The organism is Pseudoalteromonas sp. NZS71 (assembly GCF_015864715.1).
Classification (GTDB): Bacteria; Pseudomonadota; Gammaproteobacteria; order Enterobacterales; family Alteromonadaceae; genus Pseudoalteromonas; species Pseudoalteromonas arctica.
Genome location: NZ_JADYWS010000003.1, coordinates 115343 through 173013, shown reverse-complemented (window position 1 = coordinate 173013; position 57671 = coordinate 115343). Strand labels below are relative to the sequence as shown.

At 38.4% G+C, this 57671-nt stretch carries 48 protein-coding genes; 40 read left to right on the top strand and 8 right to left on the bottom strand.

Annotated features, from left to right (window positions below; translation table 11 throughout):
* The first annotated feature begins 61 nt into the window (after window positions 1-61).
* The gene (locus I6E85_RS02990) at window positions 62-2791 is read left to right on the top strand and encodes a response regulator (protein WP_197236579.1); all 2730 of its coding nucleotides are present in this window, start codon (window positions 62-64) and stop codon (window positions 2789-2791) included.
* Window positions 2792-3306: 515 nt separating this feature from the next.
* Window positions 3307-4920 carry an EAL domain-containing protein gene (locus I6E85_RS02985; protein WP_197236578.1) on the top strand — a complete coding sequence of 538 codons (1614 nt, stop codon included), beginning with the start codon at window positions 3307-3309 and terminating at the stop codon, window positions 4918-4920.
* Here I6E85_RS02985 and I6E85_RS02980 read toward each other — a convergent pair.
* Window positions 4917-5825, bottom strand: coding sequence for a 1-aminocyclopropane-1-carboxylate deaminase/D-cysteine desulfhydrase (locus tag I6E85_RS02980; RefSeq protein ID WP_197236577.1), 909 nt, complete (start codon window positions 5823-5825; stop codon window positions 4917-4919). The two genes, I6E85_RS02985 and I6E85_RS02980, sit on opposite strands and share 4 nt — an antisense overlap.
* A gap of 76 nt (window positions 5826-5901) precedes the next feature.
* On the opposite strand from I6E85_RS02980, the gene I6E85_RS02975 reads away from it, so the two are divergent.
* The 25 genes from I6E85_RS02975 (at window position 5902) to tldD (ending at window position 35090) form a co-directional block, all read left to right on the top strand.
* Entirely contained in the window at window positions 5902-6825 is a 924-nt protein-coding gene (locus I6E85_RS02975; protein ID WP_007586312.1) for a hypothetical protein, read from the top strand.
* A complete protein-coding gene (locus I6E85_RS02970; protein ID WP_225305713.1) occupies window positions 6822-7421 on the top strand; it encodes a PilN domain-containing protein in 600 nt (199 codons plus the stop codon). The genes I6E85_RS02975 and I6E85_RS02970 overlap by 4 nt, the downstream gene beginning before the upstream one ends.
* The gene (locus tag I6E85_RS02965; protein WP_010553778.1) at window positions 7418-8113 is read left to right on the top strand and encodes a hypothetical protein; all 696 of its coding nucleotides are present in this window, start codon (window positions 7418-7420) and stop codon (window positions 8111-8113) included. Before I6E85_RS02970 ends, I6E85_RS02965 begins: the two co-directional genes overlap by 4 nt.
* On the top strand, window positions 8091-8414 hold the full coding sequence (locus tag I6E85_RS02960) for a hypothetical protein (protein ID WP_007586318.1): 324 nt from the start codon (window positions 8091-8093) through the stop codon (window positions 8412-8414). Before I6E85_RS02965 ends, I6E85_RS02960 begins: the two co-directional genes overlap by 23 nt.
* Window positions 8392-10056, top strand: coding sequence for a pilus (MSHA type) biogenesis protein MshL (gene mshL / locus I6E85_RS02955; protein WP_101217852.1), 1665 nt, complete (start codon window positions 8392-8394; stop codon window positions 10054-10056). The genes I6E85_RS02960 and mshL overlap by 23 nt, the downstream gene beginning before the upstream one ends.
* Window positions 10057-10058: 2 nt before the next feature.
* Entirely contained in the window at window positions 10059-10961 is a 903-nt protein-coding gene (locus I6E85_RS02950; protein ID WP_007586321.1) for an ExeA family protein, read from the top strand.
* Window positions 10958-12100: a tetratricopeptide repeat protein gene (locus I6E85_RS02945; RefSeq protein WP_197236576.1), complete on the top strand. Its 1143-nt coding sequence runs from the start codon at window positions 10958-10960 to the stop codon at window positions 12098-12100. The genes I6E85_RS02950 and I6E85_RS02945 overlap by 4 nt, the downstream gene beginning before the upstream one ends.
* Entirely contained in the window at window positions 12097-13824 is a 1728-nt protein-coding gene (locus I6E85_RS02940) for a GspE/PulE family protein (RefSeq protein WP_024594461.1), read from the top strand. The genes I6E85_RS02945 and I6E85_RS02940 overlap by 4 nt, the downstream gene beginning before the upstream one ends.
* Window positions 13811-15031 carry a type II secretion system F family protein gene (locus I6E85_RS02935; RefSeq protein WP_165721214.1) on the top strand — a complete coding sequence of 407 codons (1221 nt, stop codon included), beginning with the start codon at window positions 13811-13813 and terminating at the stop codon, window positions 15029-15031. Before I6E85_RS02940 ends, I6E85_RS02935 begins: the two co-directional genes overlap by 14 nt.
* A 1-nt stretch (window position 15032) precedes the next feature.
* Window positions 15033-15617 (top strand): Tfp pilus assembly protein FimT/FimU, encoded by a 585-nt coding sequence (locus I6E85_RS02930; protein WP_165721213.1) that lies wholly within the window; start codon window positions 15033-15035, stop codon window positions 15615-15617.
* Between the two features lie 22 nt (window positions 15618-15639).
* Window positions 15640-16161: a prepilin-type N-terminal cleavage/methylation domain-containing protein gene (locus tag I6E85_RS02925; protein ID WP_165721212.1), complete on the top strand. Its 522-nt coding sequence runs from the start codon at window positions 15640-15642 to the stop codon at window positions 16159-16161.
* 8 nt (window positions 16162-16169) lie between these two features.
* Window positions 16170-16661, top strand: a complete 492-nt coding sequence (locus tag I6E85_RS02920) for a type II secretion system protein (protein WP_197236575.1) — start codon at window positions 16170-16172, stop codon at window positions 16659-16661.
* Complete coding sequence (locus I6E85_RS02915) at window positions 16648-17199, top strand: type II secretion system protein (RefSeq protein ID WP_024589861.1); 552 nt, start codon at window positions 16648-16650, stop codon at window positions 17197-17199. The genes I6E85_RS02920 and I6E85_RS02915 overlap by 14 nt, the downstream gene beginning before the upstream one ends.
* Window positions 17199-18038 (top strand): type II secretion system protein J, encoded by an 840-nt coding sequence (locus I6E85_RS02910; protein WP_197236574.1) that lies wholly within the window; start codon window positions 17199-17201, stop codon window positions 18036-18038. Before I6E85_RS02915 ends, I6E85_RS02910 begins: the two co-directional genes overlap by 1 nt.
* A complete protein-coding gene (locus tag I6E85_RS02905) occupies window positions 18028-18519 on the top strand; it encodes a hypothetical protein (protein ID WP_007586332.1) in 492 nt (163 codons plus the stop codon). Before I6E85_RS02910 ends, I6E85_RS02905 begins: the two co-directional genes overlap by 11 nt.
* On the top strand, window positions 18516-22256 hold the full coding sequence (locus tag I6E85_RS02900; protein WP_197236573.1) for an H-type lectin domain-containing protein: 3741 nt from the start codon (window positions 18516-18518) through the stop codon (window positions 22254-22256). Before I6E85_RS02905 ends, I6E85_RS02900 begins: the two co-directional genes overlap by 4 nt.
* A gap of 121 nt (window positions 22257-22377) precedes the next feature.
* A complete protein-coding gene (locus I6E85_RS02895; RefSeq protein WP_007586336.1) occupies window positions 22378-24426 on the top strand; it encodes a formylglycine-generating enzyme family protein in 2049 nt (682 codons plus the stop codon).
* 134 nt (window positions 24427-24560) lie between these two features.
* Entirely contained in the window at window positions 24561-25604 is a 1044-nt protein-coding gene (locus I6E85_RS02890) for a rod shape-determining protein (protein WP_007586338.1), read from the top strand.
* Window positions 25604-26446: a rod shape-determining protein MreC gene (gene mreC / locus I6E85_RS02885; RefSeq protein WP_193371825.1), complete on the top strand. Its 843-nt coding sequence runs from the start codon at window positions 25604-25606 to the stop codon at window positions 26444-26446. Before I6E85_RS02890 ends, mreC begins: the two co-directional genes overlap by 1 nt.
* On the top strand, window positions 26439-26918 hold the full coding sequence (mreD, locus tag I6E85_RS02880) for a rod shape-determining protein MreD (protein WP_007586341.1): 480 nt from the start codon (window positions 26439-26441) through the stop codon (window positions 26916-26918). Before mreC ends, mreD begins: the two co-directional genes overlap by 8 nt.
* Complete coding sequence (locus tag I6E85_RS02875) at window positions 26918-27487, top strand: nucleoside triphosphate pyrophosphatase (RefSeq protein WP_007586343.1); 570 nt, start codon at window positions 26918-26920, stop codon at window positions 27485-27487. Before mreD ends, I6E85_RS02875 begins: the two co-directional genes overlap by 1 nt.
* A 1-nt stretch (window position 27488) precedes the next feature.
* Window positions 27489-28961 carry a ribonuclease G gene (gene rng, locus I6E85_RS02870; protein WP_007586345.1) on the top strand — a complete coding sequence of 491 codons (1473 nt, stop codon included), beginning with the start codon at window positions 27489-27491 and terminating at the stop codon, window positions 28959-28961.
* Window positions 28961-32818: a YhdP family protein gene (locus tag I6E85_RS02865; RefSeq protein WP_197236572.1), complete on the top strand. Its 3858-nt coding sequence runs from the start codon at window positions 28961-28963 to the stop codon at window positions 32816-32818. Before rng ends, I6E85_RS02865 begins: the two co-directional genes overlap by 1 nt.
* Window positions 32815-33654: a carbon-nitrogen hydrolase family protein gene (locus I6E85_RS02860; protein WP_197236571.1), complete on the top strand. Its 840-nt coding sequence runs from the start codon at window positions 32815-32817 to the stop codon at window positions 33652-33654. The genes I6E85_RS02865 and I6E85_RS02860 overlap by 4 nt, the downstream gene beginning before the upstream one ends.
* Window positions 33651-35090 carry a metalloprotease TldD gene (tldD, locus tag I6E85_RS02855; RefSeq protein WP_197236570.1) on the top strand — a complete coding sequence of 480 codons (1440 nt, stop codon included), beginning with the start codon at window positions 33651-33653 and terminating at the stop codon, window positions 35088-35090. The genes I6E85_RS02860 and tldD overlap by 4 nt, the downstream gene beginning before the upstream one ends.
* A gap of 152 nt (window positions 35091-35242) precedes the next feature.
* On the opposite strand, the gene I6E85_RS02850 is transcribed toward tldD, so the two are convergent.
* The 7 genes from I6E85_RS02850 to gorA form a co-directional block, all read right to left on the bottom strand.
* Entirely contained in the window at window positions 35243-36079 is an 837-nt protein-coding gene (locus I6E85_RS02850) for a mechanosensitive ion channel family protein (RefSeq protein ID WP_197236569.1), read from the bottom strand.
* 462 nt (window positions 36080-36541) lie between these two features.
* On the bottom strand, window positions 36542-38362 hold the full coding sequence (locus tag I6E85_RS02845; protein ID WP_197120443.1) for an N-6 DNA methylase: 1821 nt from the start codon (window positions 38360-38362) through the stop codon (window positions 36542-36544).
* On the bottom strand, window positions 38363-39088 hold the full coding sequence (locus I6E85_RS02840; RefSeq protein WP_197120442.1) for a hypothetical protein: 726 nt from the start codon (window positions 39086-39088) through the stop codon (window positions 38363-38365).
* Window positions 39089-39092: 4 nt separating this feature from the next.
* Entirely contained in the window at window positions 39093-40163 is a 1071-nt protein-coding gene (locus I6E85_RS02835; RefSeq protein ID WP_197120441.1) for a hypothetical protein, read from the bottom strand.
* Window positions 40153-42480, bottom strand: a complete 2328-nt coding sequence (locus I6E85_RS02830; RefSeq protein WP_197120440.1) for an ATP-binding protein — start codon at window positions 42478-42480, stop codon at window positions 40153-40155. The genes I6E85_RS02835 and I6E85_RS02830 overlap by 11 nt, the downstream gene beginning before the upstream one ends.
* A gap of 43 nt (window positions 42481-42523) precedes the next feature.
* Window positions 42524-42715 carry a hypothetical protein gene (locus tag I6E85_RS02825; RefSeq protein ID WP_197120439.1) on the bottom strand — a complete coding sequence of 64 codons (192 nt, stop codon included), beginning with the start codon at window positions 42713-42715 and terminating at the stop codon, window positions 42524-42526.
* Window positions 42716-42968: 253 nt separating this feature from the next.
* Window positions 42969-44333 carry a glutathione-disulfide reductase gene (gene gorA / locus I6E85_RS02820; RefSeq protein ID WP_197236568.1) on the bottom strand — a complete coding sequence of 455 codons (1365 nt, stop codon included), beginning with the start codon at window positions 44331-44333 and terminating at the stop codon, window positions 42969-42971.
* 78 nt (window positions 44334-44411) lie between these two features.
* Here gorA and I6E85_RS02815 point away from each other — a divergent pair, with 78 nt between their 5' ends.
* From I6E85_RS02815 to I6E85_RS02755, 13 genes are all read left to right on the top strand, one after another.
* Complete coding sequence (locus I6E85_RS02815; protein WP_197152078.1) at window positions 44412-45086, top strand: DUF2461 domain-containing protein; 675 nt, start codon at window positions 44412-44414, stop codon at window positions 45084-45086.
* Window positions 45087-45172: 86 nt separating this feature from the next.
* The gene (gene prlC, locus I6E85_RS02810; protein ID WP_197236567.1) at window positions 45173-47212 is read left to right on the top strand and encodes an oligopeptidase A; all 2040 of its coding nucleotides are present in this window, start codon (window positions 45173-45175) and stop codon (window positions 47210-47212) included.
* A 139-nt stretch (window positions 47213-47351) separates the two neighbouring features.
* Window positions 47352-48530: a response regulator transcription factor gene (locus I6E85_RS02805; protein ID WP_024605445.1), complete on the top strand. Its 1179-nt coding sequence runs from the start codon at window positions 47352-47354 to the stop codon at window positions 48528-48530.
* Window positions 48531-48587: 57 nt separating this feature from the next.
* On the top strand, window positions 48588-49343 hold the full coding sequence (locus I6E85_RS02800; RefSeq protein WP_024598033.1) for a class I SAM-dependent methyltransferase: 756 nt from the start codon (window positions 48588-48590) through the stop codon (window positions 49341-49343).
* A 194-nt stretch (window positions 49344-49537) separates the two neighbouring features.
* Window positions 49538-50263: a tRNA (cytosine(32)/uridine(32)-2'-O)-methyltransferase TrmJ gene (gene trmJ, locus I6E85_RS02795; protein WP_002958423.1), complete on the top strand. Its 726-nt coding sequence runs from the start codon at window positions 49538-49540 to the stop codon at window positions 50261-50263.
* 237 nt (window positions 50264-50500) lie between these two features.
* Window positions 50501-50992 (top strand): Fe-S cluster assembly transcriptional regulator IscR, encoded by a 492-nt coding sequence (gene iscR / locus I6E85_RS02790; protein WP_002958424.1) that lies wholly within the window; start codon window positions 50501-50503, stop codon window positions 50990-50992.
* Between the two features lie 24 nt (window positions 50993-51016).
* Window positions 51017-52234 (top strand): IscS subfamily cysteine desulfurase, encoded by a 1218-nt coding sequence (locus I6E85_RS02785; RefSeq protein WP_002958425.1) that lies wholly within the window; start codon window positions 51017-51019, stop codon window positions 52232-52234.
* Between the two features lie 41 nt (window positions 52235-52275).
* Window positions 52276-52659: a Fe-S cluster assembly scaffold IscU gene (iscU, locus tag I6E85_RS02780; RefSeq protein ID WP_002958426.1), complete on the top strand. Its 384-nt coding sequence runs from the start codon at window positions 52276-52278 to the stop codon at window positions 52657-52659.
* A gap of 12 nt (window positions 52660-52671) precedes the next feature.
* Window positions 52672-52995, top strand: coding sequence for an iron-sulfur cluster assembly protein IscA (gene iscA / locus I6E85_RS02775; RefSeq protein WP_002958427.1), 324 nt, complete (start codon window positions 52672-52674; stop codon window positions 52993-52995).
* 82 nt (window positions 52996-53077) lie between these two features.
* Window positions 53078-53605, top strand: coding sequence for a co-chaperone HscB (gene hscB / locus I6E85_RS02770; RefSeq protein ID WP_197120433.1), 528 nt, complete (start codon window positions 53078-53080; stop codon window positions 53603-53605).
* A 41-nt stretch (window positions 53606-53646) separates the two neighbouring features.
* A complete protein-coding gene (hscA, locus tag I6E85_RS02765; RefSeq protein ID WP_002958429.1) occupies window positions 53647-55509 on the top strand; it encodes a Fe-S protein assembly chaperone HscA in 1863 nt (620 codons plus the stop codon).
* An 11-nt stretch (window positions 55510-55520) separates the two neighbouring features.
* Window positions 55521-55859, top strand: a complete 339-nt coding sequence (fdx, locus tag I6E85_RS02760; RefSeq protein ID WP_002958430.1) for an ISC system 2Fe-2S type ferredoxin — start codon at window positions 55521-55523, stop codon at window positions 55857-55859.
* 248 nt (window positions 55860-56107) lie between these two features.
* The gene (locus I6E85_RS02755; protein ID WP_197236566.1) at window positions 56108-57535 is read left to right on the top strand and encodes an NAD-dependent succinate-semialdehyde dehydrogenase; all 1428 of its coding nucleotides are present in this window, start codon (window positions 56108-56110) and stop codon (window positions 57533-57535) included.
* Window positions 57536-57671: the final 136 nt, after the last annotated feature.

Sequence of the window (57671 nt, the reverse complement as noted above, 5' to 3'; positions counted from 1 at the left end):
ATATATATATCGTTAACACTTACCATTAAAAGACTTTTACCTTGATTACACAATGAGAAACATGAAAACTAATATCTTATTTTTATTTCTTGTTTTTCAATTTGTGAGTCCAATTTCAAACGCTCAACCTTCTTCAAATGTTACTCATGTTTTATTTATAAATTCAACAAACCAAGATATGCCTTGGCACAAAAGTGTTGATTCTGGACTGCGTAAAAAACTTATAGAACGTTCTTTTAGTTATGAACTCTTCGTTGAAAATATGGATGTAAACCGATTCGATGAAGCAAATCAAAAACAGTTAATGAAGGACTACCTCAAACAAAAATATAAAAATAAGCACATCGATATCATTGTTACTCAGTCTCCTTCTGCAGCAGTACTTTTATCGCAATTAGATGACTTTTTTATAAATGCTCCAAGAATATATTTGGAACCAGGCGCTCAATTTAGTTTGCCTAAAAATACTAACGGAGCAGTAATCCAAGCTAAATTAGATTACGCGCAAGCAACAGCAAGCGCTGTTAATTTAATGAAGCCTAAAAAATTAATCGTTATATTAGATACAAAAAACGATATTGGGATGAGCTTTTATCGAGGGCTCTTTTCGGTTATTAACCGTGACTTTTCGTATTTAGGCGTAGAGAAGTGGTTTGATCTTTCAATGCCAGAGCTGCTAACTAAAGTAAAAAATGCGCCAGATGATTCAATTATATTGTTTACTCCCATTTTCAGGCATTACGATAATAAATCCCTTAGCCCTTATCAGCTCGTAGAGCAATTAGCTAAAGCAAGTTCTGCGCCCGTTTTTAGTTATTGGGAGGTACTATTAGGCTCAGGTGTTGTTGGTGGGTATGTGTTGTCGGGTGAAAAAATAGGCGAACGTATTGCCGATTCGATAATTTTATACAATGAAAATAAAAGTTTAAGTGAAATCAGTGGTGAAGGGCTAAGTGTTTACGCTTATGACTGGCGTCAATTAAACAAGTTCGATATAGCTCCACAAAGCTTGCCAGAAAAGTCGATCATATCTTATTACGAGCCAACCTATTTTGAGAAAAATAAAACATTAATTTACAGCGCTACTGCGATTATTTCTATTCTTAGCAGCTTTTTAGTTTTCGTATTGTTTTTAAATCAACGCCGCATTCAACTTTTAAAAGAGCTTGATGAAGAAAAGCAAAGATTAGAGTCTCGCGTTGATCAGCGTACTGAAGAACTGTTGCAAGCCAAAGAAGAGGCCGAAAAGCTGACATCCGCTAAGTCTGAATTTTTAGCAAATATGAGTCATGAAATTAGAACTCCTATGAGTGGGATTATTGGCTTAACCAACATTTTGCTCGAAAAAGGTTTGCCTGGGGAATATGAGCATTATTTAAATAAAATTAAATATTCTTCAGATCAACTCCTTGTAGTTATTAACGATATTTTAGACTTTTCAAAAATTGAGTCTGGAAATATTAACCTTGAGGAATTTCCTTTTTCTGTAAATTCGGTTGTTGACTACATCAAAGCAACTTTTGATGAGCTAGCTCAAAGTAAAGGGATCACATTTGATATTGTCATTGGTAAAGAGGTTAAGCTCGATTTAATAGGTGATGTAGTTCGAATAAACCAAGTACTGCTAAATTTATGCTCTAACGCAATTAAATTTACTACACAGGGCTTTGTATCGGTATTAATAGAATCAAAAAGATCGTTAGCTGATCCTAAGAGCGTTTGTTTGTATTTCATTGTTAAGGATTCCGGTATTGGGATTGCCGAGCAAAGCCTTACCAATTTATTTGAATCTTTTACTCAAGCTGACAGCTCTACAACCAGGAAATTTGGCGGCACAGGTTTAGGTTTAACTATAAGTAAGCGTTTATGCCAATCGATGGGTGGGGATATAACGGTAAAAAGTACTCAAGGTGTAGGTAGTGAATTTATAGCTTCGATTAAGGTGAAATTGAATAACCAAGCGTTGATTGATAACACTCCCGACCTAACATTTACTGATTCGTTTGAGGTATTAATTATAGATGATAATGAAGATGATCTTAAGGTAATTGAAAATCAGCTAACGGCTATGGGGCTGGTATGTACGGCCTGTCAATCTGCTAAACAAGCTATTGATATTATTGAACACAATAAAGAGAAATTTAAAGTTATTATTGTCGACTGGGCTATGCCATCAATGAGTAGCGAAACTTTTTTAATACGCATTTTCAATATTAATCCTCAACTTTATAACAACACGATTGTGCTTATAATGAGTGACGAAAGTTTACTTAATAATGCAGCCAAAAAAGTAAGTATAAAAACTATTTTGCAGAAACCTGTATACACGAGTGTTTTGTATGAGGCGATTGAAAGTAAAGTAGTAGGCCCTCTTAATGAAGTGCCTATAGTAAACACCGTAAGTGAAGCGTCGCTGACAGGTATAAAAATATTGGTTGTGGAAGATAACTCGATCAACAGGCTTATCGTTACAAACATACTAGAGAAGGCTGATGCTCAAATTTACTTGGTTGACAATGGATTAGAATGTATTCAAGCCGTGAAATCACAATCGTACGATATTATTTTGATGGATATTCATATGCCTATTATGGACGGGGTTGAGGCGAGTAAAATTATTCGTAGCGATAGTGACAAAGCAATCGCAAATATTCCAATAATTGCTTTAACAGCTAATGTTATGAAAGATGATATTACACGATACTTATCCATTGGCATGAACGCCCATGTTGCAAAGCCTATTAAAGCGCAAAATCTACGTGAAACTATAATCCGCTGTTTAAATAAATAGCTGAGCCATTAAAGTGATTTAATAATTATTCATATTAAGTACCTATCGTAATATTGTCCGCTGGCTTGAGCCTATTTTGGATAACTTAAAAAGAAACTTCATAAAATAGAATTTGACTCACCGGTTGCTATATGAAATCTCATACATTCTTTTCCCCATATGTTTATTTCAGCAAAGGTTGAATTATCAATGTCAGAAATTAGTGAGTTAGACACCATAAACAAAGCACATCGCTTCGCTGCACACACTACAAACAAAACGCGCTCAAGCTTGAGGATTCAATTTAATCTATTTATAAAATAAAGGGCATAGTTGTTTGTTTTTGTAAGTTCTCGTTTATCTGAGTGTTTTTTGTTTAGCGCGATTAATAAACGTTTAAACTTAGTTTATAGCCTTGTACTTCTATAGATATTGAACAACACTTTAGTTAATAATTTAACGAGTGGCAGGCTATGCAAAAGAGTAAAATCTGGCTTTTCAAACACTTCAAGGGTATCTCTTTTGTCTTATTTTTAATGATGCTTATTAGTTTTAATTTCGTTTTAAATGATGCATTACATCAAAAAGTTCATGCTTCTGGGCAGCAGTTCGTTAAACACGTTTACGAGCTGAATTTATCTCCTTCTATAAACAATGAAGTGTTGGCCGCATTAGCTAAAAGTGAAGGTTTTGTGTTGGAGGTGCCAAAGCCTGCAGAGCATTTTAGGCATTTAGTGAATATAGAGCGCGAAGTTTTTTCTTACAAAACATTAAGTTTGAGCCTCTATCACTATCCTGCTTGGGTAACACAAAGTTACTTATTTATATTGCTAAACTTGATCATATTAGGCGCCGCTGGCTGGTCTTATCGTTGGTGGGGCTTATTAAATGTAAGCCGTAGAATTATACCCAAAAATACAATGATACAACCTACTAAAACTATTAAACAAAATAAAATACGATTAATTAAACAAGTAAAAAAATGCGAATTAAGTTCTTTGTATGGGGTTAATAGAGCATCACATAGCTTATTTTTACTCATTGAATGTGACTTTGATAAGAAAACCGATAAAGAAGCTATTTTTAAAGTGTTAATCACTAGAAAATTGACTGAATTTAAAGATGTGTCGGTAAAAATACTAAATTCCAGTTACTTGGCCGTCACCTTGCCACATATACCTACTCCCGAGTTAGACAGCTACGTTGAAAAGCTCCATCAGAGCGTGTTTTTACTATGCCAAAATTATCAAAAAAGTATGACTCATAAAAATATTAAAATAGGTGCGTGCGACTATCGATTAGGCGCAGATAAAATTGCGGTTTATCAGTTAGCAAAATCAGCACTTATGCTATCGCAAAACAGCTCAGTACAGCACTCTCACCGCTTAGCGTTAAATTACTGCCAAGAAAAACCACTTTCTAGTAAGCAAGTTATCGAAAATATTAAAAAGAACAAATTTATATTATTCTTCCAGCCTTTATTTGAGCTCTCTAGCGGGGAAATTTTAGAACATGAAGCTCTTATCAGAGTTAGGCATAGCCAACTTGGTTTACTAGCTGCTCGTTATTTTATTAATCAGGTTTATAGTAATCAAGACGCTTTAATATTAGATAAAGCAGTAATAACACAAGTTAAAAAGCTAATGCTGAGTGAATCTTCGGCCTTAACAGTTAGTGTAAATCTACACCCTAAAAATTGGTTTAATAATGTATTTTGGGAATGGTTACCTAGTCAAATAGCAGAGCTTAAATTAAGTGCTAAATTACAATTTGAAATAAGTGAGGCTGAGTTTTTTACTCATAGAGAATCGATAACTAATGCACTAAATGTAATTAAAAAAAGCCGTTCACAAGTTGTGATTGATAATGTAAAAAGTAGTGAGAAAGTAGCGGTATTAGCTGATTATAACCAAGTATGCGGGCTTAAATTATCATACGAACTAATTCATTTATTAAATGAAAAAACTCAAAATCAAAGGCAAATAAAAAAGATAGTCGAAGCCGCAAACCTCTTAAATTTGCCTGTGTATGCCGTTGGTGTAGAAACTCAAAAAGAGTTGTTTACGCTTGCCAAATTGGGAGTGGTGGGAGCTCAAGGGTTTTACTTTTCAGAGCCACTTCAAGAGTTTACGCAAGCGGTATTTAATTAAATTAACCCTCTATATTTAAGTCCATTTAAGCCTTGAAGCCCGCCAGTATGAACCGCAATAATTTTACTCCCAGATGGGAAATAATCTTGCTCAATAAGCTGCCACAATGCATACATCATTTTTCCGCTATAAATAGGCTCAAGCGGTAGATTATGTGTACGGCTCATATCTTGGCAAAACTGCCATAACTCAGGTGAAAACTTACCATAGCCACCACCATGAAACTCTGTGAGTAACTGCCAGTTGTTTTGATTATTAGCTTTAGCGCTCAGCTTTTTTATTTCTTCATTTAAATAATTAGCTTGTTTTAATACTGCTACACCAATCACTTGTGTTGTTGAAGCACTGCCTTCTATTAATCCAGCAAGCGTGCCACCACTACCGGTAGGGCACACTAAGTAGTTATGCTCAGGTAAGCTTTGTACTAACTCTTTACACCCTAATAAAGCATGTTCATTTGTACCACCTTCAGGAATAATATAAGCATTTGGAAAGCGCTCTTGCAGAGCATTAAGGTAATCGATGTCGTGGCGTTTTCGATATTCTATACGGTTAACAACATGTAGGTGCATACCACAATGTTTTGCAAATTGGATTGTTGGGTTGTTGTTATCAAGTTCTGGTCCGCGAATAATCGCGCGAGTTTTTATATTAAATTCTTTTCCGGCAGCTGCACAGGCGTGAATATGGTTTGAAAACGCACCACCAAAAGTCAGAAGTTCTGTTTTATTTATTTTTTGCATGTACGCTAAATTATATTTTAATTTACGCCATTTGTTACCACTTATTAGCGGATGTAGTAAATCGTCACGCTTTACACCTAAATAAATATTTCTCTTTTTTAGAAACGTTGTATCTATTTGTTGAATATAGTTATTTTCATCTGTTTTGAATGTTTCATGCATTTTTTTGGTTTTCAATTTGGCAAAGTAGTTAAAATGTACGACACTTATTTCATACACAATTAACAATAGTAGCTATATGAAAGAAAAGCTGTTTTCATGGTTAAATCGTAGTTTAGATCCAAATACAGCTATTGGTGTTGCAACTTACGCAGATACTGTTAACGCAGTATGTTTAAAAAAACAACGCGACCAATGGATGGTTCACAGTTCTCACAGTGTAAATGTGTCTGAGCAAACCGATTATACCGCTGCAATTGTTGCTTGTACAAATGAGGTTTCTACTGATATTTGTGCAGTTAATTTAGTCATACCGCACTACTTTTATCAAATAGTGCAAATGGATAAACCAAACCTTAGTGATGAAGAAATTATTCAGTCACTCCCTTGGACTACAAAAGACTTAGTTGATATAGCTTCTGAAAATATTGTGGCTGATTTTATCGATTATCCAATAACATTACCGATGCAAAGCAGCAAAATGAATGTGTTTATTACGAATAAGCTGCAACTACTTCCGTTTATAGACAGTTTTGAACAAACTAAACCTGTTTTGCGTGCAATGACCTCTGAAGAAATGGTTTTAGTTACCTTGTTTGGCTCATACAAAGAGGCGCATATGCTGATTGTGCAACATGCTAATCATGAACCTCGAATCTTAATTATTCGTGATGGGCAATTAGTATTAGCTAGGCGATTAAATGGTTTTTTAGGTATTTCAGATAAAGATCAAAATCAAGAATTGGTAGAAGCGTTAGGATTAGAAATTCAGCGTTCTATGGACTTTTTTGAAAGCCAGCTCAAGCAACCACCAATTCGCAGCATTCAGTTACAGTGCGATGATTTATCTTCATTAACTCTTAGAGCCGGGCTTGCAGAGTTTTTACAAGTAAAAGTTGTAGATTTTGAGCCTAACTTAGAATTAGCGCAGCAATTAGAGCCAAATTTTTATTATGCGCTTGGGGCAGCCTATCAATTAACAGATCCTGAGTCTGTGTTATGAAAACCCGGATTAACTTTTATCAAAAAACCTTACGCGTACGGCGAGACCCAGTCCCTTTATCGGGAATGATTACTTTGTGGTTAGGTGCGCTATTAATTATTGCAATCACGTGGGCTTTTTACAGTTATAAAACATATTCTAGTGAGCTTGATTTAGAACAAAATAGGCAATACCTCAAACAAGGAAAAGCTCAGTTAGAAGTTGTAAAACAACAGTTAGCAGAGAAACAAAATAAAACACTCTTTATTAATGAGCTAAAAACACTTCAGCAAGAGGTTTTGCACAAGCAGCAAATATTTAGCTATTTAGAGCAAAGTTCAGATCAGTCTGCAACCGACTACGCACAGGTAATGCACGATTTAGCTAAGTATCATGAACCTAATATTTGGCTGACCCACATTAAGTTTGTAGGGCAGAGTGTGACGCTTCAAGGTCAAACATCGCAATCAAAATTCTTACCAATTTGGTTTGATAATTTAAAACAGTCGCCATTTTTTATTGATAAAGAGTTTTCAGTTTTAGAGTTATCTACGCAAGCAGGTGTGAGTGAATTTAATGTAGCGACAGACCTTAGTGATGAGGGCGATAAACCATGAGCCAAACAACAAGTAGCCAGAATAATAAAAATAAAGGTTGGCCATTATGGGTCAAATACCAAGCTCAGTTTGCATCGCTGCAAAAACGTGAGAAGTATTCCACCTTATTTGTTGGTTTGTTTATAGTGATTTACCTCGGTCTCTGGTTCGTTATTTTTCCACAGCAAGATGAAGTTGCCAACATACGTTCAAAGCACAATACAACGCTGCAAGAGTTACAGCAGATAAATGCGCAACTCTCCATGTTAAACCAAGCACTAAACTACGACTACACTAAGGTTTTACGCGGTCAAATTGCGCAAACCAGAGATGAATTAGCCGAAATAAATAATCAACTTAATAGTTTTAGCCAAGGCTTTGTAGCGGCTAAAAATGTACCTGCCGTTTTAAAAGATTTGCTCGTAGATAGTAGCGACGTAAAAGTGAGTAGCTTTAATGTAAAACCAGCACGGGCTATCGATGTAGAAAAACTAGGTGAACATGATACGCAAACATTATTTTTTGAGCATCAGATGGTAGTTACTTTGCAAGGTAGCTACTTTAGCTTACAAAAATATTTAGCCGCATTAAAAAATAATCAAGATAAGTTATTAATACAAGAGTTTAGCTATCAGGTACTAGAGTACCCTCAGGCTGAATTAACTTTACAAATTGCTACAGTGAGCGCTAATGAAAAATTTATCGCGTTATAGTATTTGTACTTTGGCTTTTTACATTATTGCGCCGAGTGCGCTTGCGCAACTTCGCGATCCGACTCAGCCAAATATGTTTGTGAGTAACAATAGTCCAGTTAAGCAAAGTACAGAACTTAAATTGCAATCTATTATTAAAAACAGTACAGCATTTAAGGCCATTATTTCAGGCCATATTTATCGAGTTGGTGATGCTGTAGATGATTTTCGGGTGCTAAGCATTAACTCAAAACAGGTTGTGTTAGCAAATGATGATAAACAAATAAAATTAGAATTATATGACTATGAAATTAAAAAATAATTTATCTCATCCGTGGCTTGTTCTTCTATTGTTACCTACATTTTTAACTGCGTGCCATAGCTTTAAACCAGGTAAAGAGGTTAAAAATCATATAGAGCAAGAGTTATCTGAAAGACCTACAGAGCCTAAAGTAATTGTGCCTTTACAAATGCCAAGCGAACTTACACAAAGCTTATTGTCATCTATAAATAATGAGCAAACTATAAGTGATGATTTATCTATAAAGCGTTTTGATGTCGCAGCAAATGATGTCGAAATAGGCGCTTTTTTTGCAGGCTTAACAGACGATACCCCTTTTAGTGTTGCTGTGCATCCTGAGGTAAATGGCACAATTAATTTAAATCTTAAAAGCGTTACGTTTAATGAAGTCATTAATGTTATTAAGCGTATGTATCCTTTAGATATTGTTAATGAAGGACGAATTGTACAAGTACTACCAGCCAAAATGCGCACAGAAACAATACCTGTAAATTATTTAATGATGCAACGCCATGGTCAGTCTACAGTGAGTGTTGTTGCTGGTGGGGTGAGTCAATTTGCACAAAGTGGCAGTGGTTCGAGTGGTTCAAGTTCAGGTAATAGTAACCAGCAAAATAGTGAATTTGGCGGCGATAATCAAAGCTTAGATTTAAATGGTTCTCGAATCCAAACAATTAATAAAAACGATTTTTGGAAGGAATTAGAAGTTGCCCTTAAGTCTTTAATTGGCGCAAGCGATGGGCGCTATGTTGTTGCAAGCCCACAAGCTAGTTTGGTAACCGTAAATGCATTACCAAGCGAAATTAGTCAGCTAAAAGAGTTTTTACGTCAAAGCCAAGAAAACCTGCAACGCCAAGTTATTCTAGAAGCAAAAATAATAGAAGTAACCTTAAAAGATGAGTACCAACAAGGAGTCAACTGGGAGCGCATAGCCAGTGGTTTAGAAGGCGGTATTTCGTTTGCTACAACAGCGGGTTCTACAATTAGTAATAGTATTTCGGCTGCCATTGGCGGAGCGTCATCGCTGACAATTCAAAAGGGTGACTTTAACGGGGTTATTAATTTGCTAGAAACCCAAGGTGATGTGCAAATGTTATCTAACCCTCGCGTTACGGCTACAAACAATCAAAAAGCAGTTATAAAAGTAGGGCAAGACGAATACTTTGTTACTAATGTATCAAGTACGACGGTAACTGGTACTGCTACAACTACCTCGCCTGAGATTGATTTAACACCGTTCTTTTCTGGTATTGCCCTTGATGTAACGCCGCAAATTGACAAGTACGGCTCAGTTATTTTGCATGTTCACCCTTCAGTAACTGAAACAGAAGAGCAGCTAAAGGTAATTACTTTAGACGATCAACGTTTTGAGTTACCTCTAGCGCAAAGCAACATTCGAGAGTCAGATACCGTTATTCGCGCTCAAAGTGGCGAAATAGTGGTTATTGGTGGTTTGATGCAAACGTCAACACAGGATGAAGAATCAAAAACACCCGTGCTGGGTGATATCCCCATATTTGGCAACTTATTCAAAAGTATTCGTAAACGCCAAGAGAAAAAAGAACTAATTATTTTAATCAAACCAACCGTTGTTATGCCCGATACTTGGAAAAAACAACAAGGTGAAAGCCGTCAGCTTTTAAAAACATGGTATGAAAACTAACTATGTATTTAAGCTTTTTTAATTTAAGTGAAATGCCTTTCACGTTAACCCCTAACACACAATTTTTTTGTGCACTTGAGCCGCACCACGAAGCGATGCAAGTGCTAACAACAGCCATTGAAATGGGTGAGGGGTTTATTAAAGTCACCGGTGAAGTTGGGACAGGTAAAACGTTGCTTTGTAGAAAGCTATTAAACCAACTTGAGCCAGATTACATTGTGGCTTATTTACCTAACTCTTATTTAAGTCCTGAAGAGCTTAGATGGGCGATTGCAATTGAACTGGGTATGGATGTAGATAAAGCATTGGACCAACAAGCACTAGGGCAGCTTATAAATCATCACTTACTCGACTTACAAGAAGATAATGAGCGCGTAGTACTTTTGATTGATGAGGCGCAATGCTTGAGTTGGGAGACTCTAGAGGCGCTGAGATTATTTACAAACTTAGAAACAGAAAGCGAAAAGCTGATTCAAGTTGTGTTATTTGGGCAACCTGAACTTGATGAAAAACTGGCAAACAATAAAGTAAGGCAGTTACGCCAACGTATCAGTTTTTCGTATAAGTTACGGGCGATGACTGGCGCTGAGGTTGTTTATTATATTAATCATCGCTTACAAGTTGCAGGATTTAATAGGCCTCCTTTATTTAATAATAGTATGGGGCTTAAGATTGCCAGAGCAAGCCGTGGAATTCCTAGATTAGTTAATATTTTATGCCACAAAGCACTATTACAAGCTTACGGTGAAGGGTTAAATACAATAACAAATCGCCATATTCAGCTTGCCATAAAAGATACTGAAGACTGCGCAAAATATCGAACCGGTCAATATTGGAGCTACAGCGCGTTAATGTTTAGTGTTTTAGCTATTGCTGCCATATGGGTATGGAGGCAGTGGTTATGAGCGTTATAAATAATATGCTTAAAAATATTGAGCAACGTGAAGCTAAACAAGTGAATATTCAAGAAGGTATAAGCGTAAAGCCAATATATGATGTAAAAAACATTGTATTTAAAGCCGCAATTTTACTTATTATGCTAAGTGTCATTTTTTTAGCATACCTGTATTTACCGACCGCCGACAGAAAAGAAACTCAACGTGAGTCTGTGCTACCACAGCAAAAAATGGTCGCGGTTTTGAGCTCTAATTTATCTGATTCTCAAGATCAAAAAAGCACTGTAGAGCCTTTATTTGAGCAAGAAGTTGTGAAGAAGGCTGTGCAAGTTGAGCAAATAAAACCAGAAGTGAATGATTTAGCTGAATCCAAGTTGAGTGAAGCAACATCACTGGTTTCTCAACCAACGGCTGAGCCGGTTGTAATTGCCGAGGTTAAACAAAGCCCTGCACTAGCTAAAGATAATATGTTAGTGGCTAGCAAAGTTATTGTCAGCAAGCCAAAAACTACTTCAGTGACTAAAACTAAGCCACAAAATACTATGATCAAAAGCGCGGCAGAAACTAAGTCACCACAGGCTTTATTAGTCGAGCAATTAGCAGCAGCTAAACAGGCAATACAGTTTGGCTTATACAACGAAGCTATTAGTGATTTAAACATTATTTTAGCGCAATCGCCTTTACATGTTGAGGCTCGAAATTTACTGGCTGCAACTTACTTTAAACAACAAGATATAAATTCTGCACAGCAGGTTTTGCAATCAGGTATTCGCCAAAACCCTAACGTACTTGAATGGCGTGTAATGCTAAGCAAAATACTCATTATGCAACAACAGTATGAAGGAGTATTACTGCTTTTAAGTGATGAATTTGAATCCCAGGCGAATCTTGATTTTTGGGTGCTGCAAGGTACTGCTGCGCAAAGTGCGAGTAAGCACCATAAAGCACTTGAAAGCTTTAAACATCTTACACAGCTCCAGCCTAGTCAAGCCAAGTGGTGGCTTGCACTTGCAACCTCAAAAGATGCACTAGGAGAGTACCTCGATGCTAAACAGCTTTATAAAGTAGCTCTAGATTTAGGTGGGTTAAATACCGCTATGACCCAGCATGCATTACAGCGTTTAGTTGCACTAAAGGAGGCCGTATGAGACCTAGTTTAAAAATGCGCTTAGGCGATTTACTTGTCCACGAACACATGATCACCGAAGCGCAACTAAGTGAAGCATTAAATGTTCAAGCTGCAACGGGCCGTAAATTAGGTTCGACACTTATTACACTTGAGTTTATTAGTGAGCCACAATTATTACGCTTTTTAGCGCAGCAATTACAGGTACCTTTTTTAGATATATCACAGCGAAAAATATCACACGATGTATCTAAGCTTTTATCTGAGGTATATGCGCGTCGTTACAGAGCACTAGTAATCGAAGACAATGGTGACTCTGTTTTGGTCGGGATGAGCGATCCTGCTGATTTAAGGGGCCTTGATCAACTTGCGACTATGCTTGCTCCTAAACGAATAGATTTAGCTGTTGTACAAGAAAGCCAAATCATGGCTGCGTTTGACAACGTATATCGCCGCACAGATGAAATTACCAACTTTGCAGCACAACTCCATGAAGAATACCAAGACGTAGAAGAGTTTGATTTAAACTCTTTAGGTGATGAGACATCTGATGCAACCGTTGTAAAGTTACTGCAATCAATATTTGAGGATGCTGTGCAAGTTCGCGCATCTGATATTCACATTGAGCCAGATGAAGGTTTGCTTCGCATTCGTCAACGTGTAGATGGAATATTACAAGAGCACACTCTTAACCAAGTAAAAATAGCATCGGCACTAGTGCTACGTTTAAAGCTTATGTCGGGATTAGATATATCTGAAAAACGCCTCCCTCAAGATGGCCGGTTTAATATAAAAGTGCGCAGTCATAGTATTGATGTGCGCCTATCTACCATGCCGGTTCAGCATGGTGAATCAGTTGTAATGCGTTTGCTTGATCAATCTGCAGGATTATTATCGTTAGATGAAACAGGCATGCCGGCACACATATTAAAACGTGTGCGCAGCATCATAAAACGTCCACATGGCATGGTTTTAGTTACTGGGCCAACAGGCTCGGGTAAAACAACCACACTTTATGGTGCATTAAGTGAGTTAAACCAACAAGAAAGTAAAATTATTACAGTAGAGGATCCCGTTGAGTATCGTATTGGCCGTATTAACCAGGTACAAATAAATAATAAAATAGGGCTAAGTTTTGCCAGTATTTTACGGACCGCTCTAAGGCAAGATCCTGACATCATAATGGTTGGCGAAATGCGTGACCAAGAAACCGTAGATATTGGATTAAGGGCCGCTTTAACAGGCCACCTAGTACTATCAACGTTACATACCAATGATGCAATTACCAGCGCTATGCGCTTAATCGACATGGGTGCACCAGCTTACTTAGTGGCAAGTTCACTGCGAGCGATTATTGCTCAGCGATTAGTAAGGCGAGTATGTAATGACTGTAGAGTACCGTACTTGCCAGATCGCCAAGAAATAAGTTGGTTAAAATATTTAGGCGAAGAGATTACAGATGCTCAATTTTCTAAAGGGCAAGGTTGCACAGCATGTAATCACACTGGTTATAAAGGACGTGTAGGTATTTTTGAGTTGCTCGAAATGGATGATGCAATGATGGATGCATTGCGCGCTAACGATACACAAGGCTTTGCAAAGGCTGCTAAAAATAGTGCTAACTTTTCACCACTCTCGGCTATGGCATTAAATTACGCTAAGAAAGGTATTACCTCTTTAGATGAAGTATTTAAAGTGGCTGAATATATCCCAGAAATAGTAGGGGATATTGATGCAACTATATAGCTATAAAGCGAAAGACAGCAAAGGTGTATTGGTAAAAGGCCAATTAGAAGCGAGTAACCAAGCTGGCGTAGCTGATAGTTTAATGAAGCGTCAATTTATACCCATATCAATTTCTTTAGTTGAAACAAAAAATAATATTAAAATTTTTGATAATTTATTTGTCGAAAAAATAACGCTAGACGACATGATTATGTTTTCTAGACAAATGTATTCGCTACTAAAAGCGGGTATTCCAATTATACGAGCAATGATTGGATTGGCAGATACAACACAAAATAAAGAATTTAAAAATGTATTGATGGAAGTTACCAGGCAACTTGAGCAAGGCCGCGACTTATCCAGTGCAATGGCAATTCATAACGAGGTGTTTAGCCGCTTAACTGTGTCAATGGTAATGGTTGGTGAAGGTTCTGGCCGATTAGAAGATGCATTTTATCAACTCGCTATTTACTTTGAAAAAGAACAGGAAACTCGTAAGCGTATCAAAGCAGCTATGCGCTACCCTACTTTTGTTATTTTGGCTCTTGTAGCAGCTATGGTCATTTTAAATATTTTTGTAATTCCTACCTTTGCGAGCATGTTTGCCAAATTTGATGCCGAATTGCCGTTAATGACACGAATATTAATTGGCACCAGTAGCTTTTTTGTTAACTATTGGTGGTTGCTATTAGTTGTGGGGATTGGAGCGGTATTCGCTTGGAAGCGTTATTTAAATACAGAACCAGGACGCTTCAAGTGGGATCAATATAAATTAAAAATCCCCTTTATTGGCGATATTTTAAAACGTACGTTGCTTGCACGTTATAGTCAAAGTTTAGCTATGGTATTACGGTCTGGTGTACCTATGACCACGGGATTATCGCTAACAGCGCATGCTGTAGATAATAGCTATATGGAAAAAGCGATTATTACTATGCGCCAAGATATAGAAAAAGGCGATAGCTTACTTAGAGCCTCAAAAAGTTCTGAGCTGTTTTCTCAGCTTGTATTACAGATGGTCGCCGTAGGTGAAGAAACCGGTCGGGTTGATGAGTTACTTCAAGAAGCAGCTGATTATTATGAGCGTGAAGTTGATTATGACTTACGAAGCTTAACTGCAAAAATAGAACCTATTTTAACTGTGTTTGTTGCCATTATGGTGCTGATTTTAGCATTGGGTATTTTTATGCCTATGTGGAACATGATGTCGGCAATTAAAGGGAATTAAGGTGAACACAACAATAGCTTACTCAAAAGGTTTCTCATTATTTGAGTTAGTTATTGTTGTTATTTTACTGGCAGTAATTTTGAGTTTTGCTATACCTCAATATATAGGTATTAAAAATCAAGCGCATAATGCAAGCGTAGATGCTATTGCGGGTAGTTTTTCATCGGCTGTTGGCATGGTTAGAGGTCAATGGGAGTTAGAAGGGAGACCAAATAGTAAGTCAAATATAACATTCGTTAATTATGGAGGAGTGATAGTTGCTGTTGATGGATCGTTAGGTACACCAACGGGTGACGAAACAGAAAAAAAAGGTACTCGCGCAGAGTCTATAAATGCTCATAAATGCCGCCAAGTATTAAATGTAATTTTACAAGATGCACCAAGCAGTACCTTAAGTAGTGAAATATCGATAATAAAAAGTGTAAGTTTTTTAGTTAGGTACAATGCAGAAAGTACGCAATGCGTCTATTATTTAACTCATACCATTGATATTAAAAGTATACCTACCAATACGGGTGAAATATCAGGTTTAACAGGTTTTTCATACTTTGCTAAAACAGGCAAAGTAAAAATATTTAAAAACTAAGTAATTAAAAAGAGGCTTATCTATGAAAACGCAATCGTTAAAAAGTTTACCAATAAATAAACAAGCAGGTTTTACACTTGTTGAATTGATCATCGTAATTGTTATTTTAGGCATTTTAGCTGTTACTGCAGCCCCTCGTTTTTTAAACTTGCAAGGTGATGCGAATGCTTCAACACTTGAAGGCTTACAAGGGTCGATTCGCAGTGGTATGAATATTGTAAATGGTAAGTCTATTATTGCTAGTGATCACAAAAAGGCAACGGCTGAAGTTACTGTAGATACAGGGGATGCAGTCGATACAGTTTATGGTTACCCAGCAGCAACACTTGCTGCATTTGAAGCATTTTTAGATGTTAGTTTCGCTACTGATGATTCTGCGGATTTTAATCTAGATGATTCAGCAGCCGATGGTACTTTAATTATTTATCCTAACAGCTATGTAAAGGGAGATGATTGCCGTATTGATTATAAGCAAGCTACTGCGACGACGGGCCCTGTAGTTGTAACTCCTCCAGTAATAACACTTGTTACTACGGGCTGTTAATTACATAAATGATAAGCAGTAGTAAGCAACGATTGCGTGGCTTCACACTCATTGAGTTAATTATTACTCTAGTGATATTGGGAATACTGTCGGTAACGGCAGTTCCCAAATTTCTGGGCAGCTCAACAGAAGATGCATACTCATATCGAGACCGTACTTTAAATGCACTTAGAACAGTGCAGTTACGTGCAATGCAAAATACAGCGACAACAAGTTGCCATACTCTTTATATAACCTCCACACTTATTGCTCCCCCCACATCTGATACATGTATCGGTGGCGCTGATACCAACAACACCGATCATTTAGTGGTACAAATAAACACGCAAAGAAGTGATATAACATTTAGCGCTTTAGATAGTAACGCAAATATATTTACCCAAATTAGTTTTGATCCTTTAGGTAAATCAAATCAAACCTGCACTTCGCAGTGTCGAATAGATGTTGGATTAGCTGGCGTATGCATAAGTGGTGAAGGGCTTATATATGCGTGCCCTTAAAGTAAAAGGTTTTACTCTAATTGAGCTTATTATTGGCATAGTGATGTTTGCTATTGCATTAAGCATTATTACCGCTTTAATTGCCCCGCAAGCAAAAAAAAGTGCAGAGCCAATTATTGCTTTAAGAGCCTCTGAATTTGGTCAATCACTAATGAACGAAATTCAAAGTAAATCGTTTGATGAGCACAGCGATAGAAGCGCACCTTTTAGGCGTTGCGGCGAAACAACCTTGGGTGCTGAGCCTTGTACCGCAGAGGGCGATTTAGGCGTCGATAGCTTAGGGGCAGGCCTAGAAACCCGAACCAGTTATAACGATGTAGATGACTATATTGCACTGTCTAACCAGCCTATCACCAATAGCTTAGGTGAGGTGTTAAGCCAATACAGTGACTTTAACTTAGTTGTTACTGTTGAGTACGATAGCGACTTTAACGAATTGACCATCAACGATGGCACAACCTTTAAGCGTATTACTATTGAAGTAACATCACCCTTAGGCGAAGTTTACGGATTTAGTGCATATAAAGGGAATTACTAATGCAAAGAGCTAAATACCAAAATGCATTTACCCTTATAGAACTATTACTTGTCATGGTTATTATTGGTATTTTAGCCGTAAGTGCATTTTCATTTATTGGTGCTGGGGTCAGTATTTACTCACAAGGGGTTGAACGCCAAGAAGCAGTAGCCCAGGCCCGTTTTTTAATAACGCGACTTAGTAAAGAGCTTCGCCACGCTACGCCAAATTCATTAAGGCTTTCTTGTGATAATAATACTAGCGGGGCCTGTAGTGCTCAGCAGTGTTTAGAATTTACGCCGTTTTTATCGGCCACTCACTATACAAATTACCTACCTACCGTAGCGCCTTTTAATGTTAGCGCTGTTGATTTTGAACTTAATAATTTAACGCAGCCGCAAGCTGGAGATTGGGCAACTATTTACCCATTAAGCAGTGCTGATATATACGATGAAAACAATAATAAGCGCTTGCAAGTATCAGCATTTAATAGTTCAGCGAGCGAAATTGATGAGTGGCAATTTAGCAAAGCATTTGCCCAAGAGTCGCCGAGTAAACGCCTTTATTCACTTTCAGAACCTGTAAGTTTTTGCGTTGAAGGGCAATATTTATATAGATATACCAATTACGGTTTTACTGTTAATCAATTAGATGCCGTGAGCTTACAAATAAGCAGTGGTGTTAAACGTGATTTATTAGGTATTTACATTGCCAATAATTTAGCGAGCGATTTATTTTTTACTCTTGATGCGCTCTCCCTACAAAGAAACGCTGTGCTTAATGTGAATGCGCAAATGCAATTTAACGATACTGAAGTAATGAACTTTAACCATGAGGTACATATTCCTAATGTACCTTAAAAAAAATCCTCACGGAAAAGCCTTACCCAGTAAACAAAAAGGGAACTTAATAATTGTTTCTTTGGTAATTATTGTTGCTTTATTAGCACTAGGATTAGCATTAGTTAAAGTGCTTTCTGGTGCATCTCAACAAAATACGATTGAGTATTATGGGGCTCGCGCTTTTATGGCAGCACAAAGCGGCCTAGAAAGTGGTTTAACGCAACTATTTCCAACAAATAGCTCAGTTCAAAGCTGTACATCAGTCACTACTGATTTAACCTTCCAAACTGCATATTTAGCTAACTGTAAAGTAGTGGTGAGTTGCGATGAATATATAGACTTACCTGATAGCAGTACAACCAACGGGCTTGTGAATATATATTACTTACAAAGCAGTGCAACGTGCGCCGCAATTGATTGCCCTGCAGGGAGTAGCTGCAGAAAAGATTATTGGCAAACACAAAGAACGCTCAGTGTGGAGGCTAAAACTTTACCATGATGAAAAATGCATTGGTCATTATATTTTTTAGCTGCGTGTTACTTTGTAATTACGCAAATGCAGTGCCTCCAAAAATCGAAGGCCGTTATATAGAACTGCAAGATACATATACATCGCCTGTTTGGACAAAAGTTAATTTTCAACAGCAATATATAACGCCTCCTGCTGTTTTTATGCTCTCAACAAACCAAGGCGGAAACCCTGCAATAATAAGAATACGTAATATAACCACAACTAGCTTTGAGGCCTTACCGCTTGAACCTTCAGGAGAGGATGGCGGGCATATTAGTATGGGAGCGCACTATTTAGCTATTGAGTATGGTGTGCATCAATTTCCAGACGGCACAATTATGGAAGTAGGTAATACTGATCTATTGCTCGAATTACAGTATGGCTCTAAGTCTGGCTTTGCTCCACTAACACCTAAAGGCTATAAGCCTTTAGCATTTGCTGAACCGTTTACTCAAAGGCCAAACTTTTTCCATTCGTTACAAACACTCAATAGCATAGACAGCAATCCACCAACGCAAGCATTAATACCATTTTTAACAGTTGCAGTAGAAAGTAATTCTCTATCTGCCAGCGGCGTTAATATTGCTTTAGAAGCATCTGAAACAGCACTTGGGCTTATAAAAACCGAAACTGTTGCCTATATGGCCGTAGAGCCTGGAAGTAATCGCACATTTTCTGACGATAATGGCGTTGAGGTATCGTGGGAAACTTTTTTCACAGGCTTTGAAATTGACGGCTGGAGCAATGGCTGTAATTACTTTAGTTTTACTAATAATTTTAGTGTGGCTCCGTTAGTTGTAGCAAGTAAAAACTCACGCCAAGAAGATGATGGCGGGTGGCTACGCAGCTGTAACCTAAGGACCGACAGGTTAGGGCTTGTTGTTGACGAAGATCGTGATGGCGATAACGAGCGCCGTCACGTAAACGAGGAAGCATCAATACTCGCCATGACCAGTACCTTTGTATTTAATGGTGATATTTTAGATTGTGATACGTTATTCCCGGGCGCTATTTCTACTTATAACAATGGTGAAGTGCAGCTAGTGCAGGGAGTAGAAATAACCGATGGTAATGCGCAGTTTGTCACCACCACAAGTTTAATTTCTACAGCGCTGACAAGCCCTCCTTTGTGTAATGGTCAGGCGTGTGTTGCTGGTGGTTATAATTCTTTAGAACCGAATCAAGCGGCGCAGGTGCCAACGGTTACAAATGATGGTAACTCAACAGGACCCGTACCTACTTCTTTAGCTGGCGACTATTATTACGATGAGTTGCAGTTAAGTATGCTGGAAACAGAGTACAGAGTAACAGCGCCTACACGTATTTTTTTAAAAGACACAACCTCACTTCTATCAACTTCATTTTTGAATATAGGTAAAACAAATATAGTAGTAGAAACTGGCGCGTACTTGGCTATTTATGTGGATGGTGCGGTTGCTATTGCAGCCGATGCAAATATTGCGGGCTATATTGTTGCAACTGGAGAGGTAAGAATCGCTCAAAATGTAACGTATCAGGGATCAATTACATCGGCTACTCAAATTATTACCGAAGGGAGCTCAACGTTTGACGCTCTACCAGTACCCGAAAGTATCCCTGGTTTTTGTGGTATTTATACACCAGAAACACTGGATCATTATCGTTTAACAATAAGCGATAACAAAGGTCTAACGTGTGAAGCTAAAGAAATGACACTAACAGCCTGCGCTAATGATGCCTGCGATTTATTATTTGCGGAACCCTCTAGTTTAAACCTTTCTCCAGATAATAGTGGTCAGCAAAGTTGGGTTACGGGGGAGAATATTAATTTTACAGGATCAGCGGTTGTCGAATTTGCTAAACGCACCACAGGCAGTGTTACATTTGGATATAACACTGCTGATCCTTCTGCACCTCTTCGTTGTTATATCGGTGGTAATAATGTTGGTTTGAGTGGCTGTAAAGTTACGTTTTCTGATGCTGGATTTATTTTTAATAATGATACAGATGGAAATACTACAATTCCTACTCAGTTATCAGCAAAGCCTTCAAATACTGGATTTAATGCAAAAGCGCTATCTATTCAAGCGGTAAAAACAAATACCACTACGGGCGTATGCGAAGCTGCATTTCCCGCTGGTGGCGATGTAAGCTTAGATTTATCGTATACATGCAGTGCTGGTGCAAGTTGCTCTGATACGGTTTCACTTAGTAACAACAATAATACCTTTGCGGTCGAGCAAGCAGCTAAATCGTTCACGCTAAACTTTGATAGTGAGTCTAAAGCCCCGATTGTTATAAATTACCCCGATGCAGGAAAGTTGAGTTTAAATGTAAATACCAATTTAATTTTAGACCCACTAACTAATTTATCAGTAAATTTAACGGGTAGTTCAAATGAATATGTCGTAAAACCATTTGGATTAGCCATGGAGGTAGCAAGTGATGGTTATGCAGCAGATGCCAATGGGAGCTTATTTAGATTAACGGGCGAAGCATTTGATTTAAAAATGAATGCGGTGCAGTGGCAAACAGGGCAAGACACTAACAACGATGGTTTCCCAGACAACTACAGCAATATTACAAATAACACCATTGCCAAGCATTTTATTACAGAGCAACCGCTTGTAGAGGCATCGCTTAAAGCGCCTACGCCAGGCATTCAAGGTACGCTTGAAGCTATGAGTACTGTTGCGTTTAGTGATACAGGTAATTTGAGTGAATCTATATCGCAATATAATTACGACCAAGTTGGCATCATTGATTTAACTGCAGGCCTTCAAGATGCCGATTATTTTGGTGCGGGAGATGTAAAAGGTGAGCTATATAACGTTGGTCGTTTTGCACCTTCGCAGTTTCAGGTCGTGGGGGTTCAAGCTGCTGCGCAATGCACGCAATACGGCAGTAATTTAACTTATCTTGATCAACCTTTTGAACTTGGCTTTACAGTACAAGCACAAAATCAAAATGGTGAGCTAATGGCTAATTATAAAGCGGGCTTTAATAAATCGAGTGTAGACGTTAATGCCGAAAATAATGAAGTAGGTAACTATGTACCTGCAACTAATTTTACTAGCCGCTTAGTAAACCTAGGAAATAACAACTGGGGAGATATAAGCGACGGCCAATGGCAAATGAGCCAACTCAACACGACACTTAAAAGATTAGGTGTAGGGCAAGCAGACGGACCGTTCGCTATGGTGAGCTTAATGGCAACGCTTTCTGACATAGAAGGGGCAACACTCATTGATGCAAATGATAAACCTAATACACAAACAGCATGCTCGGGTGGTTGTAATAGCGTACGACTAAATGCATTACCAATAGAGTTTAGGTTTGGACGTTTAGTCCTTAGCAATAACGCAGGCTCCGATCTCGACCCTTTACTTATTCCTATGCAGGCTCAGTATTACAACGGCAGTGGATTTGTAAATAACGCTGAAGATAACTGTAGTATATTTGATCATACCCAAATCACTCAGATATCACCTAGCAGCCCACAATTAACCTATAAATATGGGACTGGTGTATCTGGCCAGCTAGAAGCGGGAGTGTATCCTGCAAACAATGGTATTTATGCACTGCCAAATGGTTTGGGTGAATTTACCTTAGAATATAATACTTATGATTGGTTAAAGTGGGATTGGCAGGGCGATGGAATACAGCTTGATCCTCGTACTATTTTACAATTTGGACGCTTTAGAGGAAATGATCGGGTTATTTACTGGCGTGAAACACGCGAATAGTTGTAAACTAATATAATAATTGAACAAAGCTTGTGTTTTGTGCTGCAAGTACATAGCATAAGGCTTTAATTATAAAAAATAATAACGACCAAATAATTGCCGCTTTTTGGGACTGGAATATATGCGAATTACTCCTTTATCTCTGTTAATTTCAGCTAGTTTGTTAGCTAGTAGTGCATTTGCACAAGACACAGCTACAGTGACTGGAATTGACTCAGAGATTAGTGTTAAACAGACAGAATACGATAACTCGACAAGAATACTTGAAAAACATCTTAAAGAAGAAAGTCAGTTACAAAATCAATTAGAGCTACTTCGTTCTCGTTCTACAGAGCTAGATAAAGAAAAAAACCAAGCGCTCGATGCGATGAACGAAATGTACCGTCGTTTAATTGACGATCCCACTATTAATATTAGTGCGGCTCAATCACGCTATCAAAAAGCGGTGATTGATCATAAGCAAAATAAAGATGACATTTCTATGCAGTTGGCGGCAATTGCATCCCACCGTAAAGATATAGAACAAATTCGTGTTGCTAAGCATACGCTTTTAAATACATTAGAAAGTTTAAAAGAGCAATTAACTACAGCCCGCGTAGAGCGTTTACGTAACGAGTTTACACGTGAAGGTACGCTTGAGGTTAACCACACTATTAACTGTAAGCGAACAGAAACGCTAGCAGCATGTGAGCAACGCGGTCAGCAAATGGGTCTACAAAAAGCAACTAAACGCTTTGTTGATCAAATTTTTGCAAATCTAACAGAAGAGCGCATTGTTGAGCCAAAACGCAATTTGGCGGGCGCTCAAGTACAAATATTAAGTAGCCATGTAGTTAACAGTGCATTTAGCGGCCAAGGTAATTACAACGTTAACTTAAGCGTAACTATGCGCGGCGAAGTTAATAGCAGCCGTTTATGTAGCTTATTAAGCATAGATAACCGCTATTGTTCTGAGTACGGCACGCCACTTACGGCTGCTTATCAACCAGCGTATAACAATACATTTACTGATAGTCAGTTAACATTCAGTAATAGCGCGGATAATAGCAACACAGTGTCGGTTTCTCGTTTAAATGAGCAGCCAGTACGTGATTATTCAGTTAAACCTGCATCGGTGAAAAAAGATTACCCTTCTATCCTTAATAAGAAGAAGGATCAATCAGTAGAGCTAACATTACGATCAAACGTATACGACGATGAAGTGTTTATCGATGGTGTAAGCTTTGGCTCAACACGCTTGATTACACGTTTACCGCCGGGCATTCATAACATTGAAATACGTAAACTTGGTTATAAACCTTATCAAGCACGTGTTGATTTGAATAAAGCGCAAACAATTAATGCAAATTTAGTAAAAAAGCCTAAGTCGATTGCTGCACCGACCTATACTCGAGAGCAACCAGAAGTAACAACACGCCAGGTTAGTGAAAACGTTAATGTATTAAATGCAAACGTTGAAACGCCGGTTGTCGTTATTCCTGCAGGCAAATTTAAAATGGGCGATATTAACGGCAATGGTTTAGCTAATGAACGTCCAGTAATTGAAAAAGTAATAGCAAATTCTTTCGCTATGCAAAGTAAAGAAGTAACCGTGGGTGCCTACGAAAAGTTTGTAGCAAATACAGGTTATAAAACTCAAGCGGAAAAAAATAAAGGGTGTGCGTATTATTTAAATGGCGAACCAGTATGGGAAGCAAATTTAAATTGGCGTAATCCTGGTTTTGAGCAAGGCAGTGACTTTCCTGCTGTATGTTTAACTTATAACGATGCAAAAGCTTACGCTGAGTGGTTATCTGGTCAAACAGGACAGCAATTTCGTTTACCTAACGAAGTTGAGTGGGAATACGCAGCACGCGCAGGAACTGAAACAGAATACCCTTGGGGTAACGAAATTGGTAAAAACCTAGCTAACTGTGGTTGGTGTGGTAGTGAATGGTCAAACAGACGTGCATCACCAGTAGGTTCTTTTTCTCCAAATGCATTTGGATTATACGATACCGTAGGCAATGTATGGGAATGGACCGATAAAGAATCAGGTGAGTCTGATGTAGCAGTAAGAGGCGGAGCGTGGAACTTTGCACCAAGCCTTGCTCGTGCATCTACGCGTTTAATTTTAGCGCCTGATTTTAGATCTAACTACATTGGTTTTCGCTTAGTTCGCGAACGATAAAACTCAATTAAGGAAGCTTTGCTTCCTTTTTTCACAAATTTACAAAGGCGCTGCGCTTTATATTGCTCATATAGTTGAGCATGTTAAAGTGAGGCAGCTAATATAAGAACGTATTTCAAAGGTCATCCAGCCTCATGTTTAAAAAACTCCGTGGTATTTTTTCTAACGATCTATCGATCGACTTGGGTACAGCCAATACCCTAATTTATGTAAAAGACGAAGGCATTGTATTAAATGAACCTTCTGTTGTTGCTATCCGCCAAGAGCGTGCTGGTGGACCTAAAAGTGTTGCATCTGTAGGTACAGAAGCAAAGCTTATGTTAGGTCGTACACCGGGTAATATAAAAGCAATTCGTCCAATGAAAGACGGTGTTATTGCTGACTTTTTTGTAACAGAAAAAATGTTACAACACTTCATTAAACAAGTGCATAACAATAACTTTATGCGTCCAAGTCCGCGTGTACTAATTTGTGTACCGTGTGGTGCCACTCAAGTAGAAAAACGTGCAATACGTGAATCTGCAATGGGTGCAGGTGCTCGTGAAGTTTACTTAATTGAAGAACCAATGGCAGCAGCTATTGGCGCAGGCTTACCAGTATCAGAAGCAACAGGTTCTATGGTTGTTGATATTGGTGGTGGTACAACTGAAGTTGCTATTATTTCACTTAACGGCGTTGTTTACTCATCATCTGTTCGTATTGGTGGCGATAAGTTTGACGAAGCTATCATTAATTATGTACGCCGTAACTTTGGTAGTTTAATTGGTGAAGCGACAGCTGAAAATATTAAGCATCAAATTGGTTCTGCGTTTAAAACTGATGAGCCAATCGAAATTGAAGTGCGCGGTCGTAACCTTGCTGAAGGTGTTCCGCGTTCATTCACACTTAACTCACACGAAATCCTAGAAGCTCTACAAGAGCCATTAATGGGTATTGTGAGTGCAGTAATGGTTGCGCTTGAGCAATCACCACCAGAACTGGCATCAGATATTTCTGCACACGGTATGGTACTTACTGGCGGTGGCGCATTGTTAAAAGATTTAGACCGTTTATTAATGGAAGAAACGGGTATTCCGGTTGTTGTTGCTGATGATCCACTTACATGTGTTGCACGTGGTGGTGGTAAAGCACTTGAAATGATCGATGTTCATGGTGGTGACGTTTTTAGTTACGACTAATGAAATTAATGTTTGGACGCACAGTCTCTTTGCAACTGCGACTTTTTGTCGCAGTGCTTTTGAGTATCGCACTCATTGTTGGAGACAGATATACGCAAGGTGGTACCGTTGTTCGTACCAGCCTCAATACCTTAGTTAGCCCACTAATTTATGTTGCTAATTTACCCTACGAATTATTTAGCTTAAGTGCTAAAAGCCTGCATACGCGAGAGCAACTTCTTACTGAAAATGAAGCGCTGAAAAAAAAGCAAATGCTACAAAGTGAGCAACTTCAGCAGTATCAATTTCTAGCCAGAGAAAACCAAAAACTACGCGCCTTATTAGGCTCATCTGCAAAGCAATCAAATCGTAAAATTATTGCTCAAGTACTTTCTGTGCATTCAAACCCGTATAGCCATCAAGTTGTTATAAATCGTGGTACCACCGATGGACTTAGTGAAAGCCAAGCCGTCATTGATGAGATGGGTGTAGTAGGGCAATTAACTAAAGTAGGGTCAACTACGTCACGCGTATTACTCATGACCGACACTACGCATGCCACACCTGTGCGTATACTGCGTAACGATGTGCGAACGGTTGTTGAGGGCATAGGTAAAATTAACGTCGTTAAGCTCTCTCACGTTCCGCACAGCTTAGATGTGCGAATTGGCGATGTACTTGTTACATCAGGATTAGGTGGCACATTCCCTGAGGGATACCCGGTGGCTGTAGTAACCGAAATAAACCGTGATGAAGGCCGCCCGTTTGCACAAGTTTTTGCAGAACCTATTGCGCAATTAGATCGCATTCGTTTGCTGGTTATTTTATGGCGTAATCAACAGGAGCAAATCAGCGATGATTAATCGTTATTCATTGTTAATTGCGCTAAGCATCTTTTTTGCGTTAATAATGGCATTAATGCCGCTCCCTTTTTCGTTTGAACCATTTAGACCTGACTGGGTTTTACTTGTACTTATGTATTGGTCGTTGGCAGTACCGCATCGTTTAAATATTGGTACTGCTTGGGTTGTTGGTTTATTAATAGATTTAGCATCTGGCTCACCGCTAGGTGTGAACTCGCTTACATTTTCAATATGTATATTTGTAACCGCGAGCAACTTTCAAAAAATTCGTAACTTTTCGCTTTGGCAACAAAGCTTATTAATTGGTTTGTTTTTAACGCTGTATCATTTAATGCAGTTTTGGCTAAATCACTTTTTGTTAGGGGTTTACTTTAATCCACAGTATTTATGGCCAGTAGCAACCGGAATGGTTAGTTGGTTTTGGGTGTTTTTACTACTTCGTAAATATCGCAGACATTTTAGGATCAGGTAATGACTACCGCAGTATATTTGGCATCAGCCTCTCCCCGTCGTAAAGAGTTATTAAGCCAATTAGGTGTCGAATTTACACAATTTAGTGTTGATGCAGATGAAAGCCCACTTCCAAACGAGCAACCTAGAGCACTTGTTGAGCGTTTAGCTCGCTTGAAAGCCCAAAGCGGTGTAGAGCTTGGATATACCGATCGCCCTGTACTTGGTAGTGATACCGTAGTTGTTATCGATAATGAATCACTGGGTAAACCTCGTGATAAAAACGATTTTATACACACATTAAAACGTTTATCAGGTAACACACATCAAGTACTTACCGCAGTAGCATTTGCGACGCAAAATGATGTGCTTAGCTGTGTTGTAAGCACAGATGTCACCTTTAAAACTTTAACTGATGAAGAAATAAATACCTACTGGGATTCTAATGAGCCACAAGATAAAGCCGGTGGCTACGGTATCCAAGGTTTAGGTGGTCGCTTTGTAACTCACATTGCGGGTAGCTATTTTTCTGTTGTAGGCTTACCTTTATATGAAACCGAACAATTATTAAAAACATTCTTAAGAAGGTAACATGAGTACAGAATTACTGATCAATGTCACACCGAGCGAAAGCCGTGTTGCCCTAATAGAAAACGGTGTACTGCAAGAAATACAGCTAGAGCGAATTGGTAATCTAGGTATTGTAGGCAATATTTACCTAGGAAAAATAAGCCGTGTACTTCCGGGTATGCAGGCTGCTTTTGTTGATATCGGCCTTGAAAAAGCGGCATTTTTACATGCATCCGATATTGTAAATAGTGCCTCTATTGTTGAAGGCGTAGACGACGTACCAATAAAAAAAGTACAAGATATTAGAGAGTTAGTTCGTCAAGGCCAATACATTATGGTGCAAGTGGTAAAAGATCCGCTAGGCACTAAAGGCGCAAGACTCACCACTGATATAACTATTCCTTCTCGCTATTTAGTGTTTATGCCAGATGCGACCCATGTCGGGGTTAGTCAGCGCATTGAAACTGAAGAAGAGCGCTCACGCCTTAAAAAAATAGTCGCAGAATATGGCGATGAAAATGGCAGCTTTATTGTACGTACAGCAGCCGAAGGCGCTAGCGAAGCAGAATTACGACACGATGCCGGTTTTTTAAGAAAACTGTGGGAAAAAATTACGGCTCGTCGCAAAAAAACCAGTAAAGCCAGCATCCTTCACGAAGATTTAACGCTTGCCTTTAGAACCCTACGTGATTACGTAGGCGAAGATATGGAGCGCATTCGCGTTGACTCTAAACTTACTCATGAAGAGCTAAAGTTATTTACTGAAGAGTTTGTTCCACAACTGTCTCAAGTACTCGAATACTATCCAGGTGAGCGACCTATATTTGATTTGTTTGATGTTGAAAACGAAATTCAAAAAGCACTACACCGTAAAGTTACGCTAAAATCTGGTGGTTATATAATTATTGACCAAACAGAAGCAATGACGACTGTTGATGTTAATACTGGTGCATTTGTAGGACATCGTAATTTAGAAGAAACAATTTTTAATACCAACGTAGAAGCAACCTCTGCAATTGCTCGCCAGCTTAGGCTGCGTAATTTAGGCGGTATTATCATTATCGACTTTATCGATATGGTAAGTGAGGATCATAAGCGCCGAGTATTACATTCACTTGAATCAGCACTTGCAAAAGATCGCACTAAAACAAATATCAATGGGCTTTCAGCACTTGGGCTTGTTGAAATGACGCGTAAACGTACACGCGAAAGCTTAGAGCATATTTTATGTGATGTATGTCCTGCGTGTTCTGGTCGTGGTTCACAAAAAACAGTTGAAACGGTTTGCTACGAAATACTACGTGAAATAGTGCGTGTTAACCGAGCATACGCTGCCGATAAGTTTATGGTGTACGCAGCGCCTGCTGTGAGCGAAGCCTTACTAAACGACGAGTACCATAACCTTGCCGAGCTTGAACTATTTATTGGTAAGCAAGTCAATATTCAAACAGAAAGCTTATACAGCCAAGAACAGTTTGATGTGGTAATGATGTAATGAAAGCAAAAGCGGTCTGTTTTTTTTGTTTTAGAAAGTTATGGCAGACCTGCGCCATAATTTTGGTATTACTGGCCGTTATTGTTTCAATTTTAAAATATACCCTCCCGTATGCAAACGAATACAAAGGGAATATAGAAAGCTATTTACACGAAAAGTTTGAAATAAGCTTATCTATAGGTGAAATATCAGCTAGTTGGCAGGGCAGTGGTCCTGCATTAGTATTAGAGAATTTATCGTTTAAAGATAACGAAACTGCACCAATATCACTCACCATTGCTAAAACCAGCTTAGAGCTAAACTTATGGGAAAGCTTAAAAGCGCTGCAACTTAGATCTAATTATTTTGTTATTAATGGTTTTCATACCAGTGTAAATATCACCAACTTATTTAAAACCGGTGACAACGACGAAGTCTCTTTTGAGCAAAAAGAGCTAATTGAAGAACTGTTTTTGGGTAAAACGGGTCATTTTGCAATAGAAAATTCCAGTATTAACTTTGTTCTAGAAGACGGTAAAGAGCGTAAGTTACTCCTCAAAAATATTGTTTGGCAAAATGAAGATGAGCAGCATCTTGGTAGTGGGAGCTTAGCACTGCCGGGTATTTCGGTCGGTGATTTTGATGCGCGCATAGCACTCACTGGCGATACTCTAGAGCAAGTTGCGGGCGACATTTATGTGCAGGCTAACAAAGTCGATGTATCTAACTGGTTAGCGCAATATATAAATACGCAAAAGCAACAACTGCATAGCGATATTAATTTACAAGCGTGGCTAAAACTAGATAAAGGTTTTGTAAGCGATATAAAAATGCAGTGGCTACCAAGCTTTGTGCGTTGGCAGCGAGAAGAGCAAAGCCAACAAGTTAGCTTGAGTGAAGGTGGATTCCATCTATATCCCGAGCAAAATAGCTGGCACTTAAAAAGCACCGGTTTAACATTTAATAGTAACGATAAAGCATGGCCAAGTTTAGAGTTTGAAGCTCAACTAGGGGCGACAAATGAAGTGTGGCTCCATCAAGTTGATTTTGAATTACTGAGTAACCTAGCAGGGCTAAGTAATTTTAATGCACTTGAACCATTTTTAGAGCGTCAACCTAGCGGGCAAATAGATCAAGCTTATTTAAATTTTTCCAATGCACAGCAATGGCAATTATGGTTTGAGGCTGACAATATTGGTTGGCAAGAATTAAGATCAGTACCTGCAGCACAAGGACTTAGAGTAAATGGTTTACTTAATCAAAGTAGTGGTCGAATAAATTTATTTGGCGAAAATGGCACATTAGTTACAGGCGAAAGCTTTAGTAACGACATAAATTATAATCAGCTAAATGTAGAGCTAGATTTAGCTAAGCGAGATGATGGCTGGCATATAAGTAGTGACAATATATGGTTTGATAATGATGAAGTCACTCTTGCTGCAGAATTACAAATTAGTCTAACAGATGATCCTCGATTAGATCTTTACGCTGAAGTCTTCGCCCCAGATGCCAAAATTGCAGGTCATTACTTCCCATTAAAAGCGATGAGCCCTGAGCTCGTTAGCTATTTAAATGGCGCAATTAAAGGCGGAGAAGTATCTAAAGCACAAGTCTTATTTGCAGGTCCTTTATCTGGTTTTCCATTCACCGATGGTAGTGGCCAGTTTGGTGTATTAGCGCAAATAGACAACGCAACCTATGAGTTTGATCCTGATTGGCCTTTGGTCACCAATGCCGACGTACAGCTACATTTTGATAATGAGCGTATGGACATATATAGCCAGCAAGGTAAGTTGGTTAATTTAGATATTGGTAATAGTGTACAGGTAAGCATTGCAGATTTAATGCATGCTGATGAACTTATTGTGCAAATTGATAAAAAAGCACAAATGGAAAAGTTACATGACTTTTTTGCAGCGACACCTATTGCCAAACCTCTTGCTGAAATTTTTAAAGTTGTGCAGGGCAAAGGCGAAGCCGATGCCAGTATTGAGCTTTTAGTAGGCTCAAAATTTAAAGGTGGGGCCAGTGTTAGCGGCAAGGTTAATTTAAATGACTTGCCAGTATTTATAGCAACGCCAGGGATTGAGCTTAAAAACTTAACTGGCGAGCTTAATTTTAAAAACGACAATATCACACTTAAAAATGCGACTGCGAAGTGGCTGGGCATGCCGCTAACTATTGATTACAGCAGTAAAAGTGATGCAAAAAATTACCAAGCAAACATAGATATAAACGCCAAAATTGATGCCGATACACTAATAGATAGTGGACAAGGCATATTGAAAAATTATTTAAGCGGGCAAAGTGATGTTGATATTGGCTTAGTACTTAATTTTGAAGAACAAGGTTTTAATTACCGCGCCCAAGTTACTTCGGAGCTATTTGGTTTAACAAGTAATCTACCTGCACCTTATAATAAAAATAGTGAACAAGTGTGGGCGCTTGATGCAGTAGTACAAGGTGATGATATTTCTAATCTCATTACAGCAAACGCTAATCAACAGTTTTACTTTAATGCTATTTTAGAAAATGGAAAATCACAGTTTAGTAATGTCCATTTTGTGCTCGGAAAACAAGACTTAGGATTAAACCAAAAAGACTTAAGCGTAAATATAAATCTTGAGCAGAGTGAATTAGTGCCTTGGTTTGATCTGATAGATCAAATAATTAAAGCAGGTAAATCAAACCCAGATAAAAAATCAAAAGGGATTATGCCACCGCTTAATGAGGTGGTCGCAAATATAGGTATGCTTGATGCGAGTAACATCATCTTTAATGATTTTGAAATGCATTTAGCACCATCAAAAGACGATTTATACCTAAAGCTAAATGCTAAAGAACTTAGAGCTGGGGTTTTTATTCCTACATCACAACCTAGCCAGCCTATACGAATTAATGCCGATTACTTAAGGCTTAATTTTGCACAGCCTAGCGAGCAATTAATTGAAATAACAGATGTACTTCCTGAGGAAGACTTGAGTTGGCTTACTAAAATACCTGCCATTGAGTTTGAATGTAGTGACTGCAAAATTGATCGCTACCAGCTTGATAAAGTGAGTGCGTCATTATTAGGTGATGGCGAGCGCTTATCGATATCAGAACTTGTAATCGATAAAGGAGATCATGTACTGCGCACTAAAGGGCAGTGGCAAAATGGTTTAACAACGCTAAGTGGTGAGCTTAAAAGTGATGATATAGGCGCATTGTTTGGCGAGTTTGATATTACCTCTGCAATTAAGGACTCTAAAGCTGATCTAAATTATGATCTTACTTGGCAAGCAGCACCTTATGATTTTGATGTGAAAAGTTTAAGTGGCGAGATAGCTTGGGATTTAGGAGAAGGTCACTTAACTGAAGTTAGCGATGGTGGTGCACGCGTATTTTCGTTACTGAGTCTTGATTCATTAGTACGTAAGCTAAAACTTGATTTTAGAGATGTCTTTTCAAAGGGCTTTTTTTATAACAGCATGCAAGGCTCTATGCAGCTAGAAGAAGGTATCGCTTACACTAAAGATACCAAAATGGACGGTGTGCCCGCCGATTTAACTATTAAAGGCTACGCAAATTTAAATACGCTAGATATAGACTATGACCTTGCTGTAGCGCCACAAGTAACCTCGAGCATTCCGGTTATAGTTGCATGGATGGTAAATCCAGTAACAGGGCTTGCTGCCTTAGCAATTGATAAAGTTATTCACTCTGCACGCGTTATCTCAGAGATAAATTTTAAAGTAACGGGTAAAATGAACGATCCTATAGTTCAAGAACTCGACAGAAAAAGTCGTGAAGTTACACTACCGCAAGCTGCGCAAAATCAGCCACAAGCATCAGTCGATTTAAAACTTAAAGATGCTCAAGTAACAGTAATGCAATGAACAAAACAGCAAACATAAGCACACCCACAATAGTTGCCCTACAAATGTGTTCAGGGCTAAGCCCTGATGACAACTTAGCAAGCTTAAAGCGCGTACTTAAAACCCTCCCAACAACAAGGCCATTACTTGTTTGTTTGCCTGAGGCTTTTTTAGTGTTTAGTAAAAGTGGTAACGATACGTTACGTGTTGCTAAGCAAGTTGAGCGATACAAACTACAACTTAGTGAATTGTGCCAACACCATAATATTTGGTTAAATGCAGGAACAATGCCTGAGCCATTTAACGAACATAAATATTATGCAGCATCGCACTTATATAATAATCAGGGCGAGCTGGTTGCAACGTATAACAAAATACATTTATTTGATGCAAACGTGGATGATCAAACAGGTAGCTATCGAGAGTCAGATTTTACCCAAGCAGGTAGCGATGTGGTTGTTGTTGATTCTCCCTTTGGTAAAATAGGCTTAACAGTATGTTATGATCTGCGCTTTAGTGGCTTATTCAACGAACTAGTACGCCAAGGCGCCGATATTATTTTAGTACCCAGTGCATTTACAGTCCCTACAGGGCAAGCACACTGGCAGCCGTTATTAACAGCGCGCGCAATAGAAACACAATGTTATGTGGTTGCAGCGGCTCAACACGGTACACATGAAAATGGCCGACAAACATATGGCCACAGTATTATTATTTCACCTTGGGGAAATATCCTGAGTGAACTGCCAACAGGCACCGGTTTTATAAGCTGCAGCGCAGACTTAGACCAGTTACAAAAAATTAGACGAGATATGCCCGTGCAGTCTCATCAACGATTTAGAGAGCATTTATTATGAATTCGGTTGAACAGCATTTACTACACGACAGCCAGTTAAATAGAGAAGAGCTCGAAAAAACGCTCGCTTACATACATCAGCATAAAGTGGATTACGCCGATTTATATTTTCAATCTAGTCACCACGAATCATGGGTGCTTGAAGACGGCTTAGTTAAAGAAGGCTCTTATAACGTTGAACGTGGCGTTGGTGTACGTGCTGTAAGCGGCGAAAAAACAGGTTTTTCTTACTCTGATGCAATAAATCTTGAAGCGCTTAATAAAGCGGCTACAGCGGCTCGTAGCATTGCAGATGCTGGTGAAGATAGAGCGATTAAAGTATTTAGTGATGTTAAAGCTAAAGAGCAGTTTGCAGCGCATCAGCCAATCTCGAGTATGAGCGATACCGACAAGGTGAGTTTATTACGCGAACTTGAAAACTATATTCGTGAACTAGCACCAGATGCAGAGCAAGTAATTAGTTCAATGTCAGCGGTATACGAAGAAGTATTAATCGCAGCAAGTGATGGTACGTTTGCCACCGATATTCGCCCGCTTATTCGTTTAAACTGCTCAGTACTGCTTGAAAAAAATGGTCGCCGTGAACGCGGTGGCGCAGGCGGTGGTGCACGTTTAGATTATGGTTACTTTAAAGAGCTTGTTGATGGTAAACCGCGTTGGATGGAATTTGCAGAAGAAGCGGTACGCCAAGCTAAAGTAAATCTTGAGGCTATTGATGCACCTGCAGGCACGATGGAAGTTGTACTTGGTAATGGTTGGCCTGGCGTGCTTTTACACGAAGCGGTAGGGCATGGCCTTGAAGGCGACTTTAATCGTAAAGGCGCGTCTGCGTTTAGTGGTAAAGTGGGCCAAAAAGTAGCATCTGAGCTGTGTACTGTGGTTGATGATGGCACCATGGCCGATCGCCGTGGATCACTCAATGTAGATGATGAAGGCACACCAGCCGCTTACAACGTACTCATCGAAAACGGTATTTTAAAAGGCTATATGCAAGATAAGCTAAACGCGCGTTTAATGGGTGTAAATCCTACCGGTAACGCACGACGTGAGTCGTATGCACATTTACCAATGCCTCGCATGACTAATACTTACATGTTAGGTGGTGAGCACAGCCAAGCCGATATTATAAGCTCAGTTAAAAAAGGGGTATTTGCGCCTAATTTTGGCGGCGGACAAGTTGATATCACGTCAGGTAAGTTCGTATTTAGCGCATCAGAAGCGTATTTAATCGAAAATGGTAAAATTACCCAACCAATTAAAGGCGCAACGCTTATTGGTAATGGCCCAGAAGTAATGCAGCAAATATCTATGGTTGGTAACGACTTAGCACTTGATAAAGGTGTTGGTGTTTGTGGTAAAGATGGTCAAAGCGTACCGGTAGGCGTAGGCCAACCAAGCCTTAAAATTGATCGGTTAACAGTTGGTGGTACAGCTTAAATATTACTCAAGCGCGAAGTGAATTCGCACCTACGTGCTTGATGTTTATTGTAGGTGAGGTTTTACACCTCGCTTTTTACTTTTAAGCTGGGCTCTATGCGCGAAGTAAATTCGCACCTACGATTTGTATTTTTACTTTGTGTAGGCGAGGTTTAGGCTTCTCCTTCATCCTCTTTATTTTTTTCAGCCTCTTTGTACCATAACGCAAAAAAGCACTCTGTTAATTTATGCTCTATCTCAAGCGCTTTTTCTGTTGGGCAAAACAAGGTAAAGCTTGCTTTAAATTCACCTAAATCGGTTGTACCAAAGTGAATTACTGGTTCTGGGCCAGATATTTTTGCATCAAGTTTACGCTCAATCATCGAATTATAACGGCTTGCTACTTCTTGAAACTCTTCGCAATACAGCTTAGCTTGCTCAGTTAATGTGTCGTGAATAGGATACGGGTTAAAGCTCTCTCGACGAACAATAATAAAATGATGTGTAACAAAGCGTTTTACAAAGTTTAAGTTTTTAATAGAGCTGGTAATCAGCTTATTATTAGGTATGTATATGGTTTTTCTAGAAAATTGATAAGTATGTATATCAATTTCATGCATGGTTGTTTTTATCCAATCAGTTTCAGCTACTTCACCAAAGTAATCACCTACTTGTATCCAATCACCCACTCTAAACGGGCGAGTTGTTACGAGGTAAAAAAAGCCTATTACACACTGAATAAACTCGCGCGTTGCAAGCACAATCGCCACAGCAAAAGCAGCAATAGAAAGTGCAAAGTTTTGAATTTCAGTAGACCACACAAATAGCAGCGATATCATCATTACAAAATTAATAAAGTGCTTAATATTGTGTGCGATGTAGCGAATATCTTTTTCTTTTTTTTCTGAGCGATTTTTAGCGAGCTTATCAACAAGTACTTTTAGTACAAATGCAATTGTGATCATCACTAATGAAATAAGAAATGGGTGGGATAATATATCTGTTAGCATGATTTCCAGTTCGATACGAGTTGATTCAGTTGTAGTGGTACAGTGGTTTTTGGTACCGATTAATAAAGAAATGTTATGCTATTTAATAATTTAACCAGACCGATACTTATTCTACATAAAGACCTTTGCTTCGGCAATATTGCGATAACTCAGCTTGGTTTAAAGAGGCCGTTTCCAACACGACTGAAAGTTTATTTACTGATGCCTACTGCTCAGCATTCTTTTCATTACCTGACACCTAATATCCCTTATCAATTTCTTACTTTCGCCAGTTATACAAGATTGATTCAGCAATACCCATATCGATAGATAGTTTGGCTATTGCTATTTTATTTGGTGGCATCATCTTCTGAAAAGTCGATGACTCTCTGCTTTGCGCTGAATAATGTTTTATTGTTACTCCACGGCCTCTATTTAATGGTCAAATATCAAGCGCGACAACTAGTTTGACAGAAAGGGCTTTTATACTGGGATAGAGATACCATATAATTCTTCTAAAAACTCGTTTACTTTCTTTTGATCATTCTCATTAACGATATACTCTTTTTGCTCTTCGTTAAAATCATAGATACCAAAAGATTTTATATAATTACGGCTTAACGAAAAATAATTTGAACCGTATGGTTTACTTGTATTTATAATATAAAACCAAAATAGATTTGATTGCATTATTTTTTGAGCCAATAACATAGAATTTCTATCTTCACTTATCAATGACATGCCATTATGGAATAAAAGTAATTCTTCATTTGTTAAAACAAAATTTGGTATTATCGGTGTTATATGTGGGAAAAATAATTTATATTTTCTTTTTTCTAAACCTTGAGTTCTACCGTAGGCGTACCATTCAGGGTAATTTCCTTTTCCTTTATCTCTTGACAATAAATCCTTTTTATGACGTTTAAGGTATGTGTATGCAGCACTATATTGTTTTTTGAATTCAATTTCAGGAATTATAGAAATACCTTTTTCAGTATAAACATATGGAAAAATAATTTTATTTTTTATCCTATCTATATTGTTTGATCTTATAAATTTATTTGGGTTTATAATATCAACACATACTGATTTCTCTACCCTCTCACCATCAGATAAATAGTAATATTCCTCATCTTCATCGATATAATCAATTATAAATACATTATTTTTTAATGTTGCTATGCCGCAGCTTGAATTGAAAACTTTATAGAAGGGAGTTCCTATCGATTCAATTTTATTGATAATTTTATATGACTGAAAATACCATCCGTTATGATCATTTAGCTTCTGATACGTCATATTTTTCAGACTTTTCAGACTAAGTTTATCTATGGAGGTCACTTTTTTATAAGAGATATTATCTGTTGGGTTATTTTGAATTAAACATATACAAGTGTAAGTGGAGCGAGAATCAAAAACTTGAAGGCCTCCAAAATCTAGAATATTCATATGAAATTTATTGCGGCTGAAATAAGCTCTCAATGCTCTTCCGTTTAAACTTTTAAAGAAAGAGTTCATAGTTATATAACCTAGGTACCCACATTCCTTTAAAAGGCTTAGACCTATTTCAAAAAACGGAATATATAAGTCAGGGTGTCCCGTTGAAGATACTTCCCATTTATTTAACAGGGTCTTGGATACTACATCTAAGTTTCTTGAACAAACGTAAGGTGGATTACCAACTATTGCTGAAAAACCGCTAAAGTTATTTACTACAGAATTAAAATCAAAATTTAATGAGTTTCCTACATATAAATTAAAATTAAACTCCTCTTCATCTTCTCCTCCAATAATGGCTTGTAAGGATAATAATATTTGAGAGCGTAAAATAGAATAGTCCATCAAGTCAATCCCAAAGATAAGCGTTTCAAAAATTTCTTTATATGAAATGTTTAAGTTTTCTTTAAGAGTTTTTGCTGATGTGTATAAGAATCCGCCACAACCGCAAGCTATATCACATACACTTGGTTTATCATCTAACGTTTGAGATAGCACACTGGTAACTATAAACTCTCTAATTTTTATAGGTGTGTATATCGCGCCCGTAACGACTTTTTCTTCAGGAGAAATGACAAATTCAAATGCTGTAATTAAATCTTCTATTGTTAATATTTGATGTTTATGATTAAATTCTATAAGTTGTTGAAAGTCAGAATCATTTGTATTAATACACAAAGAACTAATTAATTTGTTTCGCGTAACCTCAACGTTATTAGCCATCAAGAATGACGAAACAATTAGTCTATTGGTTTCTAGGGTGCCGCAGGAGTACGACTTTAAAAAATTAAATATATCTTTCTTCATTTAAACAGCCATTGGAAATACATTTTTCATCGTATAATCTTCATTAGTACAGCCTTCACTGAAAGCCTTAAAATAAGGAATAAACATTCGCTCTTTTGCTCTTTTAACAATATCTTGATAATCAGGCTTAGCAAATAGCTTATCAAAAAATGGATAATCTCTAGTACTACAGAAATTCCTTAAAATAAAATGTATACCTAAAATAACGTCCATTGGAGGGTGCGGTAATCTAGGTGCACCAATGAATACAGCCCCTATTATATCTTTTCCCTCTAAATTATTTCCCCCCGGTTGAAAATGATATAGAGGATGATCGTATCTTGGATATCCTGAATTAGGCTTACGTATGTCTCTATCAAGATGCCAAGCGTTATGATGTTCTCCTTTACCATTAATACCTTTAACTCCTATTTGAAAGTTATATGTATCAAGAATCCTATCTTTCACTTCTACATCTATAGATAAATCAAACTCACTTTTAGATTCAAAAAGAATTGTAATTGATTGAAGATCGCATGGAATTGTTCCTGCTATCCTTTTCTTTAGAATAAGTTCTATTCCATTTGCTTCAATTGATAAAATATTTCCTTTAGCGCCATTTAATTTTCCTTGAGCAACACTTAAGATACTATCCAAGTTTTTAAAAATTTTATCTGGATCATGTTTCTTAACCAATTTTGCAAATTGTGCGAGATCATTTCCATATCGAATTCTATTCCATTCCATTTGACTAACTCCCTCTAGCGATTTCTTTATAACGAGATTTTTCAATATCTGTTAATTCATCATTTAAGTCATAATCTCTAACTCTTTCATAAGAATAATATTGTGTATCTAGCCAGGGCATTAATGTTAAGTCTGCTTTAATTTCAAAAGCTTCGCTAGGATCTACAGGTAGGAAGCTGCATTGACAGATAGTCCAAAAGTTATCTGTTTTAGTTGTTGGATCACCTTCTACTTTTTGAAGTTTAAGATCAGGGAATTTATCACAAATAATTTTTAATTTTTCTTCAGAGTTAAATCTCCTAAGGTGATTTGACTCTCCAATAGTTTCATTCCACCAGACTTCAACTCCATCAGCCCACCACCTTTGATATGAACCTGAATAAATACCTTTATATTTACACTCTTTAAGTAGAGCGCACAGTTCATACCAGCTTTCTGAGGCCTTACTAATCCCAAGCCGTGCAGAAAGAACGTCTTCCCCGATTAAGACACCTATAGACTTAACAACATTATTAAAAATAAATGTTGAAGCCATATAAACGTTAGATTGATACTTCTTGCTTCTTAAAGTTTCTTTGATACGAGGATCTATGTCTAGCTCTAGCTTCTCTGGGACACTCAATAATTCGGCTAAATCATTATCTTTAGCCTGCAACGTTGAAATTAATTTATAAGACTCAATATGTTCCTTCATTAGAAGTGAATACTTTTCTTTATTTTCCGATAAATTCTCTTTAATTATAAAAAAATCAAAGAGATCATGACTAGTAAAGTCATCATAAAATCCATGGATCTTAGTATCATTTGACAATAAAACTATAGGCAAACATAAAGTAGGATCATCAATAGACAAACTTCTATAATATTGAGCAATTGCAGGTGCATTAACTTCACCACCTCCTTGCATAAGCCTAAAGTCCATTAATATTAAATCAGGCTCAGTATTGTTTACTTCCGTAATAGTGTCTTTAAATGATTCTGGATGGCAGTGAACTGCTTCTAAATCACACTGTGATAAATCATGGATAACTGATTTCGCATCTTGATCTTCTATGTAAACAATTTTATATGCCATGCTCATCTAACTCCTTATCTGTTGCTTTACCAATTTCGATTCGTATACAGGTTGAAAATTCATTTTTCGGTGAAACAACACGTATATTCCCACGATATCCTTTAATAATGTCCTTGGTAATTTTTAATCCTAATCCAGTCCCTAAAATTTCTGTATTTTGGTCTAACTCTGCCAATGAACTTACGCTTGTAGTTGTGTAAAATTCATCAAATATTTTTTCTTCAGCACCAATCTCTATTCCATCGCCATTATCTGAAAACTCTATAAAAATTAAATCCTCTTCTTCACCGCACTCAATGAATATCTTCCCATTTGATTTTGCTCTTTGAATTGCTTTTTTAGAGTTTGTATAAAAATTAAATAATACAGAAGACCATTCAGAAGGATGCATTGATTTTGTATATAGCCAATCTTTACTAAACTTAGGAGGTAATAACTCAATTCCAGATTTCAAGGCATCAGGTCCCATTGAGTCAACAAAACTTTTTAATATTTTCAACATATTTTGAGGGCGAATGTCTCGGATAATATTTTGTGAGACAACGTCATTAAAATAAGAGGTATAATTAGTAAATGATTCGAAGTTAGAGTCTAGTATTGTGAGTCGTCCTAGTGCTACTTTATTTCCTTCTAATTCACTTATAAGGAAAGAAATGTCACTTTTAATATGATCCATATGGTGTTTAATTTCATGGATAAACTGTGAAACGGTTAGACCAACACTACTTAAAACCCGTAACATTGAACGTTCTTTAATAGTCTTTTTTAACTCTGACTTATGTAAAGCATCCAATTCTTCCACGGCCTCTTTAATTGATTGAGTTTTACGTTTTCGTCTTTTCTTATTTCCACCATTTTCGTCTTCAAATTCACTTTCTAATTCTTCGATTGTCTTTGCTATATTCTTAATTCGGACACTTATTTCTTCATAATTTCCTTTTTCATCTTTAAGTTGAGAAGGTGTTTGCTTTATGTTCCTAATAGCTGCTACTTTCAGCACACCAGCAAGTATAGTTCTATGAACAAAGTTTCTTAATTGAATAAATGCTTCATTTTCAATTATTCCTTCTCGACTTGATGTCTCATTAAAAAAGTTATCAGGGTCTTTAACTTCTACGAAACCAAAGAAATTTATATTTGAATGTTGAGGCAGTATAGTTCTTCTTCTGACTGATCTGTCTAGATCTAACCAATCATTTCCGGGTTCCGCGTATGGAAGCACTCTAAATCCATTTCTGTATAACTTTATTCCTCCCTCCCGCCCAGCAAGCTTTCGTATACTTGAAGCATGAATTTTAGAAATTAAGTCTGAATCATAGATGTAATAAAATGCTTTAAATCTTACATTTCTCAGCTCACTGAATGGAATAGTGGAGTCATCAGGATCATTTCCTATCTCACCTATTTCATTAATATTCAACTTTTTACTATCCACCGTATAAATACCAATTCCACTACTATCAATCTGTCCATGAATTTCTGCAACAGCATGGTCATAAATCATTACTGCTTGATCAGCTACAATTTTAGGTTTTTCTTTCCCTTCCTTCTTATAAAATACAGCCCTGAAACCAGGATCAATGTTTTCATTACTATTTTCTTCTATTGTCACAACATCAGCTAGAGAAAAAGGTTGCATGATGTTAGCTACATAGCGATACACTCTTTGAATAGAAGCCTGACTCCATTTATCTCGTAAGCCACTGATAATTAATCTTGTACCGCTTTCTTTAACCTTTTCTGTTATTTCAAGTTCATTTGAAATAGTTAAAAGGTTTGAATCTTTTTTATAATCATCCCAATTTATCTTAAGTTCCAAGGCAAAATCGGAATCAGCGACCTGTGTAATAATTGTTAAATTTAAGCCAAGTCTTTGAACTGAAAAACGGCCAATACCTTTTTGACCAGCTCGTTGCCTTTTGAATTTTCTCGATAAAGGGTTATGAATTTTTGATGTAGAAGATATTCTCATAAACCCGTCAACTAATTCGTCACGAGTCATACCATCGCCATCATCATCAATAATAAGAGTACCGCCTATTGAATCAGAATCTTTAAAAGTCAACGTCACTAATTCTGCATCAGCATCAAAAGAATTTTTAACTAGCTCAGATACTGCTGTTTCCTGCCTCGCAACAAGTTCTTGCCCTAATCTATCAATTACACCTGCATCTATAGAAAATCTTACTTTACCTTCTTCTAATGCAGCAATTTCATGACTAAGCTTTAAAACTAAACCGTGATCCAGCCCATCATTTGCTAAATGAGCTGTCAGTTGAGATTTCAACTCATTAAGTTTAACTAATTTATCTTCCATTTTTATATTTCCAAGCTATATGTAAGTCAAAGCAACATGATTATTATTGTTTATTTAGCCATTCATTTAATGTTGTCCTACTTATACCGAAATGTTCAGCAACTTCAGCTTTTGTTATTTGAGGATCATTTAACATTGCTTTTTTATCTCGATTAGCATCTAATCCAGCTTTAGTTTGTTCCGAAATAAGTCTGCGTTCAAACTGAGCAATTGAACATGAGAGAGGCCAGTTCACCAACAGTCGTTTTTTTATCAATACTTTTATTTTATTTAATTTTATTCTGTAGTGAATATATCTCTCTATAGTAGTAATTTAAAGCTACCATATATTGAGCAAATCAATATTTTTATCTCAATAAGAGCATTTGATGAAATAAGCATCTAGGCGCTTGAAATTTTTTAATAGATATGAATTTAAAAAGGCCAGATGTTAACCTGACCTATGTACATTTCCAGAATAAGAAAAGTGTATAGGTGAAAACTCTACACTAGCCCCTCATCGTTACAAATTCTTCCGAGCCAGTCGGGTGAATTGCAACAACTGCATCAAAATCAGCTTTAGTTGCGCCCATTTTCATGGCAACTGCAAAACCTTGAATCATTTCATCAACCGCAAAACCAATCCCATGTAGACCAACTACTTTTTCGTCTGGGCCGGCACATACAAGTTTCATCTTGCAAGGCTGGCGATGTTTAGTTACCGCTGTGTACATAGCCGTAAAACCAGATTGGTAAATTTTAACGTTTTCTTCGCCGTACTGAGAAATAGCTTCTTGCTCAGTTAAACCAATAGTACCAATAGGTGGATGACTAAATACAACAGTAGGGACTAAGCTGTAATCCATTTTTAAATCATCAGATAGTTCTTTATTAAATAAACGCTCAGATAAAGTACGGCCTGCTTTTACTGCTACCGGTGTAAGTTCAATACCATTTTCGATGATATCGCCAACCGCGTATACATTCTTAGCTGTGGTATTTTGATACTCATCAACTTTTACAAAACCACTGCTGTTTACTTCTACGCCCGCTGCTGCAACGTTAATAGCATTGGTTGTTGGCTCGCGGCCAATGGCCCAAATAACTTGATCAACGTTATGAGTTTTGCCGTTATCTAAATGCAGTGTTACAGAGCCATCATCTTCTTTTACCAATTTATTTGGTACAGAGTGAGTATGTAAAGTAGGGCCTTCGGCAGCCATTACTTCAACAAGCGTATCTACAATATATGGGTCAAAACTACGAAGTGGTGCATGCTTACGTACAAATAAATGTGTCTCAGTACCTAAACCATGTAATACACCAGCAAGCTCAACGGCTATGTAGCCTGCGCCTATTACTGCAACGCGTTTAGGTTGCTCTTTTAATTCAAAAAAGCCATTTGAATCGATACCGTGTTCAGCACCTTCAATATGCGGAATGCTTGGGCGGCCGCCTACTGCAATTAATATATGATCGGCTGTGTAGTGCTCGCCGTTTACTTCAACTGTTTTATTATCTACAAATTTAGCAAAACCTTTAATTACAGTAACGCCATTGCTAGCAAGGCCACTGTCATAACCTTTATGAATTCGGCCAATGTAGGCTTCACGGCTTTCTACTAGTTTGCTCCAATCAAAGCCTTTAACTTCAACATTAAAGCCGTAATCTGGGGCATATAAATTAATTGCTTCAGCAACCTGAGCACCGTGCCACATTACTTTTTTAGGTACGCAGCCTACGTTTACACACGTGCCGCCCATGTGTTTTGCTTCTATAAGTGCTACTTTAGCGCCACGCATTGCCGCTCTATTTGCAGAGGCAATACCACCACTGCCACCACCGATTGCAATATAATCAAAGTGTTGTGTCATTTTATGTCCTTAGGCGTTGAGTTTTATGCGCATTAGCATAACATTAAGTTTTAAAAATAAAGAGTGTTTAGGTGACCTATGTTTAGTAAAAAAACATTCGAATTTCTTGCTCAGCTTGATAAAAACAATAATAGAGACTGGTTTAACGACCATAAATCACAGTATGAGGAATACGTAAGAGAGCCCGCTTTAGATTTCATTAGGCAAATGCAAGCACCACTTGCTGATGTTTCTAGCCATTTTGTCGCATCAGATAAAAAAGTGGGCGGTAGCTTAATGAGAATCCATAAAGACGCGCGTTTTAGCAAAGATAAAACCCCGTATAAAATTAATGTAGGAATTCAATTTCGCCATTTTATGGGAAAAGACGTACACGCCCCGGGTTTTTACTTTCACTTAGCAAATGACGAATGTTTTGTAGGTGCTGGTATTTGGCGACCAGAATCAAAGGCGCTTAACGCAATTAGAACCTGCATAGATGAAAACCCAAATAGCTATAAAAAAGCAATTTATGATGAGCAATTTAAATCTATATTTGAAATGTCAGGAGAATCGCTAAAACGCCCGCCAAGAGGTTTTGAAAAAGAGCATCCCTTAATAGATGAGCTCAAGCGAAAAGACTTTATAGCCATTAGCCCACTTACTCAAAAGCAAGTATGCAGTAATAACCTAGTTGATACGGTGCTAGAACGTTATAAAGTGGCCGACTCATTAATGGGTTATTTGTGTTTTGCTCTGGAGCAACCTTATTAAAATTAAACAACTTAAAAGCGGCTGAGTTGTTTTTTTACTTTTAGACCCAATTTAAAACGTAATGCATTAACGCAAAGAGAGTATTTATGAGCAACCCATTAATTGGCCTTGAAGGCTTACCACCATTTTCAAAAATAAAGCCTGAGTACGTAGTACCAGCACTAAAAGACGGTATCGAGCTTTGTCGTAAAGCCATTGATGACGTGTTAGCTAAAGGCTCGTATACGTGGGATGACTTAGTATTACCCCTTGAAGAAGCTGACGATAAATTATCGCGCATGTTCTCCCCTGTATCGCATTTAAATTCAGTAATGAATAACGACGAATTACGCGAAGCTTACGAGCAGTGCTTACCGTTAATATCTGAATATTCAACATTTGTAGGTCAGCATCAAGGTTTATACAACGCGTATAATACGCTTTATAACAGTGACGAATTTAAAACGCTGACTACAGCACAACAAAAAACAATTACTAATGCGCTACGCGATTTTAAATTATCGGGTATTGCTCTGGCGGCAGAGCAGCAAAAACGCTACGGCGAAATTAGCGCGCGTTTATCAGAACTTGCCTCAAAATTTGGCAACAACGTAATGGATGCCACACTTGCTTGGCACAAACATATTACTGATGAGAGCGACTTAGCTGGCTTGCCAGAATCTGCTTTAGCACTTGCAGCTGATACCGCAAAAAGTAAAGAATTAGATGGCTGGTTATTTACACTCGATTTCCCGTCGTATTTACCAATAATGGCTTACGCAGATAACCGCGAATTACGCAAAGAAACTTACACCGCGTTTTCTACGCGCGCATCAGATCAAGGCCCTAACGCCGGTGAGTTTGATAACTCTGATATTATGAGCGAGGAGCTTGCGCTTCGCCATGAACTTGCACAGTTACTAGGTTTTAACAGCTACGCTGAAAAGTCACTGGCAACTAAAATGGCCGAAACACCAGAACAAGTATTCTCATTTTTAGAAGACCTAGCAGCTAAATCAAAACCACAAGCAGAGCAAGAAGTGGCCGAGCTAAAAGCGTATGCTGAGCAAAAACACGGTATTTCTGAATTACAAGCATGGGATTTTGGTTACTACAGCGAAAAACTTAAGCAAGAAAAATACGCTATTTCAGATGAAGTACTACGTCCTTACTTCCCTGCGAATAAAGTATTAAGTGGCTTATTCGAAACCGTTAACCGCTTATTTGGTATTAGCGTAAAAGAAGTTACTGACTTTGATACTTATCACAAAGATGTACGTTTTTTTGAAATTGTAGATAGCAGCAATACCTTACGTGGACGTTTTTACCTCGATTTATATGCACGCGACCGTAAACGCGGTGGGGCGTGGATGGATGACTGTATGGGTCGTAAAGTACGCGCTAATGGCGAACTACAAACTCCAGTGGCTTATTTAGTGTGTAACTTTAATAAGGCGGTTGGCGATAAACCGGCGCTGTTTACTCATGACGAAGTAACTACTTTATTTCATGAGTTTGGTCATGGTATTCACCACCTGCTGACACAAGTTGATGCTGCTCCTGTTGCGGGTATTAATGGTGTTGCATGGGATGCGGTAGAGCTTCCTAGTCAGTTTTTAGAGAACTGGTGTTATGACGAAGAAGCCCTGAGCTTTATTTCAGGTCATTATGAAACGGGTGAGCCGTTACCTAAAGAGTTACTTGATAAGTTACTTGCTGCTAAAAACTATAACTCAGGCGTACAAATGCTACGTCAAATTGAGTTTTCGTTATTCGACTTTAAAATCCATAACGATTACAAAGTGGGTGAGCAATGCCAAATTCAAGCAGTACTAAACGATGTACGTAGCCGTACATCAATCGTTAAACCGCCTGAGTTTAACCGTTTTCAAAATGGTTTTAGTCATATTTTTGCCGGCGGTTATAGTGCAGGTTATTACTCGTATAAATGGGCTGAAGTACTTTCTGCTGATGCATTTTCTAAATTTGAAGAAGAAGGTATTTTTAACGCTAAAACAGGGCAAGCCTTTATGCAAAACATTTTAGAAAAAGGCGGTAGCGAAGAGCCAATGGAATTATTTAAAAAGTTTCGTGGTCGTGAGCCAAATGTCGACGCGTTACTACGTCATAGCGGTATTGCTGTTTAAAAATTAATATTTAGCACAAACCAAATTAAAGCGCCTTAATGGCGCTTTTTTATTATTTTAAAATTATTATCTAATAATTTTTAGTAATTTCATCCTACCGTACTATGCTTTTAGCACACCTAATAAAATGGACTAAGGCATGGCAAAGTTGGTATTGGCAATTGATGACGACAAGTATGTTCATCATATAATTGAAGAGTCTTTAGCAGAGTTTTGTAAAATAATTCATGCAAAAGATGGCGATGAAGGATTAAGGCTAACCAATAAATACAACCCAGATATTATTTTACTCGATATTGAAATGCCAGGTATGTCAGGTTATGACGTATGTAAAACAATAAAGCAAAGTCAAAATACTCAAGATATTCCCGTTATGTTTCTCTCATCTAAAATAGAGCTAAGCGATCGGGTAAAAGGTTACAGCGTCGGCGCATCCGATTACATTACAAAACCTTTTAACGCAGAAGAGTTAATAGCGCGAATAAAGGTACTTTACGAATATAGGCAAAAATGCGCAAAACTTAAATTGGATATAGTAAAAGCGAATAAAACAGCTGAAATAGCAATGACAGAGTCGGGCGATATGGGGCGTATAATGCGCTACGTTGGACAAAGTTATCACGCTAATAACTTTCAATCGTTAAGCGAATACTTTTTTACTTTTTTTGCACCTTTAAATTTAGATGTTGTGGTTGTGTTTTGGTATCAAAGCAAAGGTATTTTTTACAGCCAGCAAAGTGGTGTTTGCCCGCTAGAGCAAGAACTGCTAGAGCAACATCGACATGCTCAACGATTTGTTGATATTGGTAGCAGTACTATTATTAATTATCCCAAAGTATCCCTTTTGATAAAAAATATGCCTGTTGATAACGATGCTTTGTACGGGCGCTACAAAGATCTTTTCCCGCATATATTAGAAGTGACCAACGAGAAGGTTGTTACCATGGAAAGAAGCGAAAGCAGTTATGAGCAGGCAGCTCAAATAAGTACAGCCCTTCAAGACATTGTTAAGCAGTTAACTACTCAAAATGTAGAGCAAAACAAAAGTACTAAAATATTTATAGAGCAGCTACATGAACTTGACTGCGCCATTAAGCTACAACAAACACAAGCAAATCCTGCGGATCTCACCTTATATATATCCCAACTGGATCAAACGATGCAGTTATTTGTATCGGCTAATAGTGATTTAGCCTTTATCAAATATCAGCTTAAACAGGTTGCCGAAAGCCGCAATGAACTTATATCTAATTTACGCACTAAAGCGGAAGCCGCAAAGGTTAATACTAATCATCATAGCGATATAGAGCTATTTTAGTGCTTTAAAGTAAAGCGGTTGATATACTACAGGCGTATTTTATCGTCGGAGTTTATTGTGGTTATTCAGTGTGCTTTTAAAGAGTTACGTCCTTATTTAAATGAATTAGAAACACGCTTTGGTTTAGCCCAATGGGCGCAAAATTGCAGTGGCTTTAGCTTACATTACGACGATAAAGGGTTAAGCCTATTTAAAACCGACGAGCCCAAACTAGGTGCAATTAACGTTGACTTTGTAACCGGTGCCGCCGCCCATAGGCGTAAGTTTGGCGGTGGTAAAGGGCAAGCAATTGCCAAAGCGGTTGGCTTAAATAAAGGTGCAACGCCTGTTGTACTCGATGCTACCGCAGGCCTTGGGCGAGATGGCTTCGTACTTGCCTCGCTAGGGTGCAAAGTTATATTACATGAACGTCACCCGGTTGTAGCTGCACTTTTATACGATGGTTTAAAGCGAGCCTATAGCGATATTGAAATTGGTTTGTGGATGAAAGAAAATATGAGCCTAATATTTGGTTCAAGCCATACCCTACTATCGCAGTGTGAAAGCATGCCCGATGTGGTTTATTTAGATCCTATGTTCCCGCACCGCGAAAAATCAGCATTAGTTAAAAAAGAAATGCGTGTATTTCAAGAGCTTGTTGGTGCAGATACCGACGCTGACGATTTACTCGAATTCGCCTACCCACTCGCCAGTAAGCGCGTAGTAGTAAAACGCCCCGATTACGCCCCATTTTTAAATGACAAAACCCCAAGCATGCAGATCAAAACCAAAAAGAACCGTTTTGATGTCTATGTAAAGGCGGCAATGGTTTAAACATCAAAAAAAATTGGTGTTATACCCCTAGATCTTATATCGCTGAAACCATACTTTGCTTGCAGCGACACTTATCGATGAAAGAATTGTTATATTGGGCTAGATCTTAGGATCTAGCCTTTTGAATCTAGGATCTTATTGCACTTTCATGTTAGAATTTGCGCAATTTTTTGGCATAGCAAAGTAGCACAGTAATGATCTTAGATGATATTCGCATTGTTTTAGTTAACACGTCACATTCGGGCAATATTGGTTCGGCGGCTCGAGCCATGAAAACCATGGGTTTATCAAAACTTTATTTAGTTGATCCTGCTTGCGAAATAGACAGCCAAGCAAGTGCATTAGCTGCAGGCGCAACTGATGTTTTAGGCAATGCAGTTATTGTAGGTACTGTTGAAGAAGCTATCGCTGACTGTACATTAACGATTGGCACAAGTGCGCGTTCTCGTACGCTTTCGTGGCCAATGGTTGAACCACGTGAATGTGGTGAAAAACTCGTTGCTGAAGCTGTAAATGGTCCTGTAGCGCTAGTATTTGGTCGTGAAAACAGTGGTTTAACTAATGAAGAATTACAGCTTTGTAATTACCACGTATGTATTCCTGCTAATCCAGAGTATAGCTCGCTTAATTTAGCTATGGCCGTACAAACACTTAGTTACGAAACACGTATGGCGTTTTTAAATCAACAACCTAAAAAGGTTGAAGAAGACGATGCCGTTTACCCAAGCTCAAAACAAACAGAACTGTTTTATGAGCACCTTGAAGAGACGCTTTTCAAAACCGGCTTTATTATCAAACAGCACCCTGGGTTAGTTATGACTAAATTACGTCGTTTATTTAACCGAGCTCACCCTGAAGATGCCGAAATGAATATTTTACGCGGTATTCTCACTTCAATTAATAAGTCTATCCCTAAGTAACTTAGGTATAGCTATTAGTTATAAAAACCAATGGGTAAATAACTAGCTAATACTTGACTAAAATACTCAGGTAATTACAATGGCTGTAATACTTGACCAAAGAGGTCAAGTATTGAAAGTTTGTTAACTCTACAATTTAAAAAGTAAGAGTTTATAAATCAAATTTTTATCAAGTGATAATACTTGACTAATTTACTCTGGTAATTAAAATTTGCACTCTTTTGTGCAGGGGGCGTTATGAAGTTAACATCAAAAGGCAGATATGCCGTTACAGCTATGCTGGATGTTGCACTACACACAGGTGTAGGTCCTGTAGCCCTTGCTGATATTTCACAAAGACAAGAAATTTCTTTGTCTTACCTTGAACAATTATTTGCTCGTTTACGTAAAAATGGCCTAGTAAGTTCTGTTCGTGGACCTGGTGGTGGTTATTTACTAGGGCGTGAAGCGGGCGTTATCTCTGTTGGCGATATTATTAGCGCCGTAGACGAATCGGTCGATGCAACACGTTGCCAAGGTGCCGATACCGGCTGTCAGAGTGGTATGCGTTGTTTAACACATAATTTGTGGTCAGACTTAAGCGCACGCATAGAAGAATTTTTGAATAATATTACCCTTGCTGAATTGGTGGAAAAATCAGATGTGAAAGAAATAGCATCGCGCCAAGATAACAGTATCAATAATGCAATTAAGCAGTTGGAAAACATTCAAGTAAGCTGTCAACTTTAAGGTTGACCTGCAGCGGAGAGAGAAATGAAGTTACCGATTTATTTAGATTACGCAGCGACCACGCCTGTTGATGAACGTGTTGCTAAAGAAATGATGCAGTGCCTGACAATGGACGGTAAGTTTGGTAATCCTGCGTCACGCTCACACCGTTTTGGTTGGCAAGCAGAAGAAGCTGTTGACCAAGCGCGTACAGATATTGCTGATTTAATTAATGCAGACCCACGTGAAATTGTTTTCACATCGGGTGCAACAGAATCAAATAACCTTGCTATTAAAGGTGCAGCACAGTTTTACAAGAAAAAAGGTAAGCACGTTATTACCGCTAAAACTGAGCATAAAGCTGTAATCGACACATGTCGTGAGCTTGAGCGCCAAGGTTTTGAAGTAACTTACATGGACGTTGAAGAAAACGGCCTACTTGATTTACAAAAACTTGCCGACACAATGCGTGACGACACAGTACTTGTAAGCATCATGCACGTTAATAACGAGCTAGGTGTGATTCAAGATATCGCGACTATTGGCGAAATGTGTCGCGAACGTAAAATTATGTTCCACGTAGATGCAGCGCAAAGCGCGGGCAAAGTATTAATCGACGTGCAACAGCTTAAAGTTGATTTTATGTCGTTCTCTGCACATAAAGTGTATGGCCCTAAAGGTGTTGGTGCACTTTACGTTCGTCGTAAACCACGTGCTCGCCTTGAAGCGCAAATGCACGGTGGCGGACATGAACGCGGTATGCGCTCTGGTACACTAGCAACTCACCAATTAGTGGGTATGGGTACTGCGTTTAAAATTGCTAAGCAAGATTTCGAAAAAGATCACGCACACATCAGCGCCTTACGTAATCGTTTAATCGACGGCATTATGGCTGATATGGACGAAGTATACTTTAACGGCACACAAGACCAATCAGTACCGGGTATTGTAAACATCAGCTTTAACTTTGTTGAAGGTGAGTCGTTACTTATGGCAGTAAAAGACATTGCAGTATCGTCAGGTTCAGCCTGTACATCTGCAAGCTTAGAGCCTTCTTATGTATTACGTGCACTTGGCCGTAACGACGAATTAGCACATAGCTCAATTCGTTTTAGTATTGGTCGCTTTACTACCGAAGAAGAGATTGATTACACCGTCGAATTAATGAAAAACTCTATCGGTCGCCTACGTGAGATGTCTCCACTTTGGGAGATGCATCAAGAAGGTATTGATTTAGATTCAGTTGAATGGGCTCACCACTAATAGTGTGAGCACATACCCTAGCAGGTAATGAGGATAGAATAATGGCTTATAGTGATAAAGTAATCGACCACGTAGAAAACCCACGTAACGTAGGTACTCTAGATAAGAACGATCCGTCAGTGGCAACGGGTATGGTAGGCGCACCAGCATGTGGTGACGTAATGAAACTGCAAATTAAAGTATCTGCCACTGGCGTTATTGAAGATGCAAAATTCAAAACCTACGGTTGTGGTAGCGCAATTGCTTCATCTTCACTTGTAACAGAGTGGGTTAAAGGCAAAACGCTAGACGAAGCAGCGACAATTAAAAACACTGATATCAGTGCAGAGCTTGAGTTGCCACCAGTGAAAATTCACTGTTCAATTTTAGCCGAAGACGCAATTCAAGCAGCAATTGCAGACTACAAAAGCAAACAAGCGAAGTAAGAAGAGAAACTCATGGCAGTGACATTGACAGATGCGGCAGCAAACCGCGTACAATCATTTTTAGCAAACCGCGGTAAAGGTTTAGGCCTGCGCGTTGGCATTAAAACGACGGGCTGTTCAGGTCTTGCTTATGTACTTGAGTTTGTTGACGATTTAAACGAAGACGATGAAACTTTTGCGGCTAAAGGTGTCACATTAATTGTTGACGCTAAAAGCTTAGTTTACATCGATGGCACAGAGCTCGACTACACTAAAGAAGGCTTAAATGAAGGGTTTAAATTTAATAACCCGAATCAAGCAGATGAGTGTGGTTGTGGCGAAAGCTTTACCGTTTAAGCTTTAAATATCTTTGTAGTATAAATAAGCCCTGCCAGTTAATGTAGGGCTTTGTTATTTCTGAATATTATTGGTTGAAGTTATGCGTTACTTTGAATTATTTGCAGTCCCCGTTGATTACAATATTGATTTAGCAACGGTTAACAAGCACTACTTGGAATTACAGCGTACTGTACATCCCGATCGCCACGCGAATGCGAGCAGCCGCGATAAGTTAATGGCTGTGCAAAGCACTGCCGAAATTAACGATGCGCTACAAACGTTAAAGCACCCAGTAAAACGTGCCGAATATATGTTGAGCGAGCTAGGCGTTGATATTCGTGCAGAGCAGCAAACCTTGCAAGATCCAATGTTTTTAATGCAGCAAATGGAACTTCGCGAAGAACTTGAAGAGCTAACATCAGCTAGCGATCCTGATACCGCCATTGCAAATTTTGAAAAACAAATTAAGCAATTAAACGCGCAATACAGTGCACAACTTGCTGAGCAATTAGCGAGTAACGATGAGCAGCAATATCAACTTGCCGCAGATAATATTCGTAAACTGAAGTTTGTTTATAAGTTGCGTGACGAACTAGAGCGCATTGAAGACAGTTTATTTGACGATTAATTACTTGCTGCAAAGCGAGCAACACGAGTTTAAAGAGCATTATGGCATTATTGCAAATTGCTGAGCCGGGGCAGAGCGCGGCACCACACGAACATAAACTAGCTATTGGTATTGACCTTGGTACAACCAATTCATTAGTTGCAACAGTACAAAGTGGCGAAGCCCGCACGTTAACTGATGATCTTGGCGCGGCTATGTTACCGTCGGTTGTTCGTTATCAAGCAGGCGGTATTACTGTTGGCGCAGAAGCTGCACAAGCCGCAACGCAAGACCCTGCTAACACACTTATTTCGGTTAAGCGTTTTTTAGGTAAAACTCAGGCTGAAATAGAGCAAAGTTATGGGCAACTACCGTATGAATTTTGTGAGCACAATGGTGCGCTAGCAATAGAAACTGCGGCAGGTAAAATTAGTCCAATTAAAGCATCAAGCCATATTTTAGCTGCATTAAAAGCACGAGCTGAGCAAAGTTTTGGCAACCAAGAAATTTTAGGGGCTGTAATCACAGTACCAGCGTACTTTGATGACGCACAGCGCCAAAGTACTAAGGATGCCGCAGAGCTTGCTGGTATTAACGTACTACGTTTATTAAATGAGCCAACAGCAGCAGCGGTTGCTTATGGTTTAGATTCAGGTCAAGAAGGTATTATTGCTGTTTACGATTTAGGTGGTGGTACGTTTGATATATCAGTACTTAGATTACACCAAGGTGTGTTTGAAGTAATGGCAACCGGTGGCGACTCTAGCCTCGGCGGCGATGACTTTGATTCGCTCCTTGTTGATTACTTTAAGCAGCAAACAGGTGTGTCAGCATTATCACCTTCAGTTTTACGTTTATTCATCAATAAAGCAAAAGCGTGTAAAGAAGCATTAAGCCAATACGCTAAAGTAAACGTGGGCCTTGAGTTTGACGATCAGAAATACACCGTTGAAGTAACGCGCGAAACGTTTGATGAAATGGCTATGCCACTAATTAAAAAAACGCTGCGCTCGTGTCGTCGTGCTGTAAAAGATGCTGGCATTGAAAATGAAGAAGTGCTGCAAGTTATTATGGTAGGCGGTTCAACCCGTATGCCATTGGTACGTAGCCAAGTACAAAGCTTTTTTGATAAAGAGCCGCTAACTTCAATCGATCCTGATCGTGTTGTAGCCTTAGGTGCGGCGCTTCAAGCCGACGTGTTAATTGGCAATAAGCCCGATTCTGACATGTTATTGCTTGATGTATTACCGTTATCGCTAGGCCTTGAAACTATGGGTGGTTTGGTTGAAAAAATCATTCCGCGTAATACAACGATTCCGGTAGCACGCGCACAAGAATTTACAACGTTTAAAGACGGTCAAACAGCCATGTCATTACATGTGCTGCAAGGTGAGCGTGAGCTTGTTGATGATTGTCGATCGCTTGCTAAGTTTAGCTTAAAAGGTATTCCACCAATGGCGGCAGGCGCTGCGCATATTCGTGTAACCTTTAAAGTTGATGCTGATGGCCTATTAAGTGTTTCGGCTATGGAAAAATCAACAGGTGTACAAGCTGAGATTCAAGTTAAGCCTTCGTTTGGTTTATCTGATGACCAAGTAGCTAACATGCTAAAAGAATCAATGAGCAACGCCAAAGGCGACATGCAAGCGCGTATGCTTAAAGAGCAACAAGTAGAAGCGTTGCGCGTAATAGAAGCGCTTAACGCATCACTTGAAGCCGATGGTGCATTACTTGACGATATGCAACTAGCTAACTTACGCGCTGAAATTGCAGAACTGGTAAAAGTGCGCGAAAATGCACAAGAGCCTGGCGAAATTAAAGCAGCTATCGAAAAAGTCGATAATGCGAGTAGCGACTTTGCATCGCGTAGAATGGATGCATCAATTAAAAAGGCCCTTACAGGGCAGTCAGTAGACAACATTTAAGAGAGATTAGAATGCCACAAATTGTTTTTCTTCCACACCCTGAATTATGTCCTGACGGCGCTGCAATTGAAGCTCCTACAGGTCAAACGGTACTCGACGCTGCGCTTAAAAATGGTATTAGCATTGCGCATGCTTGTGAAAAATCGTGTGCATGTACTACGTGTCACTTAGTGATTCGTGAAGGATTTGATTCACTTGAAGAAAGTGATGAGCTAGAAGACGACATGCTAGATAAAGCATGGGGCTTAGAGCCTGAATCACGCCTTGGTTGCCAAGCAATTATAAGAGATGAAGACCTAGTGGTTGAAATACCTAAGTACAATCTCAATATCGTTAATGAAGAGCACTAGTTTTTAACGATGTATATATTAAAAGCCGCTGTTTGATACAGCGGCTTTTTTGTTTCAAGAAAGCATTTATAAATACGTAGCAGCGACTTTATGTCGCGTTTTTAAATATCAAACGTTTTAAGTTAAATTTTTCTAATCTCAAACTTGAACATCAAAATGATCACGTATTTTTTAGATTATATAAACGCGGGTTAAACCCGCTGCTACGAGTTCAACCCAATCCCTAAAATCTATTTCGGAGGTTTATTTTGAGTAATCTTATTTTCTCAGACTCATTTATTAACGGCGAATTTTATAAAACTGATACGCGCTTTAGCGTCAACGATCCCGCTACCGAAAAAAGTATTGTTGAAGTAAGCGATATTGACGAGCAGGGTGTAAATAGCGCAGTAACCGCAGCTCAAGGGGCTTTTGTTAAGTTAAAAACGACAAATGCCACTGAGCGAAGCGAAACCTTGATGCGCTGGTATGAGCTAGTAATAAAGCACAAGCAAACACTTGCAGAGCTGATGACTAAAGAGCAAGGCAAACCACTCAAAGAATCCCTTGGTGAGATTGATTACGGTGCAGGTTTTATCAAATGGTTTGCAGAAGAAGCCAAACGTAGTTACGGAGATGTAATTCCGCCAACAGATGACTCGCATCGTTTAACTAGCTTTAAGCAGCCTGTAGGTGTTGTAGCTGGTATAACGCCGTGGAACTTCCCTATTGCTATGGTTACTCGTAAAGTAGCGCCAGCTTACGCTGCGGGCTGTAGCTTTATATTAAAACCTTCTGAGCACACACCACTTTGTGCTATCGCACTTGCTTACTTAGCTGATCAAGCTGGTTTTGTTAAAGGTGCATTTAATGTACTGGTTTCTCAAGATGCCAAAACAGTAGGCAAAATGCTGACTGATTCAGAAGTTGTGCGTAAGTTTACATTTACCGGTTCTACCGGTGTAGGTAAGCAGTTGCTATCGCAATGTGCAGACACAATTAAACGCACCTCGATGGAGCTTGGCGGTAATGCACCTTTTATTATTTTTGATAATGCTGACTTAGATGAAGCTGTTGAAGGGCTAATGGCGGCTAAATTTAGAAACAGTGGGCAGGCATGTGTTGCTGCAAACCGTATTTTTATACAGCGTAATATTCTCGACAAAGTCCTGTCAAAAATCACGCCTAAGGTTGCAGCGTTAAAAGTGGCAAATGGTTTTGAAGACGATGTTGATATTGGTCCACTCATTTACCCTAAAGCCAAAGAGAAAGTACAGAAGTTAGTACAAGACGCACTCGATAAAGGCGCGACGCTGGTTGGCGATAATAGCGACTTAGGTGGCAGCTTTCAAAATCCATTAATAGTAAACAATGTCACCACAGAAATGGATATTTACCACGAAGAGGTATTTGGTCCAGTATTGACGGTTATTCCTTTTGATGAAGAAAGTGAAGTGCTTGCACTTGCTAACGATGTACCATTTGGCCTAGCAGCCTATTTTTACAGCCAAAATATTAAGCAAATTTACCGAGTTAGTGAAGGGCTTGAATTTGGTATGGTCGGCGTAAATGAAGGTGTTATATCAAACCCAGTAGCGCCATTTGGTGGTGTTAAGCAATCTGGTTTAGGCCGAGAAGGCGGTCATCAAGGGCTTGATGAGTACTTAGAAGAAAAGTACGTGTGTATTAAAATATAACGCCCGTTAAGTTTATGAGCGCGAATTTACTTCGCGCTTTTTTATGACGTTAATATGGCAGATATATGAACTTTATCTTTTACTGTTGCTACACAGAGCACTAAATGCTACCTTTGGAGCCATATTTTTTGTTAAT

Excerpts from the sequence above, each read along its gene's own strand:
- I6E85_RS02990 (WP_197236579.1), top strand. The coding sequence starts at position 62 with ATGAAAACTAATATCTTATTTTTATTTCTTGTTTTTCAATTTGTGAGT.
- I6E85_RS02985 (WP_197236578.1), top strand. The coding sequence starts at position 3,307 with ATGATGCTTATTAGTTTTAATTTCGTTTTAAATGATGCATTACATCAA.
- I6E85_RS02980 (WP_197236577.1), bottom strand. The coding sequence starts at position 5,825 with ATGCATGAAACATTCAAAACAGATGAAAATAACTATATTCAACAAATA.
- I6E85_RS02975 (WP_007586312.1), top strand. The coding sequence starts at position 5,902 with ATGAAAGAAAAGCTGTTTTCATGGTTAAATCGTAGTTTAGATCCAAAT.
- I6E85_RS02970 (WP_225305713.1), top strand. The coding sequence starts at position 6,822 with ATGAAAACCCGGATTAACTTTTATCAAAAAACCTTACGCGTACGGCGA.
- I6E85_RS02965 (WP_010553778.1), top strand. The coding sequence starts at position 7,418 with ATGAGCCAAACAACAAGTAGCCAGAATAATAAAAATAAAGGTTGGCCA.
- I6E85_RS02960 (WP_007586318.1), top strand. The coding sequence starts at position 8,091 with ATGAAAAATTTATCGCGTTATAGTATTTGTACTTTGGCTTTTTACATT.
- mshL (WP_101217852.1), top strand. The coding sequence starts at position 8,392 with ATGACTATGAAATTAAAAAATAATTTATCTCATCCGTGGCTTGTTCTT.
- I6E85_RS02950 (WP_007586321.1), top strand. The coding sequence starts at position 10,059 with ATGTATTTAAGCTTTTTTAATTTAAGTGAAATGCCTTTCACGTTAACC.
- I6E85_RS02945 (WP_197236576.1), top strand. The coding sequence starts at position 10,958 with ATGAGCGTTATAAATAATATGCTTAAAAATATTGAGCAACGTGAAGCT.
- I6E85_RS02940 (WP_024594461.1), top strand. The coding sequence starts at position 12,097 with ATGAGACCTAGTTTAAAAATGCGCTTAGGCGATTTACTTGTCCACGAA.
- I6E85_RS02935 (WP_165721214.1), top strand. The coding sequence starts at position 13,811 with ATGCAACTATATAGCTATAAAGCGAAAGACAGCAAAGGTGTATTGGTA.
- I6E85_RS02925 (WP_165721212.1), top strand. The coding sequence starts at position 15,640 with ATGAAAACGCAATCGTTAAAAAGTTTACCAATAAATAAACAAGCAGGT.
- I6E85_RS02920 (WP_197236575.1), top strand. The coding sequence starts at position 16,170 with ATGATAAGCAGTAGTAAGCAACGATTGCGTGGCTTCACACTCATTGAG.
- I6E85_RS02915 (WP_024589861.1), top strand. The coding sequence starts at position 16,648 with ATGCGTGCCCTTAAAGTAAAAGGTTTTACTCTAATTGAGCTTATTATT.
- I6E85_RS02910 (WP_197236574.1), top strand. The coding sequence starts at position 17,199 with ATGCAAAGAGCTAAATACCAAAATGCATTTACCCTTATAGAACTATTA.
- I6E85_RS02905 (WP_007586332.1), top strand. The coding sequence starts at position 18,028 with ATGTACCTTAAAAAAAATCCTCACGGAAAAGCCTTACCCAGTAAACAA.
- I6E85_RS02900 (WP_197236573.1), top strand. The coding sequence starts at position 18,516 with ATGATGAAAAATGCATTGGTCATTATATTTTTTAGCTGCGTGTTACTT.
- I6E85_RS02895 (WP_007586336.1), top strand. The coding sequence starts at position 22,378 with ATGCGAATTACTCCTTTATCTCTGTTAATTTCAGCTAGTTTGTTAGCT.
- I6E85_RS02890 (WP_007586338.1), top strand. The coding sequence starts at position 24,561 with ATGTTTAAAAAACTCCGTGGTATTTTTTCTAACGATCTATCGATCGAC.
- mreC (WP_193371825.1), top strand. The coding sequence starts at position 25,604 with ATGAAATTAATGTTTGGACGCACAGTCTCTTTGCAACTGCGACTTTTT.
- mreD (WP_007586341.1), top strand. The coding sequence starts at position 26,439 with ATGATTAATCGTTATTCATTGTTAATTGCGCTAAGCATCTTTTTTGCG.
- I6E85_RS02875 (WP_007586343.1), top strand. The coding sequence starts at position 26,918 with ATGACTACCGCAGTATATTTGGCATCAGCCTCTCCCCGTCGTAAAGAG.
- rng (WP_007586345.1), top strand. The coding sequence starts at position 27,489 with ATGAGTACAGAATTACTGATCAATGTCACACCGAGCGAAAGCCGTGTT.
- I6E85_RS02865 (WP_197236572.1), top strand. The coding sequence starts at position 28,961 with ATGAAAGCAAAAGCGGTCTGTTTTTTTTGTTTTAGAAAGTTATGGCAG.
- I6E85_RS02860 (WP_197236571.1), top strand. The coding sequence starts at position 32,815 with ATGAACAAAACAGCAAACATAAGCACACCCACAATAGTTGCCCTACAA.
- tldD (WP_197236570.1), top strand. The coding sequence starts at position 33,651 with ATGAATTCGGTTGAACAGCATTTACTACACGACAGCCAGTTAAATAGA.
- I6E85_RS02850 (WP_197236569.1), bottom strand. The coding sequence starts at position 36,079 with ATGCTAACAGATATATTATCCCACCCATTTCTTATTTCATTAGTGATG.
- I6E85_RS02845 (WP_197120443.1), bottom strand. The coding sequence starts at position 38,362 with ATGAAGAAAGATATATTTAATTTTTTAAAGTCGTACTCCTGCGGCACC.
- I6E85_RS02840 (WP_197120442.1), bottom strand. The coding sequence starts at position 39,088 with ATGGAATGGAATAGAATTCGATATGGAAATGATCTCGCACAATTTGCA.
- I6E85_RS02835 (WP_197120441.1), bottom strand. The coding sequence starts at position 40,163 with ATGGCATATAAAATTGTTTACATAGAAGATCAAGATGCGAAATCAGTT.
- I6E85_RS02830 (WP_197120440.1), bottom strand. The coding sequence starts at position 42,480 with ATGGAAGATAAATTAGTTAAACTTAATGAGTTGAAATCTCAACTGACA.
- gorA (WP_197236568.1), bottom strand. The coding sequence starts at position 44,333 with ATGACACAACACTTTGATTATATTGCAATCGGTGGTGGCAGTGGTGGT.
- I6E85_RS02815 (WP_197152078.1), top strand. The coding sequence starts at position 44,412 with ATGTTTAGTAAAAAAACATTCGAATTTCTTGCTCAGCTTGATAAAAAC.
- prlC (WP_197236567.1), top strand. The coding sequence starts at position 45,173 with ATGAGCAACCCATTAATTGGCCTTGAAGGCTTACCACCATTTTCAAAA.
- I6E85_RS02805 (WP_024605445.1), top strand. The coding sequence starts at position 47,352 with ATGGCAAAGTTGGTATTGGCAATTGATGACGACAAGTATGTTCATCAT.
- trmJ (WP_002958423.1), top strand. The coding sequence starts at position 49,538 with ATGATCTTAGATGATATTCGCATTGTTTTAGTTAACACGTCACATTCG.
- iscR (WP_002958424.1), top strand. The coding sequence starts at position 50,501 with ATGAAGTTAACATCAAAAGGCAGATATGCCGTTACAGCTATGCTGGAT.
- I6E85_RS02785 (WP_002958425.1), top strand. The coding sequence starts at position 51,017 with ATGAAGTTACCGATTTATTTAGATTACGCAGCGACCACGCCTGTTGAT.
- iscU (WP_002958426.1), top strand. The coding sequence starts at position 52,276 with ATGGCTTATAGTGATAAAGTAATCGACCACGTAGAAAACCCACGTAAC.
- iscA (WP_002958427.1), top strand. The coding sequence starts at position 52,672 with ATGGCAGTGACATTGACAGATGCGGCAGCAAACCGCGTACAATCATTT.
- hscB (WP_197120433.1), top strand. The coding sequence starts at position 53,078 with ATGCGTTACTTTGAATTATTTGCAGTCCCCGTTGATTACAATATTGAT.
- hscA (WP_002958429.1), top strand. The coding sequence starts at position 53,647 with ATGGCATTATTGCAAATTGCTGAGCCGGGGCAGAGCGCGGCACCACAC.
- fdx (WP_002958430.1), top strand. The coding sequence starts at position 55,521 with ATGCCACAAATTGTTTTTCTTCCACACCCTGAATTATGTCCTGACGGC.